The sequence below is a fragment of the Vreelandella malpeensis genome, assembly GCF_020622355.1.
GTDB lineage: Bacteria > Pseudomonadota > Gammaproteobacteria > Pseudomonadales > Halomonadaceae > Vreelandella > Vreelandella malpeensis.
The window spans coordinates 221,929-278,171 of sequence record NZ_WHVL01000005.1; the positions used below are offsets into that span (position 1 = coordinate 221,929).

Annotated in this window: 49 protein-coding genes, 2 tRNA genes and 1 other RNA gene (2 of these 52 only partly in view); 25 read left to right on the forward strand and 27 right to left on the reverse strand. The window is 63.7% G+C overall.

The genetic code is table 11. The features are described from left to right. Positions 1–1,436, forward strand: the 3' portion of a protein-coding gene (gene purH, locus GEV37_RS12935) for a bifunctional phosphoribosylaminoimidazolecarboxamide formyltransferase/IMP cyclohydrolase (RefSeq protein ID WP_227390672.1). 145 nt of this gene lie to the left of the window's left edge; the window shows 1,436 of its 1,581 coding nt (coding positions 146–1,581); the start codon falls outside the window, past its left edge; the stop codon is at positions 1,434–1,436. A 102-nt stretch (positions 1,437–1,538) separates the two neighbouring features. Here the strand turns inward: purH and GEV37_RS12940 are convergent, their stop codons facing one another. The 4 genes from GEV37_RS12940 to GEV37_RS12955 form a co-directional block, all read right to left on the reverse strand. Then, complete coding sequence (locus GEV37_RS12940) at positions 1,539–2,999, reverse strand: NAD-dependent succinate-semialdehyde dehydrogenase (RefSeq protein ID WP_227390673.1); 1,461 nt, start codon at positions 2,997–2,999, stop codon at positions 1,539–1,541. A 104-nt stretch (positions 3,000–3,103) separates the two neighbouring features. Next, complete coding sequence (gene folE / locus GEV37_RS12945; protein ID WP_227390674.1) at positions 3,104–3,655, reverse strand: GTP cyclohydrolase I FolE; 552 nt, start codon at positions 3,653–3,655, stop codon at positions 3,104–3,106. A 138-nt stretch (positions 3,656–3,793) separates the two neighbouring features. Continuing rightward, complete coding sequence (locus tag GEV37_RS12950; protein ID WP_227390675.1) at positions 3,794–4,765, reverse strand: serine/threonine protein kinase; 972 nt, start codon at positions 4,763–4,765, stop codon at positions 3,794–3,796. A 28-nt stretch (positions 4,766–4,793) separates the two neighbouring features. Further along, positions 4,794–5,513, reverse strand: coding sequence for a ComF family protein (locus tag GEV37_RS12955; protein ID WP_227390676.1), 720 nt, complete (start codon positions 5,511–5,513; stop codon positions 4,794–4,796). Between the two features lie 83 nt (positions 5,514–5,596). Between GEV37_RS12955 and GEV37_RS12960 the strand changes: the two genes are divergently transcribed. Together GEV37_RS12960 and GEV37_RS12965 are read left to right on the forward strand one after the other, a co-directional pair. Next, a tRNA-Leu gene (locus GEV37_RS12960) sits at positions 5,597–5,681 on the forward strand. A gap of 186 nt (positions 5,682–5,867) precedes the next feature. Next, positions 5,868–6,494 carry a hypothetical protein gene (locus GEV37_RS12965; protein ID WP_227390677.1) on the forward strand — a complete coding sequence of 209 codons (627 nt, stop codon included), beginning with the start codon at positions 5,868–5,870 and terminating at the stop codon, positions 6,492–6,494. A 53-nt stretch (positions 6,495–6,547) separates the two neighbouring features. On the opposite strand, the gene GEV37_RS12970 is transcribed toward GEV37_RS12965, so the two are convergent. Further along, complete coding sequence (locus GEV37_RS12970) at positions 6,548–7,309, reverse strand: SDR family oxidoreductase (protein ID WP_227390678.1); 762 nt, start codon at positions 7,307–7,309, stop codon at positions 6,548–6,550. A 120-nt stretch (positions 7,310–7,429) separates the two neighbouring features. Here GEV37_RS12970 and GEV37_RS12975 point away from each other — a divergent pair, with 120 nt between their 5' ends. The 4 genes from GEV37_RS12975 (at position 7,430) to GEV37_RS12990 (ending at position 11,007) form a co-directional block, all read left to right on the forward strand. After that, positions 7,430–7,921, forward strand: a complete 492-nt coding sequence (locus tag GEV37_RS12975; RefSeq protein WP_227390679.1) for an FxsA family protein — start codon at positions 7,430–7,432, stop codon at positions 7,919–7,921. A gap of 216 nt (positions 7,922–8,137) precedes the next feature. Further along, a complete protein-coding gene (locus GEV37_RS12980; protein ID WP_227390680.1) occupies positions 8,138–8,431 on the forward strand; it encodes a co-chaperone GroES in 294 nt (97 codons plus the stop codon). Positions 8,432–8,491: 60 nt separating this feature from the next. After that, a complete protein-coding gene (gene groL / locus GEV37_RS12985; protein ID WP_227390681.1) occupies positions 8,492–10,135 on the forward strand; it encodes a chaperonin GroEL in 1,644 nt (547 codons plus the stop codon). A 131-nt stretch (positions 10,136–10,266) separates the two neighbouring features. Continuing rightward, positions 10,267–11,007 (forward strand): RNA methyltransferase, encoded by a 741-nt coding sequence (locus tag GEV37_RS12990; protein WP_227390682.1) that lies wholly within the window; start codon positions 10,267–10,269, stop codon positions 11,005–11,007. A 61-nt stretch (positions 11,008–11,068) separates the two neighbouring features. Here the strand turns inward: GEV37_RS12990 and GEV37_RS12995 are convergent, their stop codons facing one another. Next, the gene (locus GEV37_RS12995) at positions 11,069–12,415 is read right to left on the reverse strand and encodes a Na+/H+ antiporter family protein (RefSeq protein WP_227390683.1); all 1,347 of its coding nucleotides are present in this window, start codon (positions 12,413–12,415) and stop codon (positions 11,069–11,071) included. Positions 12,416–12,680: 265 nt separating this feature from the next. Between GEV37_RS12995 and mntR the strand changes: the two genes are divergently transcribed. Beyond that, positions 12,681–13,157 (forward strand): manganese-binding transcriptional regulator MntR, encoded by a 477-nt coding sequence (mntR, locus tag GEV37_RS13000; RefSeq protein ID WP_227390684.1) that lies wholly within the window; start codon positions 12,681–12,683, stop codon positions 13,155–13,157. A gap of 3 nt (positions 13,158–13,160) precedes the next feature. Here the strand turns inward: mntR and GEV37_RS13005 are convergent, their stop codons facing one another. The 6 genes from GEV37_RS13005 to GEV37_RS13030 form a co-directional block, all read right to left on the reverse strand. After that, complete coding sequence (locus tag GEV37_RS13005) at positions 13,161–13,862, reverse strand: RES family NAD+ phosphorylase (RefSeq protein WP_227390685.1); 702 nt, start codon at positions 13,860–13,862, stop codon at positions 13,161–13,163. Continuing rightward, positions 13,856–14,254, reverse strand: coding sequence for an antitoxin Xre-like helix-turn-helix domain-containing protein (locus tag GEV37_RS13010; RefSeq protein ID WP_227390686.1), 399 nt, complete (start codon positions 14,252–14,254; stop codon positions 13,856–13,858). Before GEV37_RS13010 ends, GEV37_RS13005 begins: the two co-directional genes overlap by 7 nt. Positions 14,255–14,328: 74 nt before the next feature. Then, on the reverse strand, positions 14,329–15,090 hold the full coding sequence (locus GEV37_RS13015; protein ID WP_227390687.1) for a DUF3750 domain-containing protein: 762 nt from the start codon (positions 15,088–15,090) through the stop codon (positions 14,329–14,331). Positions 15,091–15,220: 130 nt separating this feature from the next. Continuing rightward, positions 15,221–15,317: signal recognition particle sRNA small type (gene ffs / locus GEV37_RS13020), an RNA gene on the reverse strand. Positions 15,318–15,372: 55 nt separating this feature from the next. Beyond that, a tRNA-Met gene (locus tag GEV37_RS13025) sits at positions 15,373–15,449 on the reverse strand. 114 nt (positions 15,450–15,563) lie between these two features. Then, on the reverse strand, positions 15,564–16,496 hold the full coding sequence (locus GEV37_RS13030; RefSeq protein WP_227390688.1) for a choline ABC transporter substrate-binding protein: 933 nt from the start codon (positions 16,494–16,496) through the stop codon (positions 15,564–15,566). Between the two features lie 250 nt (positions 16,497–16,746). Between GEV37_RS13030 and betI the strand changes: the two genes are divergently transcribed. The 5 genes from betI (at position 16,747) to GEV37_RS13055 (ending at position 25,154) form a co-directional block, all read left to right on the forward strand. Beyond that, positions 16,747–17,337: a transcriptional regulator BetI gene (gene betI / locus GEV37_RS13035; protein WP_227390689.1), complete on the forward strand. Its 591-nt coding sequence runs from the start codon at positions 16,747–16,749 to the stop codon at positions 17,335–17,337. 32 nt (positions 17,338–17,369) lie between these two features. Continuing rightward, positions 17,370–18,839, forward strand: coding sequence for a betaine-aldehyde dehydrogenase (betB, locus tag GEV37_RS13040; RefSeq protein WP_227390690.1), 1,470 nt, complete (start codon positions 17,370–17,372; stop codon positions 18,837–18,839). 45 nt (positions 18,840–18,884) lie between these two features. Continuing rightward, the gene (gene betA / locus GEV37_RS13045; RefSeq protein WP_227390691.1) at positions 18,885–20,570 is read left to right on the forward strand and encodes a choline dehydrogenase; all 1,686 of its coding nucleotides are present in this window, start codon (positions 18,885–18,887) and stop codon (positions 20,568–20,570) included. A 236-nt stretch (positions 20,571–20,806) separates the two neighbouring features. Beyond that, complete coding sequence (locus GEV37_RS13050; RefSeq protein ID WP_227390692.1) at positions 20,807–23,293, forward strand: acyl-CoA dehydrogenase; 2,487 nt, start codon at positions 20,807–20,809, stop codon at positions 23,291–23,293. Between the two features lie 217 nt (positions 23,294–23,510). Then, positions 23,511–25,154, forward strand: coding sequence for a glycerol-3-phosphate dehydrogenase/oxidase (locus tag GEV37_RS13055; RefSeq protein ID WP_227390693.1), 1,644 nt, complete (start codon positions 23,511–23,513; stop codon positions 25,152–25,154). A gap of 28 nt (positions 25,155–25,182) precedes the next feature. Here the strand turns inward: GEV37_RS13055 and GEV37_RS13060 are convergent, their stop codons facing one another. The 4 genes from GEV37_RS13060 to GEV37_RS13075 form a co-directional block, all read right to left on the reverse strand. Beyond that, the gene (locus GEV37_RS13060) at positions 25,183–25,404 is read right to left on the reverse strand and encodes a hypothetical protein (protein WP_227390694.1); all 222 of its coding nucleotides are present in this window, start codon (positions 25,402–25,404) and stop codon (positions 25,183–25,185) included. Positions 25,405–25,752: 348 nt separating this feature from the next. Beyond that, on the reverse strand, positions 25,753–26,511 hold the full coding sequence (locus GEV37_RS13065; RefSeq protein ID WP_227390695.1) for a DeoR/GlpR family transcriptional regulator: 759 nt from the start codon (positions 26,509–26,511) through the stop codon (positions 25,753–25,755). A gap of 86 nt (positions 26,512–26,597) precedes the next feature. Further along, complete coding sequence (locus GEV37_RS13070; RefSeq protein ID WP_227390696.1) at positions 26,598–28,439, reverse strand: SLC13 family permease; 1,842 nt, start codon at positions 28,437–28,439, stop codon at positions 26,598–26,600. A 213-nt stretch (positions 28,440–28,652) separates the two neighbouring features. Next, on the reverse strand, positions 28,653–29,630 hold the full coding sequence (locus GEV37_RS13075; protein WP_227390697.1) for an NADPH:quinone reductase: 978 nt from the start codon (positions 29,628–29,630) through the stop codon (positions 28,653–28,655). A gap of 157 nt (positions 29,631–29,787) precedes the next feature. On the opposite strand from GEV37_RS13075, the gene GEV37_RS13080 reads away from it, so the two are divergent. Continuing rightward, positions 29,788–30,552 (forward strand): glycerophosphodiester phosphodiesterase family protein, encoded by a 765-nt coding sequence (locus GEV37_RS13080; protein WP_227390698.1) that lies wholly within the window; start codon positions 29,788–29,790, stop codon positions 30,550–30,552. Positions 30,553–30,585: 33 nt separating this feature from the next. Beyond that, a complete protein-coding gene (nfo, locus tag GEV37_RS13085; RefSeq protein ID WP_227390699.1) occupies positions 30,586–31,446 on the forward strand; it encodes a deoxyribonuclease IV in 861 nt (286 codons plus the stop codon). On the opposite strand, the gene GEV37_RS13090 is transcribed toward nfo, so the two are convergent. Next, a complete protein-coding gene (locus GEV37_RS13090) occupies positions 31,416–32,003 on the reverse strand; it encodes a helix-turn-helix domain-containing protein (RefSeq protein WP_227390700.1) in 588 nt (195 codons plus the stop codon). The genes nfo and GEV37_RS13090 overlap by 31 nt on opposite strands. Positions 32,004–32,152: 149 nt before the next feature. Here GEV37_RS13090 and GEV37_RS13095 point away from each other — a divergent pair, with 149 nt between their 5' ends. Beyond that, positions 32,153–33,340 carry a benzoate/H(+) symporter BenE family transporter gene (locus GEV37_RS13095; RefSeq protein ID WP_227390701.1) on the forward strand — a complete coding sequence of 396 codons (1,188 nt, stop codon included), beginning with the start codon at positions 32,153–32,155 and terminating at the stop codon, positions 33,338–33,340. A gap of 15 nt (positions 33,341–33,355) precedes the next feature. Here GEV37_RS13095 and GEV37_RS13100 read toward each other — a convergent pair whose 3' ends face one another. Continuing rightward, entirely contained in the window at positions 33,356–33,790 is a 435-nt protein-coding gene (locus tag GEV37_RS13100; RefSeq protein ID WP_227390702.1) for a hypothetical protein, read from the reverse strand. Between the two features lie 212 nt (positions 33,791–34,002). Between GEV37_RS13100 and GEV37_RS13105 the strand changes: the two genes are divergently transcribed. Then, positions 34,003–35,724 carry a proline--tRNA ligase gene (locus GEV37_RS13105; protein WP_227390703.1) on the forward strand — a complete coding sequence of 574 codons (1,722 nt, stop codon included), beginning with the start codon at positions 34,003–34,005 and terminating at the stop codon, positions 35,722–35,724. Between the two features lie 150 nt (positions 35,725–35,874). Next, positions 35,875–36,291, forward strand: coding sequence for a transglycosylase SLT domain-containing protein (locus GEV37_RS13110; RefSeq protein ID WP_227390793.1), 417 nt, complete (start codon positions 35,875–35,877; stop codon positions 36,289–36,291). A gap of 169 nt (positions 36,292–36,460) precedes the next feature. Here the strand turns inward: GEV37_RS13110 and GEV37_RS13115 are convergent, their stop codons facing one another. Continuing rightward, a complete protein-coding gene (locus GEV37_RS13115; RefSeq protein ID WP_227390704.1) occupies positions 36,461–36,979 on the reverse strand; it encodes an FKBP-type peptidyl-prolyl cis-trans isomerase in 519 nt (172 codons plus the stop codon). Positions 36,980–37,086: 107 nt separating this feature from the next. Between GEV37_RS13115 and GEV37_RS13120 the strand changes: the two genes are divergently transcribed. Next, the gene (locus tag GEV37_RS13120; protein WP_227390705.1) at positions 37,087–38,445 is read left to right on the forward strand and encodes an AmpG family muropeptide MFS transporter; all 1,359 of its coding nucleotides are present in this window, start codon (positions 37,087–37,089) and stop codon (positions 38,443–38,445) included. Here GEV37_RS13120 and GEV37_RS13125 read toward each other — a convergent pair. Continuing rightward, on the reverse strand, positions 38,442–40,262 hold the full coding sequence (locus tag GEV37_RS13125; protein WP_227390706.1) for an SEC-C domain-containing protein: 1,821 nt from the start codon (positions 40,260–40,262) through the stop codon (positions 38,442–38,444). The two genes, GEV37_RS13120 and GEV37_RS13125, sit on opposite strands and share 4 nt — an antisense overlap. Positions 40,263–40,438: 176 nt before the next feature. Then, positions 40,439–41,695 carry an ABC1 kinase family protein gene (locus GEV37_RS13130; protein WP_227390707.1) on the reverse strand — a complete coding sequence of 419 codons (1,257 nt, stop codon included), beginning with the start codon at positions 41,693–41,695 and terminating at the stop codon, positions 40,439–40,441. A gap of 73 nt (positions 41,696–41,768) precedes the next feature. On the opposite strand from GEV37_RS13130, the gene GEV37_RS13135 reads away from it, so the two are divergent. Then, positions 41,769–43,706 (forward strand): DNA topoisomerase III, encoded by a 1,938-nt coding sequence (locus tag GEV37_RS13135; RefSeq protein WP_227390708.1) that lies wholly within the window; start codon positions 41,769–41,771, stop codon positions 43,704–43,706. 74 nt (positions 43,707–43,780) lie between these two features. On the opposite strand, the gene GEV37_RS13140 is transcribed toward GEV37_RS13135, so the two are convergent. After that, the gene (locus GEV37_RS13140) at positions 43,781–44,689 is read right to left on the reverse strand and encodes a LysR substrate-binding domain-containing protein (RefSeq protein WP_227390709.1); all 909 of its coding nucleotides are present in this window, start codon (positions 44,687–44,689) and stop codon (positions 43,781–43,783) included. A gap of 116 nt (positions 44,690–44,805) precedes the next feature. Between GEV37_RS13140 and GEV37_RS13145 the strand changes: the two genes are divergently transcribed. Further along, positions 44,806–45,480: an FMN-dependent NADH-azoreductase gene (locus tag GEV37_RS13145; protein ID WP_227390710.1), complete on the forward strand. Its 675-nt coding sequence runs from the start codon at positions 44,806–44,808 to the stop codon at positions 45,478–45,480. A 14-nt stretch (positions 45,481–45,494) separates the two neighbouring features. Here GEV37_RS13145 and GEV37_RS13150 read toward each other — a convergent pair whose 3' ends face one another. The 4 genes from GEV37_RS13150 to GEV37_RS13165 all read right to left on the reverse strand — a co-directional run bounded on the left by GEV37_RS13150 (position 45,495) and on the right by GEV37_RS13165 (position 50,198). Further along, positions 45,495–47,423 (reverse strand): M48 family metallopeptidase, encoded by a 1,929-nt coding sequence (locus GEV37_RS13150; RefSeq protein WP_227390711.1) that lies wholly within the window; start codon positions 47,421–47,423, stop codon positions 45,495–45,497. A 40-nt stretch (positions 47,424–47,463) separates the two neighbouring features. Continuing rightward, the gene (locus tag GEV37_RS13155) at positions 47,464–48,057 is read right to left on the reverse strand and encodes a LemA family protein (RefSeq protein WP_227390712.1); all 594 of its coding nucleotides are present in this window, start codon (positions 48,055–48,057) and stop codon (positions 47,464–47,466) included. 79 nt (positions 48,058–48,136) lie between these two features. Then, positions 48,137–48,835 (reverse strand): DUF3592 domain-containing protein, encoded by a 699-nt coding sequence (locus GEV37_RS13160; RefSeq protein ID WP_227390713.1) that lies wholly within the window; start codon positions 48,833–48,835, stop codon positions 48,137–48,139. A 37-nt stretch (positions 48,836–48,872) separates the two neighbouring features. Further along, positions 48,873–50,198, reverse strand: a complete 1,326-nt coding sequence (locus tag GEV37_RS13165) for a DUF945 family protein (protein ID WP_227390714.1) — start codon at positions 50,196–50,198, stop codon at positions 48,873–48,875. Between the two features lie 261 nt (positions 50,199–50,459). Between GEV37_RS13165 and GEV37_RS13170 the strand changes: the two genes are divergently transcribed. Then, the gene (locus GEV37_RS13170; protein WP_227390715.1) at positions 50,460–51,893 is read left to right on the forward strand and encodes a YfcC family protein; all 1,434 of its coding nucleotides are present in this window, start codon (positions 50,460–50,462) and stop codon (positions 51,891–51,893) included. A gap of 4 nt (positions 51,894–51,897) precedes the next feature. Here GEV37_RS13170 and GEV37_RS13175 read toward each other — a convergent pair whose 3' ends face one another. Then, positions 51,898–52,815 (reverse strand): LysR family transcriptional regulator, encoded by a 918-nt coding sequence (locus GEV37_RS13175; protein WP_227390716.1) that lies wholly within the window; start codon positions 52,813–52,815, stop codon positions 51,898–51,900. Positions 52,816–52,984: 169 nt separating this feature from the next. On the opposite strand from GEV37_RS13175, the gene GEV37_RS13180 reads away from it, so the two are divergent. The 3 genes in view from GEV37_RS13180 to kynU are tightly spaced (at most 40 nt apart) and all read left to right on the forward strand, a layout consistent with a single transcriptional unit that may run on beyond the window. Continuing rightward, positions 52,985–54,412 carry a M20 family metallopeptidase gene (locus GEV37_RS13180; RefSeq protein ID WP_227390717.1) on the forward strand — a complete coding sequence of 476 codons (1,428 nt, stop codon included), beginning with the start codon at positions 52,985–52,987 and terminating at the stop codon, positions 54,410–54,412. Further along, positions 54,409–55,242: a tryptophan 2,3-dioxygenase gene (gene kynA, locus GEV37_RS13185; protein ID WP_227390718.1), complete on the forward strand. Its 834-nt coding sequence runs from the start codon at positions 54,409–54,411 to the stop codon at positions 55,240–55,242. The genes GEV37_RS13180 and kynA overlap by 4 nt, the downstream gene beginning before the upstream one ends. Before the next feature lie 40 nt (positions 55,243–55,282). Further along, a protein-coding gene (kynU, locus tag GEV37_RS13190; protein ID WP_227390719.1) for a kynureninase crosses the window boundary here: on the forward strand, positions 55,283–56,243 show its 5' portion. It continues 284 nt past the right edge of the window; 961 of the gene's 1,245 nt are visible here — the first part of the coding sequence; its start codon is at positions 55,283–55,285; its stop codon lies beyond the right edge, outside the window.

Genomic DNA, 56,243 nt, shown 5'->3' on the forward strand with positions numbered 1-56,243 from the left:
ATTCAGTCGAGGTACAGGAAGTTTCGGAGCACACGGGCTTTCCGGAGATCATGGATGGCCGCGTCAAGACCCTGCATCCCAAGATTCACGGTGGCATCCTCGCCCGTCGCGGTCAGGACGATGCGGTGATGGCCGAAAACGACATTGCGCCAATCGACATGGTGGTGGTGAATCTCTACCCCTTCGAGGCGACCGTCGCCAAGGATGACTGCACTCTTTCGGATGCCATCGAGAACATCGACATCGGCGGCCCGACCATGGTGCGTGCCTGCGCCAAGAACCACGCCTACACCACCATCGTCGTCAATACCGACGACTACGCCCGGGTGCTGGGCGAGATGGCATCTCAGGAAGGCGCGGTGAGTCAGGCCACGCGCTTCGATCTCGCCGTGAAGGCCTTCGAGCATACTGCTGCCTACGACGGTGCCATCGCCAACTACCTGGGTCGCAAGGTCAGCGACAGCGACGCCCGCTTTGCGCGTACCTTCAACCTGCAGCTCGAGAAGAAGCAGGACATGCGCTACGGCGAGAACCCGCACCAGCAAGCGGCCTTCTACGTCGAGCCCGACGCTCAAGAGGCAAGTGTCGCAACCGCCGTAATTCGCCAGGGCAAGCCGCTCTCGTTCAACAACGTTGCCGATACCGACGCCGCCTTCGAGACCGTCAAGGCATTCACCGAGACCGCCTGCGTGATCGTCAAGCACGCCAACCCCTGCGGCGTGGCGGTAGGCGCAACGGCCCTCGAGGCCTACGACAAGGCCTTCGCCACCGACCCGACCAGCGCCTTCGGCGGCATCATCGCCTTCAACGTGGCGCTCGACGCCGATACCGCACGCGCCATCGTCGATCGCCAGTTCGTCGAAGTGATCATCGCCCCGGGCATTGATGATGCGGCCGCCGCCATCGTGGCCGAGAAGAAGAACGTGCGACTGCTGGAAACACCGGCGCTTTCCGGCACGCCCGCGGCTACCGCGCTCGACTTCAAGCGCGTCAACGGCGGCTTGCTGGTCCAGGAGCAGGATCAGGGCATGGTCACTCGTGATGCTCTTACCGTGGTGAGCAAGCGCGCGCCGAGCGAACAGGAGCTCAACGATCTGCTGTTCGCCTGGAAAGTGGCCAAGTTCGTCAAGTCCAACGCCATCGTCTACGCCAAGGCGGGCCAGACCATCGGCGTGGGCGCAGGGCAAATGAGCCGCGTCTACTCCGCCAGAATCGCCGGCATCAAGGCCGAGGACGAAGGCCTGACGGTGCCCGGGTCCGTGATGGCGTCTGATGCCTTCTTCCCCTTCCGCGACGGCATCGACGCGGCGGCGAAAGCGGGCATCACGGCGGTCATCCAGCCCGGTGGCTCCATGCGCGACCAGGAAGTGATCGACGCCGCCGACGAGGCCGGCATCGCCATGGTGTTCACCGGCATGCGCCACTTCCGCCATTAATGGCGTGACGCGCGTGTAAAAGCGCATGCAAAAGAAAAGGCCCAGACATCTGCCTGGGCCTTTCTTGTTTCAGTATAGGTCTTCTTTCAGTATAGGGGACGATCAACTACCCAGGTCGAGGCACAGGTACTTGGTTTCCAGGTACTCCTCGATGCCCTGATGGCCGCCCTCGCGACCGAGCCCCGAGGCCTTTACCCCGCCGAAGGGCGCCATGGCGTTGGAGATCAAACCGGTATTGATACCCACCATGCCGTATTCCAGCGCCTCGGCGACCCGCCATACCCGCGCCAGATCCTTCGAGTAGAAGTAGGAGGCAAGCCCGTACTGGGTATCGTTGGCCATCTCGATGGCGCTCTGTTCGTCGTCGAAGGGGAACACCGCGGCCAGCGGACCGAAGGTCTCTTCCTTGGCGACCTTCATCCGGTCGTTGGCGAAGCTGATCAGCGTCGGCGTGAAGAAATTGCCACCCAGCGGGTGCGGATGCCCCCCCAATAGCAGCTCGGCGCCGTGGTCGATGGCATCCTGAACGTGCTCGGTGACCTTCTTCACGCCATTCTCGTCGATCAGCGGGCCGACGTTGACGCCGGTCTTCGTGCCATCGCCCACGGTGAGTTCGCTGTTCATCGCCGCCGCGAGCTTTTCGCAGAAGGCGTTGATGACGCTCGACTGGACCAGGAAACGGTTGGTGCAGATGCAGGTCTGGCCGGCGTTGCGGAACTTGGCCGCCATGGCGCCTTCGACGGCCGCATCGAGATCCGCATCCTCGAAGACGATGAACGGGGCGTTGCCGCCAAGCTCAAGGGAGATCTTCTGGACATGCTGGGCGGCATTGGCCATCAGCTCGCGCCCCACTTCGGTGGAGCCCGTGAAGGTGATCTTGCGTACCTTGGGGGAGTCGGTCAACGCCTTGGCGATCTCGGCGGCACTGCCCGGCACCACGTTGAAGACGCCGCGCGGAATGCCTGCCCGCTCGGCCAGAAGCGCCAGCGCCGTCGCTGAAAACGGGGTCTGGCTGGCCGGCTTGATGACGATGGTGCAGCCGGCGGCCAGCGCCGCTCCCGCCTTGCGGGTGATCATCGCGGCGGGGAAGTTCCAGGGCGTGATCGCCCCGACCACACCGACCGGCTGCTTGGTGACCAGGATACGCTGGCTCGCCTTGGCAGCGGGAATCGTTTCGCCGTAGATGCGCCGCGCCTCTTCGGCGAACCAGCGGATGAAGCTTGCGGCATAGGCGATCTCGCCTTCGGCCTCCTTGACCGGCTTGCCCTGCTCATGAGTCATCAGCACGGCCAGGTCGTGCTGGTGCTCCATCATCAGGTCATACCACTTGAACAGCAGGTCCGAGCGCTCTTGGGCGGTCAGCGCGCGCCAGGCGGGCAGTGCTCGATCGGCGGCATCGATCGCGCGCTCGGTCTCGGCACGCCCCAGGCGCGGCATGTCGCCCATGGGCTCACCGGTGGCCGGGTTGATTACCTTGATCTGCTCGCCGCTGTCGGCGGCCACCCAGCTGCCGTCGATATAGGCGAAGGGGCAGTACAGCTGTGTCTCGTTGAGCGCTTCCATGACAGTCTCCCAACCGAAAGGTCATCTCTTGGTTCCGTGATCCCTTCATGCTAAGACGAAAAAGCGCGTTTGACCAAATGTTTGCCCGGGCGCCGCCGAGGCGCCTAGTTGATGAGCGTGAGAAATTCCTGACGGGTCGCCTGATTGCTGCGAAACAGTCCGAGCATCACCGAGGACGTCATGCTGGAGTTCTGCTTCTCGACGCCACGCATCATCATGCACAGATGGCGCGCCTCGATCACCACCGCCACGCCCTTGGCCTGGGTAACCTGTTGGACCGCCTCGGCGATCTCGCGCGTCAGGTTCTCCTGGATCTGCATGCGTCGAGCGTACATGTCCACGATGCGCGCGAACTTGGAAAGCCCCAGCACCTTGCCCGTCGGGAGGTAGGCAATGTGGCACTTGCCGATGAAGGGCAGAAGGTGATGCTCGCACATCGAGTAGAGCTCGATGTCCTTGACCAGTACCATTTCATCGGTCTGGGAATCGAACACCGCGCCGTTAATGATCTCTTCGAGCGACGTTGCATAGCCCGCATTGAGAAACTGCATGGCCTTGGCGGCTCGCGTCGGCGTATCGCGCAGCCCTTCACGATCCGGGTCCTCCCCGAGCGCGGTAATGATGGCACGATAGTGCTGGGCGATGTCGTCGGTCATGATGAGCCTCGTTCAACCTGTAAAGCCGAATAGCGGGTAATTATGAGAACCGCTTATTTTACCTTACCCAGCCGCCAGGTGGCAGGGTAAAGCGCGGCCAATGCGCGTTTTACCCTGAACAATGAGCCACTTGGCCGGTCATGCCAGCCAGCGAGGCTGTTCGAGCTGCATGAGCTGCTGCTCGAGCTGGCGCAGGTGCTGGTCCCAGTGGCCGCGCTCGGCAAGCCACGGGAAGGCACGCGGAAACGCCGGGTCCTCCCAGCGCGACACCAGCCAGGCGGCATGGCGAACAAGGCGGTAGGCACGCAGCGGCTCGATCAGGTCGAGCTCGTCGTCGGGAAAGGGGCGACTCTCTTCGTAGCCTTCACGTACTTCGCTCAGGGCCGCTCGCCACTCCTGGGCATCCTCGGGCAGCAGCATCCAGACGTCCTGGATCGCCGGCGCCATCAGGCAGTCGTCGAAGTCCACCAGCGTAAAGGCATCATCAACGCCGAGAATGTTACCTAGATGACAATCGCCGTGGGTACGAATGAAGTTCGCGCTCGACAGCGAATGCCGCTCGAGTGAGGTAAGCAGCCTGTCGATGATCTGCGGATAGACGCGGCGCTGCTGGGCGTCGAGCCACGGGCTCCCCATCACCTGGCTGCGCGCACGTTCGATATCGCCGCTCAGGTCGAGCGTTCGACGGTGCACGAACGCCTTGCGCGACGACTGCGCGTGAAGCCGGCCCAGCACTTCGCCCAAGGCGAACAGGTGGGCCGGATTGTCGAGCTCCGGGGCACGGCCCAAGCAGTGCGGAAAGAGCGTGAAGCGAAACCCTTCAAAGCGATGCAGCGCCTGACCTCGCTGATCACGCCAGGGCGCGCCCACCGGCACTTCGGCGTCGGCGAGCTCCAGAAGAAACGCGTGCTCCTCATCGATGGCGGCATCGCTCAGACGCTCCGGGCGGTAGAACTTCACCACCCAGCGGGTACGGTCGTCGTCCTGGAACATCAGCACGCGGTTTTCGTAGCTGTTGAGCGCGAAGGGCTCGTCGGCAGGATAGAGCCCAACGGACTCGACGGCGGAGATCACCGTTTCGGGGGAAAGCGCACTGAATGCATGGGCCATGACGCCCCTCCTGAAAAAAGACGCCATTCTACCAGTCTCGCCCGGGCGGTGTCCGTGCCGGCGCCCAGAGTTCCACGCACCGCACGCCTGCCCCGAGCGCCTGGCGGGCGAGCTCCTGGCCGGTCGCGCCGGTCGTCACTACGTCATCGACGATGATCAGGCGCTCGGGAAGGCTCTGCGGCAGAACGAACGCCCCGCGAAGATTCTCCAGGCGCGCCCGGCGATTGAGGGTATGCTGGGCCGGCAGGTGCTTGACGCACTGACCCTCGAAGCTTGCCAGCCCAAGCCTTTTGGCCAACTGCCGGGCGAGCCAGTCGGCCTGATTGAAGCCGCGCTCGCGCGCCTTGGCGGGGTGCATCGGTACGCCCATCAGCGCCGCCTTGGCGGTATCCGGCGGGCTTGTCAGCATCAGCTCCACCAGTAGCACCCCGGCGCGGGTCGAGGCGTGGTACTTGAAGTCGCGCACCAGCGTCTTGACCGGTTCGGTATAGAGATAATCGGCGGTGGTTCGGGCCATGGCCGGTGGCTCGATCAGACAATGCCCGCAAAGACGTTCGGCAGAGTCGGCCGGGCTTTGCGATCTCGGCTCGGCACACATCAGGCAGGCATCTGAGTTACGCGGCAGCAGCGCCTGGCACTCGTCGCACCAGCCCTTTTCGCTCGCCTGGTTCGACAGGCAGAAGGCGCAGTAGCCGGGCAATGCTTGCCGAAGCCGTTCCTCCACCCTCCTGAGCCACGTCGTGAGCATCATACTGTTCCCTTCTCAGCGGGATTTCCCGAGCCGCCATCTTGACTTAGCACGATAAATTGATACCATACGCCTCGTCTTCTGCGGATGTGGTGGAATTGGTAGACACGCTAGATTTAGGTTCTAGTGCCGTAAGGTGTGGGAGTTCGAGTCTCCCCATCCGCACCAATCACAGACAAGCTTCCCTTCGTTACAGCCTCTTCTTTCTTTGCATCCTCGCACGGCCTGCTCATCATCGAAGCATCTGGCCAATTCGCACTACCTTATCCAGATTAACGACACCTAGATTAACGACACGCGGTCACGATGTCGCTACATTGTCACGGCACCCTTCAACACAAGAGGCACGATGCCATGGAATGGCTCGAGGAACACTCGCAGGTAATCACCGCGATCGCCAATATCTGCACCCTGTTCGTGTGGTTGTTCTACGCGCAACTGCTCTACTACAACTTCGCCCGCCAGCGCCAGCCACGCATCATCGTCAACCGGGGCAAGGGAACCGGTACCCAGGCACTCTGTCTGGTCAGCAACATGAGCAGCGAAGCGATCTACGTGCAGCACGTCATCGCGGTCCTGCATACCGAGGAACGAACCTACGAGCTCGACGTGGTGGAGCACCAGAAGGAGAGCGAAGAGGAAGACGACGACACCTTTCGCACGCACCAAGGCCCGCTGGGCTCCGGCGACTATATCCATCTTCAGTCCTTCGCCAAGATCGTCGATGAGCTCAAGGCTTACTGGGAGATCGACGAACAGGCACTCTCCCGCGAGGAGCTTCATCTTGAAATTCGCGTTGTCGCGATCTATGGCCCCGAGGATATGCCGGTCGGCGCCTCACGGGTCTTCAAGCTGAGCCTGGATGCCGAGCCGAACCGCCAGTTGATTCCCATCAAGATCGATACCCAGCGGATGTCGAGCCGGCGTGAGCGCAAGCAGGTGCTGGAGTGGGCCAAGAGCATCGAAAACCACAAGGCATGAGCGTGACCTCATGGCCGACTATTTGCTTTTGACCGCACACGCAGAACCGGTGCTCAAAGCCGCAGGCCGCCGTCGCACTCGATGATGCGCCCGGTAAAGTAGTCGTTGTCGAACGCGAAAGCCACGCTCTGGGCGATATGATCGGGCTCGCCCAACCGATTCAGCGGTACGCTCTGCGCGATACGCTCGAGCATGTCCGGGCGCATCGCCGCGGTCATTTCCGTGGCCACGAACCCCGGCGCGACGGTCGCAGTACGGATGGCGTAGCGAGCCAGTTCCTTCGCCCAGGTGACCGTCAGCGCGTGAATGCCCGCCTTGGCGGCGGCGTAGTTACTCTGGCCCATGTTGCCGGCTTTCGAGATACTCGAGATGTTGACGATGACGCCCCCTTCTCCCGCCTCGATCATGTGCGTCGCGGCCTCGCGCCCACACAGGAAGGCGCCGGTCAGGTTGACGTCCAGCACGCGCTGCCACGCCGTAAGCGACATGCGCTTCTCCACCCGCCCCTCCTTTACCTTGACGAGCATGGCATCGTCAGTGATGCCGGCATTGTTGATGCAGCCCGAAACCGGGCCGAGCTCGCCAGCGATGGCGGCGAACCCCGCCACGACCGAGGCCTCGTTGCTCACATCGACCACGAAACCGCTGGCCGCGAAGCCTTGTTCGGCCAGGCGAGCCACCGCGGCGTCAAGCGCGTCCTGGCGGGTATCCAGCAGCGCGAGCCGAGCACCCTGCGCGCCCAGATGACGGGCCATGGCGAAGCCGAGCCCCCGAGCGCCGCCGGTGATCGCGATGATCTTGTTATCCACGTGCATTCCTGCGTTCCTTGTTCGATGAGCCGCGCGCAGTCGTTGAAGAGGCCTACGCTCGGCGGCTGCTTGTAATCGTGTTTTCTGTCACCATAAAGAGTGTTTACGCTAGTGCTGGAGGCAGACATGCCCATCTTACTGTTCATCTCGGTGTTCACCCTACTCGATTTCGTCGTACTCTTCTCGGTGGGCAGCCATATCGGCCTTCTGACCACGCTGCTGCTTGTGCTGCTGACGGGCTTCGTCGGGCTGCACCTCATCCGTCGCGAAGGCGTTTCGGCGCTGGCGCGCGCACGGGCTCGGCTGCAGGCAGGCGAGCTTCCCTCGTCGGAGCTGTTCACGGGGGCTGCGCTGATCTTCGGCGGCGCCCTGCTCATGGCGCCGGGATTTCTGTCCGATGCACTCGGCCTTGCCTGTCTGCTGCCAAGCGCCCGCAGGCTGTTGCTCGGCGGCTTGAGCTGGCTCGGTCTCAAGGCCACCGTCGCCTCGCAGGCGAGCGCCTATCACCCCCATTCCCGTCCCGATCGGCCCGAACAGTCCGCCTCGCATGACGCTGGCGAGCCCACCACCATCGAAGGCGAGTTCATCAGCCGTGACGATCCGCGTCACCGGCGCTAGGGCTGCGACTTAAGTAGGTATGTCATAGGTGATTTTTTTGCCTTGCCGCCCTTGAAAGGTGAACGCGAGCCCCCACTTCTGGAGTCAGCGAAGATTCGGTATCCGCGGATACCATAAACATGAAGGCGCGACGCCTTCGCTTCTCGGGGCACGACCACGAGAATCCTTTTAAAGACTGCCCATTGGGGCTTTGACGAACCTCAGGAGAACGAGAGCATGAATATCCGTCCCTTGCACGATCGCGTCGTTATTCGTCGCACGGAAGAAGAACAGAAAACCGCTGGCGGCATCGTGCTTCCGGGCAACGCCCAGGAAAAACCTACCCGTGGCGAAGTACTGGCCGTGGGCAACGGTCGTATTCTCGACAACGGTGAAGTGCGTGCGCTGGACGTCAAGGTAGGCGACACCGTGATCTTCAAGGATGGCTTCGGCGTCGAGAAACAGAAGATCAACGGCGAAGAAGTCCTGATCATGAGCGAAGCCGACATCCTGGCGGTCGTCGAAGGCTGATTTCATTGCCGCGACCCCTTGCTTTCACATTTACTTTTTTCGATATAGGAAGTAACGAACATGGCAGCTAAGCAAGTCAAGTTTTCCGATGATGCCCGCAAGCGCATGGCGCGCGGTGTAGATGTACTGGCCAACGCCGTAAAAGTCACCCTGGGCCCGAAAGGCCGCAACGTGGTGCTGGACAAGTCCTTCGGCGCACCGACCGTGACCAAGGACGGTGTGTCTGTAGCCAAGGAAATCGAACTGAAAGACAAGTTCGAAAACATGGGCGCGCAGATGGTCAAGGAAGTGGCTTCCAAGACCTCTGACGCTGCCGGTGACGGTACTACCACCGCCACCGTACTGGCCCAGGCAATCGTTGCCGAAGGCCTGAAAGGCGTAACCGCCGGCATGAACCCGATGGATCTGAAGCGCGGCATCGACCAAGCCGTGACCGCTGCGGTGAAAGAGATCCAGGCGATGGCCGTGCCCTGCACCGACACCAAGTCCATCGCCCAGGTCGGCACCATCTCCGCCAACGGCGACAAGCGTATCGGTGAGATCATCGCCGAAGCGATGGAAAAAGTCGGCAAGGAAGGCGTCATCACCGTCGACGAAGGTCGTGGTTTCGAAGACGAGCTGGAAGTCGTTGAAGGTATGCAGTTCGACCGCGGCTACCTCTCGCCCTACTTCGTCACCAACCAGGACACCATGGCGGTCGAGCTCGAAGATCCCTACATCCTGCTGGTCGACAAGAAAGTCTCCAACATCCGCGAGCTTCTGCCGGTACTCGAAGCCGTGGCCAAGCAGGGCAAGCCGCTGGCCATCATTGCTGAAGACATCGAAGGCGAAGCGCTGGCGACACTGGTCGTCAACAACATGCGCGGTATCGTCAAGGTCGCTGCTGCCAAGGCGCCGGGCTTCGGTGATCGCCGCAAGTCCATGCTGCAGGACATCGCGATCCTGACCAACGGCACCGTGATTTCCGAGGAAGTGGGTCTGACCCTCGAGCAGGCCAACCTGGACCACCTGGGTACTGCCAAGCGCATGACCATGTCCAAGGAAAACACAACCATCATCGATGGCGCCGGCGCCGAGAACGACATCGAAGCCCGCGTCAACCAGATCCGCGCGCAGATCGAAGAGACTTCTTCCGATTACGACAAGGAGAAGCTCCAGGAGCGCGTCGCGAAGCTGGCGGGCGGCGTTGCGGTCATCCGCGTCGGTGCGGCTACCGAAGTGGAGATGAAAGAGAAGAAGGCCCGCGTCGAAGACGCGCTTCATTCTACCCGCGCAGCAGTCGAAGAAGGCGTCGTGCCTGGTGGCGGTACTGCGCTCGTACGTGTCATGGCCAAGGTACAGGGCCTCACTGGCGATAACGAAGACCAGAACCACGGCATCAACATGGCGCTGCGTGCCATGCAGTCTCCGCTGCGTCAGATCGTCACCAATGCCGGTGAAGAAGCCGCCGTGGTCATCAATCGCGTGAAGGATGGTGAAGGTAACTTCGGTTACAACGCTCAGACCAGCGAATACGGCGATCTCTTCGAGATGGGTGTTCTCGATCCGGCGAAAGTGACCCGCACCGCGCTTCAGTCTGCAGGCTCCGTCGCCGGTCTCATGATCACCACCGAGTGCATGATCGCCGACGATCCGGAAGAGAAGGAAGCCGCGCCGGATATGGGTGGCATGGGCGGAATGGGTGGCATGGGCGGCATGATGTAAGCCCTTCCCCCCTCGACGTTCAACGTCACGAGAACCCCGCCTGGTGCGGGGTTCTTTCGTTTGGGGCCACGCTGCGTGTGGCGAGCGAAGCGTGCTACCATGCGCGCTTTTCAGACGCTCAGGTCATTGCCGTGCTCTCCCGAATTCGTATCGTGCTCGTTCAAACCTTTCATCCCGGCAACATCGGGGCCGCCGCCCGGGCGATGAAAACCATGGGACTGTCCGAGCTCGTGCTGGTCAACCCGCGCGAGTTTCCAAGCATCGACGCCACGCGGCTTGCTGCCGGCGCCACGGACGTGCTGGAAAACGCCCGGGTGGTGAGTCACCTCGACGAAGCGATCCTTGACTGCGTGCAGGTGGTCGGCGCCAGCGCCCGCCTTCGCAGCCTGCCGCTACCCCAGTTCGATGAACCCGACGAGATGGCCCAGGCAGTGGTGCAGAACGCCGATCACGCGCCGGTGGCCCTGGTGTTCGGCCGTGAACGCTCGGGGCTCACCAACGATGAGATTCGCGCCTGCACTCACCAGGTGAGCATCCCCGCCAACCCCGAGTACGGCATCCTGAACCTCTCCCAGGCGGTGCAGATTCTGGCCTATGAGGTTCACCGGGCCTGGCGAAAGCGCCCCGAGAGCGCCTTTGCCTACCAGCGACCGGTCGAGGCCACTCCGCCGAGCCGGGAGCAGTTCGCGCATTTTCAGGCGCATCTGGGCCGCCTGATGCACCAGAGCGGTTTTCTCACCCAGCCCCACGCCAGGACCGAGGAGCAGCTTCAGGCGCTGTTCGCCCGGGCCGAGCCCAGCCGCAAGGAGCTTTCGCTACTGCGCGGGCTGTTGAGCGCCTTCGAGACCTATCTGCCCCCTGACGAGAAGTGATCCTGCATAAAAATAGGCAGCCCGAAGGCTGCCTATTGCGTTCAAGCACGTTACGTTTCGCTTAGAGCCACATCGCTCCCAGCCAGCCGAAAGCGATCAGCGGCAGGTTGTAGTGGATGAAGGTGGGCACCACGCTGTCCCAGATATGGTCATGCTGGCCATCCACGTTGAGCCCTGCGGTCGGCCCGAGGGTCGAGTCCGAGGCGGGTGACCCCGCATCCCCAAGCGCGGCAGCGGTACCTACCAGCACGACAGTGGCCATGGGCGAGAAGCCGAACTGCACCGCCAGCGGCACGAAGATCGCCGCGATGATAGGAATGGTCGAAAACGACGAGCCGATCCCGAGGGTGATGAACAAACCGACCAGCAGCATGGTGAGCGCGGCCAGCCCCCGGTTGTCGCCGAACAGCTCGAAGGCACCGCTCACCAGCGCGTCGATGTCGCCAGTGGCCTTCATCACCTCGGCGAAACCCGCCGCCGAGATCATGATGAAGCCGATCAGCGCCATCATGCGCATGCCGCTGGTGAACAGGTCGTCCGCCTCGCGCCACTTGAAGATGCCCCCCATCGAGAGGAGTCCGATCCCGACCAGCCCGCCCAGGATCATCGACCCGGTGTAGAGCTGCAGGCCGAGGGCCGCCACGATGGCCACCCCGGACATCAACAGGCCAAGCCTGTGCGGCGTGGCGCTGGTGTGGCCGGCAGCGATGCTGCTCGCCGCCACCTCCTTGTCGGCATAGCCGCGCCGTCCGCGATAGCTGAAGAACAGTGCCACCAGGAGCCCCAGCGCCATGCCGCCGACCGGGATCGCCATGGCCGCCGGCACCATCGAGCGGGTGATGTCGAGTCCCAGCGCCTCCCCGGCGCTATTGAGGTTGGCCAGCAGGATATCGTTGAGAAAGATTGCCCCGAAGCCCACCGGCAACAGCATGTACGGCGCGGTCAGGCCGAAGGTGAGCGCGCAGGCCACCGCCCGCCGATCGAGTTGAAGCTGGTTCATCAAGGCCAGCAGCGGCGAGATCAGGATCGGGATGAAGGCGATATGCACGGGGATGGCGTTCTGGGAAAAAATCGCCATCAGCAGGATGGCGCCGAGCAGGAGGTACTTGACCCGCGCCTGATGCGCCGCGCTCGACTCCTGGCCGAGCAGCCGGATCAGGCGCGCGGCGAGCAAATCGGGTAGCCCGGAGCGCGACAGGGCCACGGCGAAAGCACCAAGCGTGGCGTAGGCCAGCGCCACCTGGGCACCACCACCGACGCCGTCGTTGAAGGCACCCAGCGTATCCTCAAGGGACAGCCCGCCCACCAGCCCGCCTACGATGGCGCCCAGCACCAGCGCGAACACCACCGAGACGCGCAGAAGCGACAGCGCCACCATGACGAGCACCGCAATAATCACTGCATTCATTGAATTACCTAGCGCTTTTTTAGATAGTCGTTGGATATGAGGCGAGCGAATCTTAGCAGAAACCTCCTTGCTTGCGCAGCGTCGATGCCCATTGCCGTGTCCAGCAGCGTGAACACCTCGGGAAAGCGGCTTAACAGTTTCCAGGCGATCCTTCCCGCTTGATCGCGCGCGAGTGCGGTCAACCAATTTAGCCTTGGCTAACAATGCGGCTTGCGATACGCTAGCTAGATGAGAACGTTTCCACGACTGCTAGTAAGCCCAGCCCATGAGTGATGATTCAACGCCGCAGCGCCCGTTTCGAGACGGCCCCAGCCACGACGCCCTGCCGCCGGTGGCACAGCACGCCCGTCAGTACGAAACGGTACGCAATGCTCATGAAACCGAGCTGATCGAGGATTACGTCGAACTGATCGGCGACCTGCTGGATCACCGGGGTGAGGCACGCGCGGCGGACATCGCCAATCGCATGGCGGTGAGCCAGGCCACCGTATCGAAGATGATTCGCCGACTCAACGAGCTCGGTCTGGTCACCAGCCAGCCCTATCGCTCCCTGTTTCTGACCGACGAAGGCCGCAAGATGGCTCAGACCTCCCGCGGGCGCCATGACATCGTGCTGCATTTCCTGCGCGCACTTGGCGTGCCGGACAGTACCGCGCGCATCGATGCCGAAGGCATGGAACACCACGTCAGTGACGAGACGCTGGCCATCATGCAGCGCTTCACCGACGAGAAGGACGCCTGACGTTCAGCGCGGGGTCAGCGTAGCGAGTCGATTCACCTGGGTCAGCCCCTGATTCCACACCATCTCGATATGCGCGGTCTGCACCACCTCTTGCACGTGGCGTGGCGTCATCAGCGCCCAGCAGGTCGCGCCTTCGCGTCGCACCGAGCGGTAACGAAGCCCGGGCGCTCGGGCGCCACGTAGCGCGTGACCCAGCGCACGCGAGGCAGTGTAACTGTCAGCGGCGAAGATCGGATGATCACGTTCGAGCGCAAGCGCATCGCGGCATCCGCGCTCGTCGAACGTGCAGCGCAGCCCGCGAAAGACGAAGCGCTCAAAACGAAGCCCTTTCACCTTTTCCCAATAGAGCCTTTGATGATGACTCACCTCGGCGATGGCCGTGGCGAGGGTATCGGCGATGTAGAGCACGCCGAAACTGCCGTCGCTGAAGCGAGAGCCATCCGGGTTGACGTGGGTAAAAGCCGCGGCGGCGTAGGAGCAGCCGCGAATGCGAAAGGGAATCTCATCATACGGCAGCAGCGCCAGATCGCCGAGCTCGTTTCTGAGTCGCGGGTTGGTCAGCGCCTGCAACTGATAGAGTGCCTCGAACTCTTCGGCATCCGCCACGTCGTCGAACAGCGCAATGGGTGGAAATTTGCTGTTGATCAACCGATAACCCTCGACCCGACGAGGCGCCAGCGCGATCAGATTGTCCGGCGCTACCACTGCGCGCCTCGCAGGCTGTCGATGCGCTTGAAGGTTTCATAGAGCGCGGCGAAGTCGCCGCCACCGATCACCTCGAGCGGCGTGCGGCCGTTGAAGTAGGGATTGTGGTTCGCCATGGTGACGAAGCCGTAGACGTTCTCGGGATTCTCGAACAAGGTGCGCAGCGCGGCATGAATGTTGAGTAGATAGCTGATGCGCGCGAGCTGGTCGGCATCGAGCTTGATCTCGGCCAGATCGCCCCGGCGCGCGCGCGCATAGGTGGTGTGCGACACGCGCAGGATCGCCTCGCCCTGCTCTCCCTTGGCCTGCCACTTGTCCAAAATGCGTACTGCCGCCTTCAAGCCGACGGCAGCGGCGCTTTTATCGGTTACCAACTCATTGGCCGTTTGCATCGACCTACTCCTGTAGCCTACCTGTAAATACTAATTCACTTGAAAAGTATCTGCAAATAAGTCAGACAAGAAGACTATTCTCGAACGATTACCGGTCGCGCCATACCGACACGCCCAATACCGGGCAGTTTGAGTGCGGGACGTAATACATCGATACCCACGCTCAACCCCAGAAGGTTCAGTTCGATCCCCTCTTCGAGAGCGGCCATCACGCCGAACACGCCGCCCAGCGAGAACTGGACGCCGGTACCGCTGGGCACTGGCGCCCAGTAGTCACCGAACAGATAGTCCTTGCCCACCGCAGTGACTGGAAGCGCCACATCCAGGCCATCTATCTCGCGCACCATCCAAGCGATGAAGCTATTGCTGTTTGGCCCCGGCCAGAGGCGGTAGTGATCTGCCTGCGGGTAGCGTCGGGCGGCCTCGTCGACTTGGGGAATCAACCGTGCGGCGGCCTCGCCCCGATAGTCGGCCAGAAGCGCGGGCGCATTGCCGAACCAGGCGCGATCCGGCGTGTCGCTCGCCGATACCACCGTCGGCCGACGCCAGCTCAGTACTTGGTGCAGCCGGTAGGCCTCGGCGCCCGGCGCCTTGGTGGCAATCCAGATATGCACGCCGAACGCTCCGCGCCAGCTGAAGGCACGGGCGGCGTACACCTGCACCACCGCCGGCGCGTAAGCCTCGGGCTGCGGCGCGAGTTCTGCAGAGTCGCGGCTAGCGGTGGACCAGTTTCCTCGAAAGTCGACCTGCTGGGAAAGCAGGAGCCAGACGGGGCCGGCCAGCAGCAGCATCAACAGAAAGAGAACGCTTGAAAGCCAAAGCAGCAGTGTCTTCATGAGAGAGGGTCCGATCAAGGCAGGCCGAACCACCTTAACGAATCAGCGAACACCACGTCTCAACGATGCGATCAGCAGACATGAGAAATGAAGGGGGGCAAAAATGAATGGGGAGCAGAAATGGAGGCGGCCCCGAAAGCCACATCCCGGCACACGCATCCACCACTACCGTTGCTCCCTTCCGGGCCTGGCGGGGTTTGCAGTTTCGCGTTGCGGGAGGACCTAAGGGGCCACCATAGCAGCATTCGAAAGATGAGGTTTCTCGAATGCCTATGCGTGATGTGGTGGCTACGCCCTGATTCGAACAGGGGACCCCATCATTATGAGTGATGTGCTCTAACCAGCTGAGCTACGTAGCCTTTCCGACATCAGCGGGTGCAGAGTATGCCTATCCCGGATAAAAAAGGCAAGCCAAAATGGCCTGCCCTTGTCGCTAAATATCTAAAACGTATGAAACTTCGGTACGCCGCACGTCAGAGTGCCTCGCGTACAGCGGCAAGGCCCTCGTCGCCGTCGCGGGTGGTCACGCCGTCGAGCCACGCCTCGAGCACCTCGTCGTGCTCTTTCAAGTAGGCGTTGGCGGCCTCGCGGGCGGCAACGCCGTCATCCATGATCGAGGCCATCAGCTCGTTCTCCATCTCGAGGGTGAAGGTCATGTTGTCGAGCAGCTGGCCGACGTTTGGGCACTCGTCGACGAAGCCGGCGCGGGTATTGGTGTAGACCGTCGCCCCCCCCAGGTCCGGGCCGAAGTAGTCGTCGGCACCGGAGAGATAGGCCATGTCGAAGTTGGTGTTCATCGGGTGCGGTTCCCAGCCGAGAAACACCATCCACTCCTCATTGGGTACGCGGGTGGTGAGCTCCGAAAGCATGCCCGCTTCGCTGGAGTCGACCACCTGCCAGCCACCAAGGCCGTAGGCGTCGTCCGCGATCATCTGTTCGATCAGCTCGTTGCCGTCGTTGCCCGCCTCGATGCCATGAATCCGGGAGTCGAATTGGTCGGCGTGTTCAGCCAGATCGGTGACCGAGGTCACGCCAGCATCATGAACGTACTGCGGAACGGCCAGGGTGTACTTGGCACCTTCGAGGTTGGCCACGCGCCGTTCGACATCGCCATCTTCGACGTAAGGATCGCTGATGGACGCCATCGATGGCATCCAGTTGCCCAGGAACACGTCGAAATCGTTGTTGCGCATGCCGGCGTAGGCGATCGGCACTGACACCGTATCGACACGCGGCGAGTAGCCCAATGCCTCGAGCACTTCGCTGGCAAGTGCCGTGGTCGCGGTGATATCGGTCCAGCCTACTTCGGCGAAGCGCACGGTGGTGCACTCATTGGCCAGCGCAGCACTAGGTAGTGCGGCGAACAGTGCCAAGGCACCCAGCGTCGTTGTCTTTGAATGGCTCATCGTTGTCTCCCAGTTTGCACAGCGTTCCAGCACGTCGGCGAACGCTTTCGTTCCCGCTGGAACCTTATATTGATTGAACGTTCAATAAAGAAATGTAAGCATAGTCAGGTAATCATGCCCCATGGCGAATTTCAATGCGGCGCGATCGAGCAGCCGATACTAACTTAAGTCACAACAACTTAAGCCACATTAAGATAGACCATCGAGACCGACCGGCACCAAAGCGATGCCAACCCGAAAGGAGAGTGCCATGCCTAAAGTGGGAATGCAGCCAATACGCCGTGAGCAGCTGATCAAGGCCACCATGGCCGCCATCAACGACGTCGGTCTCGCCGAAGCGACAGTGATGCGTATCGCCCGCCATGCCGGTGTCTCAGCGGGCATCATCAGCCACTACTTCGGCGGCAAGGACGGTCTTCTCGAGGCCACCATGCGCCAGATCCTGACCGATCTGAGTCAAGCGGTGGCCGAGCGCCGGCGCGCGCTGGGCGACGATTCGCCCAAGGCCCATATCGGCGCGATCATCGAAGGCAACTTCGACCGCACCCAGGTCTCCGGCCCTGCCGCCAAGACCTGGCTCGCATTCTGGGCCAGCAGCATGCACCACCCGGCCCTGGCTCGGCTGCAGACCATCAACGACCGGCGGCTCTACTCCAACCTGTGCCAACAGTTTCGCCGCGTGCTGCCGCGCGAGCAGGCCCAAGAGGCCGCCAGTACCCTGGCAGCGATGATCGACGGGCTGTGGCTTCGCGGCGCGCTTGCCCCTCAAGGGCTCGACGCCGACGCGGCGCGCCGCCTGGCGCTCGCCTATCGCGACCAACTGCTCGATGCTGCGCGCTGAATTCATCACCGTCACGTTTTCAGGAGCTTTCGATGAGTCCACATGACGCTCAACCCCTTTTCATCAACGGCGCCCCGATACAAGCCACCTCCGGCGAGACCTTCAGCGTCATCAATCCTTTTGATGGCAGCGAGCTTGCCGTGGTCGGTCAGGCAAGCGCCAAGGACGTGAATAGCGCCGTGGAAGCGGCCCAGCGCGGCCAGCGGGAGTGGGCGGCCATGACCGGCATGCAGCGCTCGCGGGTGCTCTTGAAAGCCGTGGCGCTACTGCGCGAGCGCAACGACGAGCTCGCCCGCCTCGAGTCCCGGAACACCGGCAAGCCGCTGAGTGAAACCGGAAGCGTCGATATCCTCACCGGCGCCGACGCGCTCGAGTACTACGCGGGCCTGGCGCCGATGATCGAGGGCAGCCAGATTCCGCTGCGCGAGGATTCCTTCGTCTATACCCGGCGCGAGCCTCTCGGGGTGATCGGCGCCATCGGCGCCTGGAACTACCCGCTTCAGATCGCCTGCTGGAAAGCGGCGCCTGCCCTCGCCGCCGGCAACGCGGTGGTCTTCAAGCCGAGCGAAGTCACCCCGCTCACTGCGCTGAAACTTGCCGAGATATTCACCGAAGCGGGCCTGCCGGCGGGCGTGTTCAACGTGGTACAGGGCGACGGGCGCGTGGGCGCGATGCTGAGCGAGCACCCGGGCATCGCCAAGGTGTCGTTCACCGGCGAGGTGGGCACCGGCAAGAAGGTGATGGCCGCCGCGGCAAGCTCGTCGCTCAAGGAAGTGACCATGGAGCTGGGTGGCAAGTCGCCCCTGATCGTGTTCGCCGACGCGGATCTCGACCGCGCCGCAGACGCCGCGATGATGGCCAACTTCTACTCCAGCGGCCAGGTCTGCACCCACGGCACGCGGGTGTTCGTCGAGGCGAGCGTCAAGGAAGCGTTTGAAGCGAAGCTTGTCGAGCGCGTCGAGCGCATCAGGGCGGGCGATCCGCTCGACGCCGACACCAACTTCGGCCCGCTGGTGAGCTTCGAGCACCAGAAGAAAGTGCTCTCCTACATCGCGCTGGGCAAGCAGGAAGGTGCGCGCGTGCTGGTCGGCGGCGAGCGCTGGAGCAAAGGTGTATTTGCCAAGGGCGCCTGGGCGGCGCCTACGATCTTCACCGATTGCCGCGATGAGATGCGCATCGTGCGTGAGGAGATCTTCGGGCCGGTGATGTCGATTCTCGCCTTCGATGACGAGGCCGAGGTGATCCAGCGCGCCAACGACACCCACTACGGGCTCGCCGCCGGCGTGTTCACCGAGTCGCTCAATCGTGCGCACCGGGTGATTCACCGCCTCGAAGCCGGCATCTGCTGGATCAACACCTGGGGGGAATCGCCCTCCGAGATGCCGGTGGGCGGCTACAAGCAGTCCGGCATCGGCCGCGAGAACGGCGTCGAGACGCTGGCCCATTACACCCAGACCAAATCCATCCAGATCGAGATGGGACCGTTCGAGTCGGTCTTCTGACGCCCTGCGCGCCAGAACCCCATGAACCGACTCAGGAGGCTACCCATGTCAAGACGGCGTGAATTCGACTACATCATCATCGGCGCGGGATCGGCGGGCAACGTGCTTGCCACGCGTCTGACCGAAGACCAGAGCGTCAGCGTTTTGCTGCTCGAGGCCGGCGGGCCGGACTACCGGCTCGACTTTCGCACCCAGATGCCGGCGGCGCTGGCCTTTCCGCTGCAGGGCAAGCGCTACAACTGGGCCTTCGAGACCGACCCGGAACCTTACATGGACGACCGGCGCATGGAGTGCGGCCGCGGCAAGGGCCTGGGCGGCTCGTCGCTGATCAACGGCATGTGCTACATCCGCGGCAACGCCCTGGACTATGACCAGTGGGCGACGCTGCCGGGCCTTGAGGACTGGGACTACCAGAGCTGCCTGCCCTACTTCAAGAAGTGCGAGACCCGCGACACCGGCGCCAACGCCTACCACGGCGACGGCGGCCCGGTCAGCGTGACCACGCCGAAGAAAGGCAACAACCCGCTCTACCGCGTATTCATCGAGGCGGCGAAAGAGGCGGGCTACCCGGAAACCGAGGACGTCAACGGCTATCAGCAGGAGGGCTTCGGCCCGATGGATCGTTTCGTCACGCCCAAGGGCCGGCGCGCCTCCACCGCTCGGGGCTATCTGGACATCGCCAGAAAGCGCGACAACCTGACCATCGAGACCCGTGCGGTCACCGATGTGATCGAGTTCGAGGGCAAGCGCGCCGTCGGCGTGCGCTATGAGCGCAAGGGGAAGATGCAGCAGGTGCGCGCCCGGCGCGAGGTGCTGCTGTGCGGCGGCGCGATCGCCTCGCCGCAGATTCTGCAGCGCTCCGGCGTGGGTAACCCCGCGCACCTCAAGGAACTCGGCATCGACCCCGTGCACGCCCTGCCCGGCGTCGGCGAGAACCTGCAGGATCACCTGGAGATGTACATCCAATACGAATGCACAAAGCCGATCTCGCTCTACCCGGCGCTGAAATGGTACAACCAGCCGAAGATCGGTTTCGATTGGCTGTTCAAGGGCACCGGCATCGGCGCCAGCAATCAGTTCGAGGCTTGCGGCTTCATTCGCTCTCGTGACAGTGAGCAGTGGCCGAACCTGCAGTACCACTTTTTGCCCATCGCCATCAGCTACAACGGCAAGAGCGCGGTCGAGGCCCACGGCTTCCAGGCCCACGTCGGCTCGATGCGCTCCGAGAGCCGCGGGCGTGTCCGGCTGACCTCGAAGGACCCGCACGCCGCGCCTCGCATCCTGTTCAACTACATGTCGAAGGAGAAGGACTGGGAAGAGTTTCGCGACGCCATTCGCCTGACCCGCGAAATCATCAATCAGCCCGCCTTCGACGACTACCGCGGCCGTGAAGTCGCCCCGGGCCCGGACGTGCAGAGCGACGCCGAGCTCGACGCCTTCGTCAAAAAGCACGCCGAAACCGCCTACCACCCCTGCGGAAGCTGCCGCATGGGCGAAGGCGAGGACGCGGTAACCGACGGCCAGGGCCGCGTGCACGGACTAAAAGGGCTTCGCGTGGTGGACGCGTCGCTCTTCCCGATCATCCCCACGGGCAACCTCAACGCGCCGACCCTCATGCTGGCGGAGAAGATCGCCGACCGCATTCGCGGTCGCGAGCCGCTGCCGCGCGAAGAGGTCGACTACTTCGTGGCCGGCGATACCCCGGCCAAGCGCCACCCGAGCGCTCGCTAGCCCCACTCGCGCCTGTTGTTGAAACGCCGCCTTCGTCGCGGCGTTTTTTCATGCCTCGTGCATGCCATGCACTACATTGAACAGAAGATATTGAACAAACGACATTGAACAAAGAGAAAACGACGGGTGGCGCGGGCTTGGCATGACGACGCGAGTCTGCCACTATTCAAACATTCGTTTAAATACGTGCATTCTGATGCTCTGACAATATCCCAATAACGACATGGAGAGGTTCTATGCTCACGCTACTGCTCATCGTGCTGGCGATCGCCGGCCTGCTGGTGGTCATGCGCCGCGAGGCCGGTGCTGCCCCGGCCATCGGGGTACTGGCCGCACTTGGCCTGCTGGGGCTCGTTTTTGAGGCCCCGGTCATTGGTTTCATCCTGCTGCTGGCAGCACTCGCGGTAGCGGCGGCGGGTCTGCCGGCGCTGCGCCGGCTGTGGCTCACGCCACGCATCTTCGCCATCTTCAAGAAGGTCGCACCCAAGGTATCGGCCACCGAGCGCACCGCGCTCGAGGCCGGCAGCGTCTCCTGGGACGGCCAGCTCTTCTCCGGCAAGCCCGACTGGAATGCCCTGCTCGCCTACAAGGACGACGGCCTGCGCGAGGACGAACAGGCGTTTCTGGACAACCAGTGCGCCAAGGCGGCCGGCATGTGCAACGCCTGGGACATCACCATCGAGCGCGCCGACCTTCCCCAGCAGCTCTGGGACTTCCTCAAGAAGGAAGGTTTCTTCGGCATGATCATTCCGAAGGAGTACGGGGGCCTGGGCTTCTCCGCCAAGGCGCAGTCGATGGTGCTGCAGAAGCTCTCCGCCAACGAGACCCTGATGGTCACCGTAGGCGTGCCCAACTCCCTCGGCCCGGGGGAGCTTCTGCTCAAGTACGGCACCGAAGAGCAGAAGAACCACTACCTGCCGCGGCTGGCGGATGGCCGTGAAATCCCCTGCTTCGGCCTGACCGGCCCGCGCGCCGGCTCCGATGCCACGTCGCTTCCGGATACCGGCGTGGTCTGCAAGCAGACCGTCGACGGCAAGGAAGTGCTCGGCATCAAGCTGACGTTCGAGAAGCGCTGGATCACGCTGGCGCCGATCGCCACCGTTGTGGGCCTGGCATTTCGCCTGTTCGACCCGGAAAAACTGCTGGGCGATGAAGAGGATCGCGGTATCACGCTGGCGCTGATTCCTCGCGATACCGACGGCATGGAGATCGGCCGGCGCCACCATCCGATCGGCAGCCCCTTCATGAACGGCCCGATCAAGGGCGTGGACGTCTTCGTACCGCTGGATACCATCATCGGCGGCGAGCAGATGATCGGTCAGGGCTGGCGCATGCTGGTCGAGTGCCTCTCCATCGGGCGCTGCATCACTCTGCCTTCCGGGGCCACCGGCACCGCCCGCTACGCGCTTGGCTGGAGCGGCGGCTTTACCCGCGTGCGCCGTCAGTTCAACGTGCCGGTCGCCGAGATGGAAGGCGTGCAGGAGCCGCTGGCGAAGATGGCCGCACTCGGCTACATCGCCCAGGCCACGGTCTACCAGACCGCCAACCTGATCGACCACGGCGAAAAGCCCGCCGTGCCTTCGGCAATCCTGAAAAGCCAGCTCACCGAGTTCCAGCGCGAGATTCTGAGCCACGCCATGGACGTGCACGGCGGCAAGGCGGTAACGCTTGGCCCGCGCAACTACCTGGGGATCGGCTACAGCGCCAACCCCGTGGCGATCACCGTGGAAGGCGCCAACATCATGACGCGCAACCTGATGATCTTCGGCCAAGGGGCGATTCGCTGCCATCCTTACGTGCTCGAGGAGCTCGCCGCCAAGGATGCGAACGACGAGAAGGCCTTCGACACGGCGTTCTTCAAGCACGCCGGGCTGATCTTCGGCAATGCCGCCCGTGCACTGACGCTGGGGATCGGCATCGGCAAGCCGTCGGTTCCTTTTGATGCACCGGCCGCGGCCTACGCTCAGGACATCGCGCGGCTCTCCGCCGGATTTGGCCTCTGCGCGGATGCGGCCATGGCGAGCCTCGGTTCGGCGCTCAAGAAGCGCGAGATGCTCTCGGCGCGCCTGGGCGATGTGCTCTCCAACCTGTATCTTGCCTCCATGGTGCTCAAGCAGTGGCAGGCCGGCGACAAGGTCGAAGGCGAAGAGGCCCTTCTTCACTACAGCTGCCGCTTCCTGCTGCACCGTGCGGAGCAGGCCTTCGTCGAAATCTTCGACAATCTGCCCAATCGGGCGCTGGGTCGCGTGTTGAACGCCGTGGTGATGCCCACGGGCCGCCGCTGGAACAAGCCCCACGACGATCTCGCCCGCGATATCGCTCACCGGGTCTCCACTCACAGTGCGCTGCGCACCAAGCTTCTGCACAACACCTGGGATCAGGACGACGGCGAGCAGCGCAATCCGCTGGCACGCTACAACGCCCTGCTCCTAGAGTACGAGCGCGCCGAGAAGATCTACCGCACCGTGAACAAGGCCTACGCCAAGGGAGAGCTTGTGCAAACCGCACTGCACCCGGAAGCGCGCATCGAGGCGGGCCTTGCCACAGGTATCGTCAGCGAGGAAGACGCCACGTTCATGCGCACCTTCGAGAAGGAGGTGCTCGAGATGCTCACCGTCGATGACTTCGCCTATGACACTTTCGCCACCGACAAGTCGACGCTGATCGACCACAATCCGGCGCCCAAGGCTGCGCCGATCAACTTTGACGAGAGCATTAAGTAAGCCGCCCTTCCTCACCAGCCGGCCTGAGGGCCGGCTTTTTTGTGCCTGGCATGAAAATATCTCGAGAGGTGGATAGCCTCGACCCCTTTCAGTGCTCGGCATGGCGTTGTCGAACGGTAATGCTTACGCGTTGAATGTTCGAAAACGATCATCTATAGTTTCGTTATTGAAAATACAGCGCGCAACGCTTGCGACGCCCGACCTGACGGACCCGGCCATGACGCTTCGAACCCGCAATCTCGAAAGACTCCCCCATGAAGAGTACGACGCGCTGATCATCGGCGGCGGCATCAATGGCGCCGCCGCCGCCGCTGCGCTTTCCGGCAAGGGCGCGAAGGTCGCGCTGATCGATCGTGGCGATTTCGCCGGCAGTACCAGCATGCACTCCTCGAACCTGGTGTGGGGCGGCATCAAGTACATGGAGAGCAACGACTTTGCTCTGGTGAGAAAGCTCTGCAAGAGCCGCAATCACCTGATCGAAAGCTACCCCTCCACGGTCAAGGAGATTCGCTTTCTGACCACTATCGCCAAGGGCTTTCGCCACTCGCCCTGGTACTTGTGGGCGGGCACCTGGCTCTACTGGCTGATGGGGAACGGCTTCACGAAGCGCCCGAAACTGTTGTCACCGAAAAACATCAAGCACGAAGAACCGATCATCAGAACCGATGGCGCCGTAGGCGGCTTCGAGTACTCGGATGCCTACCTTTACGATAATGATGCCCGGTTCGTGTTCAACTTCGTCCGTCAGGCGATGAATTTCGGCGCGGTGGCTGCCAACTACGTGGAATCCGTGGGCGCCGAGCGCCAGGGCGAACACTGGGTGACCCGCGCGCGCAACGTGATGGATGGCAGCACCTTCGAGATTCGCTCCAAAGTGCTGATCAACGCTGCCGGCCCTTGGGTGGATGCGCACAATACCCTCACCCACCAGAGCACGTCACACCAGCACATCTACTCCAAGGGCATTCACCTGATCGTGCCGCAGCTCACTAAAGAGAAGCGCGTACTGGCCTTCTTCGCCGACGACGGGCGGCTCTTCTTCGTGATTCCGATGGGCAACCGTACCTGCATCGGCACCACCGATACCCATATGGAGCACCCAAACGCCGAGGTCACCCAGGAAGACGTCCAGTTCGTTCTCGAAAACATCAACAAGCGTCTGACCCTGGAAACGCCACTCACCGAGGACGACATCATCTCGACGCGCTGCGGCGTGCGCCCGCTGGCAGTGAAGGCCGACAAGGGCGAGAAGCGCGATTTCCTGCAGCTTTCGCGCAAGCACGTGATCGATACCCACCGCGAGACCGCGCATATCAGCATCTTCGGGGGCAAGCTCACCGACTGCTTGAACGTGGGCGAAGAGATCGCCGACGAGATCGAGTCCCTGGGGGTGACGCTCGATGCCTCGCAAACCCTGTGGTATGGCGAGCCGGGCGCAGAGGTGAAAACGAGGTTCGATGAAAAGGCCAAGGCGATGGGGCTCGACGCGCTGACACCGGCGACCTCGACGGAGGCGCTTTCATCTCGTCTGTGGCGCCGCTACGGCAACGATGCCTTCGCCCTGCTCGACCGGATCGCCGAAGACGCCACCCAGGCCGAGGTGCTCATCGAAGGCACCGAGTACCTGCGCTGCGAGATCGAGTACGCTCGCGAGCACGAGATGATCACCGAGCTCGAGGATTTCCTTCGCCGGCGCGCCAAGATTTCGATGGTGGTTCACCGCGATGAGCTCGAACGCTCCGTGGGTCTCAAGAAGGCCTGCGACGTGCTGTTCGACGACAAGGCTGAAGAGCGTCGAGCGGCCTACTTCGCGCAGAACCCGGACACCACGACGCCATCGCCCGCCCCGGAGCAGGTATGAAAAAAGCCCCCGAACGGGGGCTTCAAGCTTACTCTTCCTCCTCGCGGGCGGTCTGGGCGTTGCCGGCGAGCACCTCCTCCCAGGCCTGCTCGATGGAGTAGCCGACCCGGTGGTCGATAGTGTCGATCACCTCGACGGCCTGCTGGAGCGACTGCTGACTCTTGAGCGCCAGCACCAGCCGGGCAAGATCCTGCTTGCTGAAGGCGTTGGCGATCCGGTCGGCCTGCTGGTTCAGTTCTATGCAGTTCATAAACCACCTCGTGCGTTGTTCACGATCTTGACGTTCTAGTGGCTGCGCGCCGGGGGTGAGGCGCGGACGACCGCCTGGCGATGGGCTCGGCGATGTCCTGCGTTACGCTCTAGCTTATAGAGCGTCCCTGTCGGGCTTCCTGGGTTTCTGCATGAAGCCATATAGAAACTATGGTGCATGGCAGCATCGCTCACCATTGATCATTGGCAGTGGTAATGGTTGTAGCTCGACGACAGAAAAGGCTTTCAGCGTCTATTCTTGTCGGCCACTTGCAGAGAAGCGCTTTTACCTGAAAGCCAGCGACAAAAAAAGCCGCCGGAAGGCGGCCTCGTAACGCATCGACATCCATCACGCCACGTGGAGCGTCACATCGTGTTCGATCAGCAGCCGACGAATCGCCTCCGGCGGCTGACGATCGGTGAACAGCGCATCGAGCTGGGCCAGATTGCCCTGGCGTACCACCGGGTTGCGGTGAAACTTCGAGTAGTCCGCCGCCAGGTAGACCCGGCGGGAATTGGCGATGATCGCCTGGGCGACGCGTACCTCCTGGTAGTCGAACTCCAGAAGCGAGCCATCCTCGTCGATGCCGCTGATGCCGATGATGCCGACGTCCACCTTAAACTGGTTGATGAAATCGATGGTCGCCTCGCCGATGATGCCGCCGTCGCGGGAGCGCACCTGGCCGCCTGCGATGATCACCGTGAAATCCTCCTTGCGCTGCAGGATTGCGGCGACGTTGAGGTTGTTGGTGATGATCTCGAGCCCCTGATGTTCCAGAAGCGCCTGGGCGATCATCTCGTTGCTGGTGCCGATGTTGATGAACAGCGATGCGTGATCGGGAATCTGCGCGGCCACGCAGCGGGCGATGCGCTCCTTCTCCTCGAGGTGCAGGGTCTTGCGCGTGCTGTAGGCGGTGTTCACCGTGCTGGACTCGACGCCCGCGCCACCGTGCACGCGCCGTATGCGCCCTTCGTCGGAGAGCGTGTTCAGGTCGCGGCGAATGGTTTGCGGCGTCACCGAGAAGTGGTCGGTGAGCTGCTCGATGCTCACGTAGCCGTGCTGGCGGACCAGCTCGACGATGGCATCCTGGCGATGGTGCTGGTTCATGGGCAAAGCCTATTGTTCTGAGCGGCGAGCCGCGCCTGCTCGCCTGGCTAAGAGTTTGAAAATCGAAAGGGTTTGAAAACCGGATGTTAGCCGGATAAAGGCCACACGAGAAGGATTATCGGGATCGCCGTCGCCATCACCACCACTGAAAGCGGCAGGCCCAGTTTCCAGTAATCGCTGAACCGATAGCCACCGGGCCCCAGTACCAGGGTATTCGACTGGTGGCCGATGGGGGTCAGGAAGGCGCAGGATGCACTCACCGCCACCGCCATCAGAAACGGCTCCAGGGCTACACCGAAGCCACTTGCCAGACTCGCCGCGATAGGCGCCATCAGAAGCGCCGCCGCGGCGTTGTTGACGATGTTCGACAGCAGCATGCACAGCGTGAACAGGCCGCAAAGCGACACCACCACCGGCCAGTCGGCGCCGAAATGCAGCAGCGAATTGGCGATGATGTCCGCCCCGCCGCTGGTTTCCAGGGCCTCGCCGACCGGCAGCATGGCCGCCAGCAGTACGATCACCGGACCATCGATGGCATGGTAGCCTTCTCGAAGCGGAAGCACGCCGATCAGAAGGGACACCAGCGCTGCGCTGCTCATCGCCACCGCCGCCGGCAGCAGATCCAGCAGCATCGCCACGATCGCCAGTGCGAAGATGCCCAGCGACAGCGCCAGCTTGCGCGGCTGGCCCAGATGGAGCTCGCGGCTGGCCAGCGGCAGGCAGCCCAGGCTCGACAGACTCTCGTTGATCTCCTTCTCGCTGCCTTGCAGAAGCAGCACATCGCCGGTCTGGAAGCGAATGTCGCGCAGGCGCTGCTTGAGGCGTCCGCCATCGCGTGCTACCGCCACCAGATGCAGGCCGAACTGGTGGTTCAAGCGCAGCTGACGCACGCTGCGATTGATCATCATCGAGTCGCCGCGCACGACGGCCTCTACCAGTTGCAATCCTTCGGTGTCGACCGGCTCACGCTCCTCCATGGCCTCTTTTGCGTGCCCCTCGCCCTCTTCATGCTTGGACTCGGGCTCCGCCACAGCGCTGAGCCCCACCTTGTCCTCGAGCAGTTGGAGCTCGTCGGGCCCCGCCTCGAGCAGCAAAATATCGCCCTGCTTGAGGACGCCGTGAAACGAGTAGCCGGCACGGCGGTCATCATCGCGCACCACGGCCAGTACCGGGATGGTCTCGTCGAGTTCGTCGCGCAGCTGTTGAAGCGTCAGCCCATTGGCCCGCGACTCTTCGGAAACCTTGAGTTCCACCAGATAGTTGGCGGTATCGAACATGTCGCCATTGCCCGCCTGGCTGTTGCGCCGTGGCGTGAAGCGCCAGCCGACCAGCACGATGAAGGCAAGGCCTGCGAGTGCGACCGCGATGCCCACCGGCGAGAAGCTGAACATGCTGAAGTTCTCGCCGGTAAGCTCCCCCCGGTAGGTCGCGACGATGATGTTGGGCGGCGTGCCGATCAAGGTGGTTAAGCCCCCGAGCAGCGAACCGAAGGCCAGCGGCATCAGCAGAAGCGAGGGTGAAGTATCGTTTTCGCGGGCCAGGCGCATGGCCACGGGCAACAGCAGCGCCAGCGCCCCGACGTTGTTCATGATGCCCGACAGCACCACCACGGTGCCCACCAGCACCAGAAGCTGCAGCATCAGCCGGTCGCCGACCTTGAGTACCTGGTGAGAGATGATGTCGACCACGCCGGAGCGCTCGAAGCCTCGACTCAATACCAGCACCGCCGCCACGGTGATCACCGCCGGATGACCGAAGCCGCGAAACGCCTCGTCCGCCGGCACCAGGCCCAGCACCACCGACGCCAGGAGTGCCGTCATCGCCACCAGATCGAAACGAAACCGTCCCCAGATGAAGGCGACCAGCGTCAGTCCCAGGATGATGAAAATCAGCGTACTCGGGGCCAGTCCGATAGCCTCCATCGTCATTTAGCACTCTCCTTCATATCGCGCGAGGAATGTCGCGCGAAGGGTGACGCAGCTCGCTTGCGCGAACCGGTCCGGGAAATAACACGAAAGGGTGAATCACAACATGGGTTAACAACGATACCATCACAAGCTATACGATATTTGTACCTTCGACCAGCGTTAGAAATGCGAAAGCCGCCCGAAGGCGGCTTCTGGACAGTCGAGCGAGAAGGCTCAGGGAATCAGAATCGTCGATCCGGTGGTGCGGCGGCTCTGCACGGCGTTCTGGGCCTTGCCCGCCTCGGCGAGCGGGTAGCGGTTGGCCACGTCGATGGTGATCTTGCCGCTTTCGATCATGGCAAAGAACTCCTCGCACATACGCTCGAGACGCTCCCGGGTATCGGCATAGCCGTTGAGGCTCGGCCGGGTGGCGAACAGCGACCCCTTCTGGTTGAGGATGCCGAGATTGACGCCGTCCACCGGGCCCGAGGCATTGCCGAAGCTGACCATCAGAGCCCGGGGCTTCAGACAGTCCAGCGACATTTCCCAGGTGTCCTTGCCCACGGAGTCGTAGACCACGTCGCACATTTCGCCGCCGGTCAGCTCGCGCACTCGCTCGACGACGTTCTCCTTCGTGTAGTCGATCGTCGCCCAGGCACCGTTGGCCTTGGCGAGCTCGGCCTTCTCTTTCGAGCTGACCGTGCCGATCAGCTTCACGCCGAGCGCCTTCGCCCACTGGCAGGCGATTGACCCTACCCCGCCGGCAGCAGCGTGGAACAGGATCGTCTCGCCGCCCTTGAGCTCATGGGTCTGGCGCAGCAGGTACTGTACCGTGAGCCCCTTGAGCAGGCTGGCCGCAGCGGTATCGAAGTCGATGGTATCGGGAAGCTTCACTACCTTGGCTGCCGGCAGAGTGTGCATCTCGGCGTAGGCACCGAGCGGCCCTTGGGCATAGGCGACACGATCGCCCTCCTTCAAATGGGTCACCCCCTCGCCCACCGCCTCGACGACGCCCGCCCCCTCGGTGCCGAGCCCCGAGGGCATCGAAGGCGCGGGGTAAAGGCCGGTGCGCACGTAGATATCGATGAAGTTGAGCCCCACGGCCTTGTTGGCAATGCGTACTTCACCCTTACCAGGCGCCGCCGGCGTGATCTCCTTGAGCTCGAGCACCTCGGAACCACCGGGGGTGGCAAACTCGATTCGCTTGGCCATGACGCATACTCCTTGTTGTGTTGTCGATCCAGGGACATTCGGGCTCATATCCAACCGCGTCGTCGGGGATAAATCAAGTCATCCCCCGGCTGCCACGGTGCTGTCACGCAGGCGTGCTAGACTGACCCATTTCCCGAACCCGATGAACGGACGCACCATGACCCATACCGGCATTCTTCTTCCGGCGCTCGTCGCCCATCGCGGTTATTCCGCCGCCGCCCCGGAAAACACCCTGGCTGCCGTGCGCGCCGCTTTCGAAGCCGGCGCCACCTGGGTGGAGCTCGATGTACAGCTTCTGGGCGATGCCACGCCGGTCATCTGGCACGACGCTGACGTCGCCCGCTGCTCCGATGGCCGCGGTGAGCTCAAGTCGCTGGATCTCGAGTCCGCCAAGCGCCTCGACGTCGGCGCCTGGTTCGGCGACGAGTTCGCCGGCGAGCGCATGGCCACACTCGACGAGATGCTCACGCTGCTCGACGAGCTGCGCATGGGCGTCAACCTGGAGATCAAGGTGAACAAGGGGCGCGATGCGATCGCCCTGGTCGATACGGTACTTCCCCTGCTGATGGAGAAAATGCCGGCGGACCGGCTGATCGTCTCTTCCTTCGATCTCGAGGCGCTACGCCGCTGCCGCGAGTTCGCCGGCTCACAGACCCTTGCCCTCGGCGTGCTGTTCGGCGCGGTGCCCGGGCAGTGGCAGGCCATGTGCGAGGGTGTCGATGCCTACAGCGTGCATCCGGACTGGGCACGGCTCAAGCGCCCGCAGGCCGAGGCGATGGTCGCGGCGGGCTACCAGGTGCTGTGCTACACCCCGAACGATCCGGCTGCCTTCGAGCCCCGCTGGCACTGGGGGGTGAACTGTGCGATCACCGACGAACCGGTGGCGTTCAAGCGTTTTCTCGATCACCGTGACCGCGCATAATAGCGGGGAACCCAACGACATCGAGAAGTTGCCATGAAGTACATCGGTGCGCACGTCAGCGCCGCCGGCGGGCCGGACCAGGCCGTTCATCGCGCCGTCGAGATCGACGCCAACGCCTTCGCCCTGTTCACCAAGAACCAGCGCCAGTGGCAGGGCAAGCCGCTGACAAGCGAAGCCATCGCGGCGTTCAAAGCAGCGTGCCGGGAGCACGGCTTCGGCTCGGCCCAGATCCTTCCCCACGACAGCTACCTGATCAACCTGGGTCATCCGGAGAGCGAAGGACTCGAGAAATCCCGCGCGGCCTTTCTCGACGAGATGCAGCGCTGCGAGCAGCTGGGGCTTTCGCTTCTGAACTTCCACCCGGGCAGCTTCCTGAGAAAGATCAGCGAACGCGACTGCCTCCTGCGCATCGCCGAGTCGGTCAACCTGGCGCTCGAGAAGACGGCCGGCGTCACGGCGGTGATCGAGAATACCGCCGGCCAGGGCACCAACCTGGGCTGGCACTTCGATCACCTCGCCACCATCATCGAGCACGTCGAGGACAAGCGGCGCGTCGGCGTATGTATCGATACCTGCCACGCCTTCGCCGCAGGTTACGAACTGAGAAGCGCAAAGGCCGCCCAGGCGATGCTCGATGAGCTCGACCGAGTGGTGGGCATCGAGTACCTGCGCGGCATGCACTTGAACGATGCCAAGAGCGACTTCGGCAGCCGCGTGGATCGCCACCACGGCCTCGGCAAGGGTAACATCGGCCTCGAGGCGTTCACCGCCCTGATGCAGGATGCCCGCACCGACGACATTCCGCTGATACTGGAAACCGTCGAACCGGAGAACTGGCCGGAGGAAATTCGCTGGCTGCGCGCTCAAGCGTCCGAGGCCGCCCCGGCCAGATAATGGATCACATCGTGAAAGCGTAGCCGGCCCGTGCCGGGGTTGCGCATGGCGTGGGGCCGGTCGGCGAGAAAGCGCAGCCCCTCGCCGCTCTCGAGTCGCTGCCAGCGCTCGTCGATCCGCAGCTCCAGCACCCCTTCCACCACCACGATATGCTCGACCACGCCGCTTGCGTGGGGCGCTGATTCGCTCAGCGCCCCGGGGGCGAGCTCGATCATGAACATCTCGAACCCCAGAAGCGGATCGAAGGGAAAAAGAAGGCGTGCCTGCATGCCGGCGCTGTCCTCGCCCCAGACCGATGTCACCTCGTCGCGGCGCGGTTCGTCCGACAGCGGCTTGCCCTCGTCGAACAGCGTCGAGAACGAGACCCTGAAGCCGCTGGCGATCTTCCATAGTGTGGCCACCGTCGGGCTCGACTCGCCGCGCTCGATCTGGCCCAGCATCGCCTTGCTCACCCCGGTCTCCAGCGCCGCGTGGGCCAGGCTCCACTCGCGCACCTGGCGCAGGCGCTTGACGGTTCGCGCGACGTGAACCGCGATGGGCGTCGAATCGCTTGCCATGAAGACTCCTTGCAGTGATAAAAAGAGAGCGAGGAAACGGATTTGCCTGCAACCCAGATGACGAACTCTAGACCATTGTGCGTTTTAACGTACGATGTTAGCGTTCATGTGCGCTATAACGCACATAAAGAACGCCGCAGAAGGTATTCATGAGCACACCCACCGCCTCCCGTCGCCGATCACTCTGGCAGGACACCTCGTTTTCGACCATCACTGCCGGGCTCGTCGCCGTCACCATCGGCTACACCAGCTCGGCGGCGATCATCTTCCAGGCCGCCGCAGCGGCGGGCGCCAGCGCCGCCCAGATCAGCTCCTGGCTCTGGGCGCTGGGCATCGGCATGGGGCTGACCTCATTAATTCTTTCGCTCTACTACCGTATGCCGCTGCTCACCGCCTGGTCTACCCCCGGCGCGGCCTTTCTGGCCACCAGCCTGCCCGGGGTGCCGATGGCCGAGGCCATCGGAGCGTTCATCTTCTCGGCGCTGTTGATCACGCTGTGCGGGGTCACCGGGCTTTTCGAGCGCCTGATGCGCTTCATTCCCGGTGCCATTGCCCAGGCGCTGCTGGCAGGCATTCTGCTGCGCTTCGGGCTCGAGCTCTTCGCGGTGATGCAGACCCAGTGGCTGCTGCCACTGGTCATGCTTGGCGCCTGGCTCATCGGGCGCAGGCTATGGCCGACCATGGCCGTGCCCGGGGTGCTGGTGGCAGGCGTGGCGGTCGCCCTGGCGCTCGGTCAGGTCGCCTTTGATGAGATTCCGCTGGCGCCGGCACTGCCGGTGTTCACTCTGCCCGCTTTCGTGCCCACGACGCTGATCGGTATCGGCATTCCGCTGTTCATCATCACCATGGCGACCCAGAACCTGCCCGGCGTGGCGGTGCTGCGTGCTGCGGGCTACCAGCCGCCCACCTCCGCGCTGATCGGCTGGACCGGAGCGGCGACGGGGCTGCTCGCCCCCTTTGGCGGCTTCGCGCTCAACACCGCCGCGATCAGCGCAGCGGTCTGCGTCGGGCCGGACGCCCACGCGGACATGCAAAGGCGCTACGCCGCCGGGGTCGCTGCAGGCGTGTTCTATATCGTGATGGGAATCTTCGGGGCGTCGGTAACGGGACTGTTCAACGCGCTGCCGGGCGTGCTGGTCACGGCGCTGGCGGGCATCGCGCTGCTCGGCACGCTCGCAGGCGGGCTTGCCGGCGCTTTTGCCGACCCGCGCGAGCGCGACGCGGCGATCGTCACCTTCTTGCTGACCGGGACCAACGTCACGCTTTTAGGTATCGGCAGTGCCTTCTGGGGGTTGGTAGCGGGGTTGATCACCCTGCGCCTGACGCGCCGCGGCTAGCCGCGGCGCCAGGTGTCAGAGCAGGCCCAGGCGCTCGTCGTCGAGCACGCCGGACATGCGTACCATCGCCAGCGCCTCGTCGAGGCTCTCGACCGGCTCCATGATCATCAGCTCGTCGTGCAGGTCGACGGGCTGGCCCGCCTTGTCCGAGAGCAGCTTCTCGAGGGTGGCGACGTCATGGGAGTCGTCGAGCTTAAAGGTATCGATCGCAGCGCTGGTGTGACTCGGTAGGTAAATGGTGCCGTTGGAGAAGTCCACCGCATAGGCGATGACGCCGGGCAGGATGAAGAACAACAGGCCTACGCCGTTGGCGATCGCCACCACCGGGTCCACGTCGCCGGAGAGCTGCCCCTTGCGCTCCGGGTGAAACAGCGTGCCGCAACCGCTCAGGCCAACGACCAGGGTGCCGATCACGGCCCCCTGCCAACTACGCTGCAAGAACTGCTTCATCGTGCGTCTTCCCTGTGCAATCAAAACAAATAGGATGTGACACGGTTATACCACCGCGAGCGGCGCAGTCTAGCATAAACGTATCAACGCTATGGGCGTCTGCTGTGCTAATTTTGCCGCTCCCGGCGCTTGGCCGTACAATGGCCGGCACTCAACGCATCGAAAGCGCCAAACGCTTTGGTATTACCGACCCTAAAGGAAGCTTCTCGCCCATGCGCGCCAGCCAACTACTGATCGCCACCCTGAAAGAGACCCCGGCCGATGCGGAGGTCATCAGTCACCAGCTGATGCTGCGCGCCGGCATGATCCGCCGCTTGACCTCGGGGCTCTATACCTGGCTGCCTCTCGGGCTTCGCACCCTGCGCAAGGTCGAGCGCATCGTGCGCGAGGAGATGGACCGCGCCGGCGCCCAGGAGGTGCTGATGCCGGCCGTCCAACCGGCGGATCTGTGGCAGGAGTCCGGCCGCTGGGAGCAGTACGGCCCGGAGCTTCTGCGCCTGAAGGATCGTCACGACCGCGACTACTGCGTGGGCCCGACCCACGAAGAGGTGATCACCGATCTCGTGCGCAAGGAGATCGCAAGCTACAAGCAGCTTCCCACCACCTTCTACCAGATCCAGACCAAGTTTCGCGACGAGATCCGCCCACGTTTCGGAGTAATGCGCTCGCGGGAGTTCATCATGAAGGACGCCTACTCCTTCCATGCCGACGAAGACTCCCTCAAGGACACCTACCAGTCGATCTTCGAGGCCTACACGCGCATCTTCACTCGCCTCGGGCTCAATTTCCGCCCGGTGATCGCCGACAACGGCTCGATCGGCGGCACCGGCTCCCACGAGTTCCACGTACTGGCAAGCTCCGGCGAAGACGACATCGTCTTCTCCAACGCCTCGGACTACGCCGCCAACATGGAGAAGGCCGAGGCCTTGGCCGCGCCACTGGGTAGCGACCTCGAGCGCCCCGCCCCGACCCAGCAGATGCAGCTGGTCGATACGCCCGACGCCAAGACCATCGCCGCGCTGGTCGAGCAGCACGGCCTGCCCATCGAGAAGACCGTGAAAACGTTGATCGTGCGCGCTGCCGAAGGCGGACTGATCGCGCTGCTGGTGCGCGGCGATCACGAGCTCAACGAAGTGAAGGCAGAGAACCTGCCCGAGGTGGCTGCGCCATTGACCATGGGCGACGAGCAGGAAATTCGCGCCGCGGCAGGCGCGGGCTTCGGGTCACTTGGCCCCGTCAACCTGGACATGCCGATCATCGTCGATCGTAGCGTGGCGCTGATGTCCGACTTCGGCGCCGGCGCCAACATCGAAGGCAAGCACTACTTCGGCATCAACTGGGAGCGCGACTTGGCGCTGCCCAAGGTGGCGGACCTGCGCAACGTTGTCGAGGGCGACCCGTCGCCGGACGGCCAGGGGACGCTGTCGATCAAGCGTGGCATCGAAGTGGGCCACGTCTTCCAGCTGGGCAGGAAGTACTCCGAGGCGATGGACGCCAAGGTACTCGGCGACAGCGGCAAGACCCTGCACCCGTGGATGGGCTGCTACGGCATCGGCATCACCCGCGTGGTGGCGGCGGCCATCGAGCAGAATCACGACGATGCCGGCATCATCTGGCCCGACGCCATCGCGCCGTTCAACGTGGCGCTGGTGCCGATGAACGCCCACAAGTCCCAGCGCGTGCGCGAGGCATCCGAGGCACTCTACCAGACGCTGGTCGAGGCGGGCTTCGACGTGCTGCTCGACGACCGCGACACCCGCCCGGGGGTCAAGTTCGCGGATCTCGAGCTGATGGGTGTGCCGCACCGCATCGTGATCGGCGACCGGGGGCTCGACAACGGCGAGCTCGAGTACAAGGGCCGTCGCGACGCCGAGGCCACCATGGTCGAGCAGGCGAACATCGTCGCGTTCCTGAACGAACGCCGCGGCGCCTGATCGGCGCTTTTGGCCAGGCGTGGGGCGAGCGTGAAGCGTCGGCTCGTTTCGGGAGTGGTGCTGGGGCTTGCCCTCGCGCTTTCGCCTGGCTGGGCCGACCTCCCCCACCGCCCGACCTTCGCGGCGGGCGGTGGCGTCGATCATCACCACCTGCGCCACTTCCAGGCGCGCATGCACGCGCCGCTCTCCCGCTTCATCGCAAGCACCGAGCGTCGCGAGGCGCTCCTGGCTCGCCTCTACCAGGAAGCCCAGCTGGCGGGTCTTCCACCGGCGCTGGTGCTGGCGCTGATCGAGGTGGAAAGCGCCTTCAAGCCAGACGCGATCTCCTCCGCCGGCGCCGTGGGCTTGATGCAGATCATGCCCTTCTGGGTCGCGGAGCTCGGCCTGCCCCTGGACGACCTGACCGACCCGAACCGCAACCTGCGCTACGGCTGCACGATCCTCGCCCACTACCTGGCCGTCGAGAACGGCGACTTCACCCGGGCGCTGGCCCGCTATAACGGAAGCCTGGGCCAGACCTGGTACCCGGAACGCGTGATGCGCGCCTGGCAGGCCCACTGGCGCTAGGCGTATCCCGCAGGCAAAAAAAGCCGGCCCCCCGGCCGGCTGAATCGAAGGCTTGCGCCTTCTACCCTGACAAAGCAGTCCTGTGTGCTGAAAACACCGACTGACAAAGCAAGGTCCACTTTAGCGACTTTACGCCGAAAAACCTTGACCCCGGTCAGCTTCTGCTCGCCTAAAGCACCTTGCGATCCTCGATCTTGGCGTGCTCGGTGCCCGGCGGTAGCGGATGGCCCTTGGCGAGCTCCGCGCGGGTCGCCTCGCGCACCTCGAGTACCTCCACCCGGTAGTGCAGGGTGTGACCGGCCAGCGGATGATTCAAATCCACCCGCACCCGATCGCCCTCGAGTTCGAGCACCGTGACGATCTGCGGGCCGGCCTCGCCCTCGGTCTGGAAGCGGCTGCCCGGGGCGAGCTCGGCGCCGCCGAAGGCATCGCGCTTGAGCCACTGCACCAGGGCCTCGTCACGCCGCCCGTAGGCTTCGCTGGGCGCCAGGGTAGCGCTGAAGACGTCCCCCGGCACCTTGCCGATAAGCGCGCGTTCCAGCCCGGGCAGAATATTGTCATGCCCGTGCAGGTATTCGAGCGGCTTCTGACGCGCGCGGGAATCGTCCAGCAGCGCCTGGGTGCCGTCCTGCTGGACATCGCTCAATGCGTAGTGCAGGCATACGACCTGATGGGGCGCAATCGACATGCAAAACTCCTCTCCGGTAAGCTGGTGGTTCGATGGGGCACTAGTCTATCATCTGCGCGTTTTTTCACGGTTTTCGATGACAGGTTTCTTTCTGGAGTTCGACGTTCATGGCCATCCCCACCCCGAAGCGTAGCTGGCGCAGCGCGCTGCTGGTCTATTTCTGCGCGCCGGTTGTCACCATGCTGTTTCTGGGATTCTCCGCGGGGTTGCCTTTCTTGCTGGTGTTCTCGACGCTTTCGGCATGGCTTAGAAGCGACGGCGTCGAGGTCGCCGCCATCGGCTTCTTCGCCTGGATCGGCATGCTCTACTCGATCAAGTTCTTCTGGGCACCGGTGGTCGACCGGCTGGCGCTGCCGGGCTTGACGCGCCTGTTCGGCCAGCGGCGCGGCTGGATGCTGCTCGCCCAGGCGTTGATCGTGGCGGGGCTGGTCGGCATGGCCGGGGTCGATCCGGTCGGTAACCTCGGCTGGGTGGCCGCCTTTGCGCTGCTGGTGGCCTTCGGCTCGGCCACCCAGGACATCGCCGTGGACGCCTACCGCATCGAGTCCGCCGGTGACGACCTGCAGGCAGCGCTGTCGTCGAGCTACATCATCGGCTATCGGCTGGGGCTGATCGCCGCCGGCGCCGGCGCGCTCTACATCGCCGCGCACCTCTCCTGGTCGGCGGCTTATCTTTGCATGGCGCTGCTCATGGGCGTGGGTGTGCTGACCGTGCTGATTCGCCCGGAACCCGCCCGCGCCTCGCTCGGGCTGCAGCTCGTCCACGAGCCCAGCGTGCGCGTCTTCCTGCGCACCAGTCGCGGCAAACCGAAAGCCTATCGGCGCCTCGGTGCCTGGGCGCTGGGCGCGGTGGTCTGTCCATTCATGGATTTCTTTCGCCGATTCGGCGTGAAGGCGCTGGGGCTTCTACTGTTCATCGCGGTGTTTCGCGTAAGCGACCTGGCAATGGGGTCGATGGCCAACCCGCTTTACATCGACCTGGGCTTTTCGCTCGAGACCATCGCCACCGTCACCAATATCTTCGGCATCGCGATGAGCATCACCGGCGGTATTCTGGGCGGGCTTCTGGTGGTGCGCTACGGCATCGGGCCGCTGTTGATCGCGGGGGCGGCACTGGTCATGATCACCAACCTGCTGTTCTCGGCGCTGGCCCTGGTGGGCGATCGGGTGCCGATGCTGGTGGTGACGATCGTCGGGGACAACCTTGCCAACGGCCTGGCAAGCGCGGTGTTCATCGCCTTTCTGTCGAGCTTGACCTCGAAGGCCTACACTGCGACCCAGTATGCGCTGTTCTCGTCGCTGATGACGCTGCCGGGCAAGTTCCTGAGCGGGTTCGGCGGGCTCGTGGTGGCCGCCCAGGGCTACGCCACCTTCTTTCTGGTGGCGACACTCCTGGGCCTGCCTGCCGTGCTGCTGGCGGTGTGGGTGAACCGTGATGCGGCGCTGCTCGGCGCGCAAGAGCGCTAGCGGCGAGCGAGCAGCCAGTCGAGCGCGCCGGGCGTGGTGCGCCACTGGTCGCGCATCAGCGTGCGGTACTGCCACGCCTCGGCGCGCGAGCCTGGATCGACCTGGCCATCCGAATGCGGAAGCGATGGCTTGGGGCTCTCGGCGCAGATAAGCTCCAAGGCGTGTCGGTTATGGGCCACGGCCTCGTCGAGCGCCTTTTCCGCGGCCGCCTGCTCACCCAGGCGATAGAGCGCCAGCGTGCGCCCCATCATCAGTCCCAGCACCAGTGAACCGTCATCTTTATCCTGCTGCTCGGTGAGCGCCAGCGCCTCCTGATTGCGGTCATCGCGCAAGAGCTGGTCGAGCACCAGCTCCTTGAGGCCGAGACTGTCTTCCTGGTCGATCGCCAGCAGCTCCTCGGCGAGCTCGCGGGAGTGCTGGCGGGCGCCGCGCTCCATGCCGACCACCAACGCCAGGCCCGTGCGCAGCAGCATGACGTTGCTCGCATCGTCCCAGCACAGATTGCCGGGGCCTGCGGCGCGCGCCTGTTCGAGCCAGCGCGACAGGCGCACCGCCAAGGGTTCGAGCAGGCTCGCCGCCATCCACGGCAGGCTACCGAAGCGGCTGGTGAGCGCCAGGGTCATATCCTGCACCACCTGCGGCGCATCGAGCCACTCAGGGTTGGCACACAGCGCCGACATCCACTCCACCGCGTTACCCCAGGGGTCGTCGCGAAAGCCAAGTGCCACATCGTCGTCCACCCACACCTGAAACTGCTCGTGCCAGGCGGCGAACAGCGTCTCTTCACGCGCGGTAGTGGTGTAGTACAGGCGCTCGCCATTCTCGGAGGGCGCGATGTCGAGTTTGGGCGCCGTAGGCAGTGCCGCTAGAAGCGACTGCAGCGCGATCAGGGGCGTAGCGAGATCCTCCTCGGCGCTGAGAAGCTGGTCGGCGAGCGTGGCGCCGGGGTTGTCGGCCAGCGCCGCCAGAAACTCTAGCTGCTCCTCGTCGAGCCCGCCTTGACGGACCAGACGGCGATACCAGAAGTTGGCCCGTTCGCGCGCTTCCTCCTCGTGGCCTTCGTGAAGCAGCAGCATCGCTTCGATGTAGGCCAGCGTCGGCGAGTCCGGCAGTGCCTGCATCGCCTTGATGAAGGCGCCGCGCGCGCTGTCCAGATCGTCGTTGTCCAGGTGCATCAGGCACAGGCGCTCGAGCGCCACGCCGCGCAAGAACAGCGGCCCGCGCTCCATCACCTCGTCGAGCAGGTCCGCGCGCTTGCGGGTGAAGCCGCGCTCCTGGTAGATGTCCAGGAGGATCTCGAAGGCGGGCTCGGCCTGATCCGGCAGGCGCGACCAGTCGCTGCCGTCGAACAGCGACTCGAGAATCTGCATGGCACGCCCGGTCTGGCCACTTTCGGCGGCGATCAATCCGGCCTCCAGCAGCGCCTGGGCCGGCGCGTGGTGGCTATCGAGAGCGGCCTTCAAGGTCGCCCCCTTCCACTCCTTGAGCGACAGCATCCACATCATCTGCGCGGGAATCTCGGTCGGGAAATCGACCCGCTGGCAGCACTGCTTGTACTTGCGCCCGGAGTCGCACCAGCACGGCTCGTTGCGACCGGGCGTCGCCAGGGGCTCGGCGGCGAAGTCGAGCCGCTCGAGCGGGGTCTGCGACCAGAGAATCGGCGCAAGCGCCTGGGAGGTCGCCACGTTGCCGTTGAAGAATTCCGCGCCTTCGGCGCGCACCCAGATCATGAAGTCCGGGTAGTGTTCGTTCTGCCTGATCGCCGAGAGTGCCCCCGAGGCAAATCCCAGCAGCTGATCGACCCATACCGCCAGCATTGCCATCTCCCCTGTGTTGAAAGCGCAACAGTCTAGCACGGCTGCCGATCTTCACGCAGGAGGATTGGCGCCGCCCAATGCTGACCGCGCACTTCACCTGAAGGGACATCGGCACCGATCAGGAGAGCGAAAAGCCGCGGGTGTTCTGGCTCAAGTCGTTGGCCGGCCGAGCCGTCTCAACGGGGTGACGCCAAGCCTGCGCTGTCCAGTAGTGGCGCGACGCGCGCGTGCATGTCCAGGCGTGCCTTCAAGCGCACCAGATTCCAGTAGTGGCCGTTGAGCGCGCGCGAGAGCAAGAGCGTATCTGCCGGCGGCTGGAGCCGGTCCATCGCACCCCACACCTTGGGCGATAGCTCGCGCAGGCGCCGGTGCACGCGTACGTCGCCGAAATCCTGCTCCCCGGGTTCGAACAAGGGGGCCACGCATTCGGCCGCCTCGCGGTAGAGCGAAAGCGGCGCGCCCTGCCCCTGACGCCCGCCCAGCGCCATCATGGCGTCGTCCATCGCCATGGGGTCCTGGTCCAGCGTCGCTTTCAACAGCCCCATCATCGCCGTGAGCCGCTCATGGGGCACGTCGATCACCGCCCCGAAGTCGTAGATGATCAGTCGCTGCCGGGCATCGACGGCGAAATTGCCGGCATGAGGATCGGCGTGCAATTCACAGAAGGTGAACAGCTCTCGGGTGATCCAGTCGGCAAGCGTTTGCGCCACCGCCTGCCGGGTGGTGTCATCGGCATCTTCCAGCTCGCGAAGCGGCGTACCGTCGACGAAACGCATGGCGAGCACGTGAGGTCCGCAAAGCTCCGGCAGCGGTTCGGGTATCACTAGCCGCGGCTCACACGCGTAGCGCTCGCGGTAGCGCGCCAGCGCCCGGGCCTCGGCCTGATAGTCGAGCTCGTTGCGAAGCCCGGCGGCGAGCTCCTCGAACAGCGCATCGAGGCGCGCCTGGGGCACCTTGAACCAGCGCCCCAGACGCAGGATGCGCTTGAGCTGGACGAGATCGCTCTCGAGCACCTCGGCAAGCCCGGGGTACTGCACCTTGAGTACTACGGTGTCGCCATCATACGTGAGTGCCTTGTGCACCTGGCCCATCGAGGCGCTGGCGAAGGGTCGCTCCTCGATCTGGCGAAAGTGCGCGTCGAGATCGCCATATTGAAGCACCAGCGCCTCGCGAATGCGCGGCCAGGGCATCGACTCGGCCTGACGTTGCAAACGCGCAAGCTCCTCGGAAAGATCCGCCGGCAGCAGGTCGTCCCACTGGGACATCACCTGCGCCATCTTCATCGCCGGCCCCTTGAGTTCCGAAAGCCCTTCGAACAGCGCCTCGCCCAGTGCGCGCCAATCCGCCTGGCCGCCGAGACGCGTCTTGAGCATCGCCCCGCCGGTACGCGCCCCCAGGCCCATCAATCGCCGTGTTCGTCCACGCTCACGCATGCATTCACCTCGCTGACTAGTGACTCTCTGTTACCATAGGCGCAATTTTCCGACACGTTAAGGTAAAGCGGGAATGCGCTTGATCATCGCCGAAAAACCCAGCCTCGCCCGAGCCATTGCCGATGCGCTGCCCGGCGGCGGCCAGCGCCAGGAGGGCGCCATCGTCTGCGGTGACACCACCGTGACCTGGTGTCTGGGCCATCTGCTGGAGCAGGCCGCCCCGGAGGCCTACGACCCCGCCGACAAGCAGTGGCGGCTCGACCGGCTGCCGATCGTGCCTGGTAGCTGGAAGCTCGCCCCACGCGCCAAGGCGCGCGGCCAGCTCGCGGTGATCCGCAAGCTGATCAAGCAGGCCGCCGAAGTGGTACACGCCGGCGACCCGGACCGCGAAGGCCAGCTTCTGGTCCAGGAGGTGATCGAGTACCTGAACTATCGCGGCCCGGTATCGAGGCTTCTGGTCAGCGATCTGAACCGCCCGGCGGTGGCTCGTGCGCTTTCAAAGCTTGCCAGCAACGCCGACTTCCAGCCGCTGTTCCAGGCCGCCCAGGCACGCTCGCGGGCGGACTGGCTCTACGGCATCAATCTAACCCGCGCCTGGACGCTGACCGGACGCCAGGCGGGCCATGACGGCGTGCTCTCCGTCGGCCGCGTGCAGACGCCGGTACTGGGGCTGATCGTCAGGCGTGACAACGCCATTCGCGACTTCACGCCCTACCCGTTCTACCCGCTCTGGGTAGATATCGAGGTGGCCCGAGGACGGCTTCGCGCCTGGTGGGCACCCACCGAGCGCCAGCCACTGGACGACCAGGGCCGACTGGTCGAGCGCGCTCCGGCGGATGCGCTGGCGGCCAGGCTGCCCGGCGCCGAGGGCCGGCTCGCCAAGCTCGAACAAAACGAGAAGCGCCAGAACGCACCGCTGCCTTACTCGCTCTCGGCGCTGCAGGTCGACGCCGCGCGCCGCTTCGGACTCTCCGCCCAGACGGTGCTCGACGTCTGTCAGAGCCTCTACGAGCGCCACAAACTGATCACCTACCCGCGCTCGGACTGCCGCTACCTGCCGGAAGAGCATCTGCCGCTCGCCAGAAAGAGCCTGGGCGGCGCCTGCCGAAACGATGCCACTCTTTCCGAGTGGCTCGAGGGGGCCGACTTTTCCCTGCGCTCCAAGGCTTGGAACGACAAGCAGGTCGGCGCCCACCACGCGCTGGCCCCGACCGGCAAGGCGGCGGACTTTGCCACACTCTCCGAAATGGAGGCGCAGGTGTTTCGCCTGGTGGTACGCAACGTGATGGCCCAGTTCTATCCGCCGCTGCGCACCTTCGAGGTTAAGGCGGAGTTTCATTTGCTCGACGAGGCCTTTCGCGCCCGCGGCCAAAGCGTGCTCGATCCGGGCTGGAAACCGCTGTTCACCACCAAAGAAGATTCCCCGCCGCTGCCACCGCTGACCCAGGGCGAGCCGTGCCGGACGCGTGAAGCCGGCGTGGAAGAGAAAGAGACCCGCCCGCCGGAGCCGTTTACCGATGCCAGCCTCATCAAGGCGATGATGAACATCGGTCGCTACGTCGAGGACCCGGAAGTGCGCCGCACCCTGCGCGAGACCGACGGCCTCGGCACCGAGGCGACCCGCGCCGGCATCATCGAGACCCTGGTGCAGCGCGGGTATCTGGTACGCAAGCAGAAAGCCCTGCGCGCCACGAAACTCGGCACCGCGCTGATCAGCGCCCTGCCCGCGGCGGTCAGCACCCCGGAGCGCACCGCGCTTTGGGAGCAGCGCCTGAGCGGCATCGCCGAAGGTAGCGGCGATGCCCGGGCTTTCCAGCAGGCGCTGATAGACGATCTTTACGGACTATTGAAGCAAAGCGATGCAGGACGGCTGCGCTCTAGCCTGCAAACGGCCCAAGGTGAAGCGGCGGCGCCCGCCAAACGCATCGCACAAGCACGCAAGGGCGCTGGTAAAAAGACTACTCGCCGTAAAAGCACTCCCGCGAGGAAGACAACACGTTCCTCTTCCTGATATTGCTGGTTCCCCTACAGGGCAGCTATCAGTGCTGATTGTCATTGATAAAAATAAAGATAACGGTATAACTGTTATCGGTCGTGTCGTTCCTTTCCCGGTAGAGGGATACTCAGTACCCATTCGCGCACCGCCCTCATCGACGGATCATCCCGCCGACCCTCGGGATACACAAGGTAAAAGGCATGGTCATCTAGTTCGAGACCAAATGGCTGTACAAGGCGACCGCCGGCGAGTTCGTCCTCGATCAATTGCCGATTCATCAAGATCACCCCTTGTCCGTTCAGCGCCGCCGAAACCGCGTGACTCTCATCGGAGAAGGCCAACCCCGCCTCGACCTCAAGCGTGGTCAACCCGGTCTTCTCGATATACCGGGCCCAGTCCATTGGGGCAACGAGCGCCTTCTGCGGGCGCAAGTGAAGCAATGGGTAGCAGGAAATATCCCCTTGGCAGCGATCAACAAGTCCTGGCGTGCAGGCGGGAAGCAGCGTGGTGTCGAACAGCTTTTCAGCAACAAGCCCTGGCCAGTGGCCATTTCCATGGCGTATGGCCATGTCCGAGATCATGCCATCCAGTGCAACGGGCTCGTGGCTTGCATGAATACGCAGATCGATAGCCGGATGCGCTTCCCCCAGCAAGTGGACCCAGGAGAGCAGTAAGCGTACCGCTGCAAACGGTGTCGTGGTCAGCGTGATGGCCTGGCGATCAGAACTCTCGGTCAGCCGAGCCAGCGTATGCGCGATGTTGTCGAAAGCCGTTTCCAGCACACGCTGAAGCTCGCGCCCTTTCGATGTCAGTTCGAGCTGCCTGGGTCGGCGCAGAAACAGAGCAATGCCGAGCACCTCTTCCAGCGCGCGAATCTGATGGCTGACGGCGGTAGCGGTAACCGAAAGCTCCTCCCCGGCTTGCTTGACGCTTTCATGACGTGCCGCCGCCTCGAAGGCTCTGAGAGATGAAAGAGAGGGAAGTCGCCGCTTGCTCATGAATGAACTCACCTCATCCATCAATGAAGAAATAGTCGTTTGTGAGACCTGCTTTCAGGACTCTAAGCTTACGCCACGGTTCGAAGTGAATGAACCATTTTTCAAAGGAGCCTTTCATGACACATCTTCTTCATCTGGACGCTAGTGCCCGACCAGGCATCGCTGGTGTTGATCATCGCGGATCGCTTAGCCGCCAGCTATCGAGCGAATTTTCATGCGAGTGGCTGGCACGACGCCCGCAGGATACCCGCACATATCGCGATATCGGCCAGCACCCGCCGAGCTTCATCGATCACGGCTGGATCGCGGCCGCTTTTACTCCATACCACCAACGAGATGCAGGGATGAAAGCGGCACTCGAGGAGAGCGATCGACTAGTAGATGAGCTGATCGCTGCAGACGTGCTGGTCATCGGTTCGCCGCTTTACAACTTCTCAATGCCAGCGGCGTTGAAAGCCTGGATCGATCAGGTGATTCGACTAGGACGCACCGTCATACCGTCCGAGCATGACCCAAAAGAGCTCTTGCCAGCCTTGGCTGATCGGGAGAGGCACGCTGTCATTCTCGTGGCCCGAGGCGGCACGGAAATGGAGCCCAATGAGGCCATGGCACATATGAATCATTTAGAGACGAGCCTGACTGCCGCACTGAACTTCATCGGGATCACCCGTATTCACTCTATTGCAGTCGAAGGCCAGGAAAGCGGTGGCGAGGTGCTGGCAAGCTCCATCACCGATGCGCATAGGCGCGTGAAAACGCGAGTGGCCGAGCTGCAAGCCACTCTCTGTTAGGCTTGCGTCACTCCCTACGCATCGAACAGAAGCGGCGGTACCGGACATTCGAGCAGATCACCGATGACGCGAAAGAGCTCGGCCTCCACCGGCGTCATCCTGCCGCTGTGCTCGATACAGCGGGCCATGGCCTCGAGCACCGTGGCCTTCTCCCGGGGCTTGAGCTTGCGTAGCGCACTCACCGCCCGGGCGAAGGTCTTTACTTCGAAATCGTCGCCGGGAGGCGGCAAGTCGAAGGGCAGCTCGGCTTCGGCCGCCGCCAGGGCTTTTGCCACCTCGCTGGTTTCGTGCTGGCCTGCACTCGCCAGCACGCCCAGCACCACCGCGCATTCGCTTGAAAGTTCGGCAAGCTTGCGCGACGGGAGGCGGTCTCGCTCATCGAATCCCAGGTGATAGGCGAGCCACCGGAAAAGCGTCCATTCGAACAGGCTGACCTGGTGGTCGGCATTGATCAGCTCGACCAGGCAGCTCTTGAAGTGCTCCGCCTGCTCCTTGGAAAGCCCCTTCAATGCTGGCAGCGACAGCTCCATCAGCGGCAGGCGAAAGCGCGCATCGAGAGTGACAACCTCCCCTGCATGGGTCATCACTTCGCGATACACGTCGGCCAGCGCCCTTTGTCGAAGACCGGCCAGCTGGCGCTTGCGCACGTCACTATCCTTGCTGAGCAGCAGCGCATACATCAAGGCGCGGGCGGCGTAGGGCGTTCGCGCGGCCCGCTGAAGCCTTTCGGGCAACTCACTGAGCGTGGCGCTGGCCTGGGCCAGATGACGAGGATCGGGCTGCCCCATTGCGGCCACCGCTTCGCGAGCCGCACATTGGCCCGTGGCGGGCCACGATGAACCGTTCTGAAAGCCAGCGGCGCCGGCCTGCGCTGCGTCACTCGCTCTCGCGCCGGGATGGGCGAGCGTGGCATCGAACTGACCGTTCCAGCCCGGCAGTACCCGGGCGATACGTTTTTCAAGCGGTGGATGGGTGGCCAGCAGGCGGTTGAAGCTCAGCCTGATCGCCGGGCCGAAGAGCATGTGGCTGTATTCGCCGGCGCGCGAGGCATCGAGCCTTGCGCCCTGGGTGTGGGAGCCGATCTTGACCAGCGCATGGCCGATCCCGTTCGGGTTGCGGGTGTACTGTACCGCCGAGGCGTCGGCCAGATATTCCCGCTGGCGACTCACCGCTGCCTTGATCCAGTTGCCGAAGAAGGTGCCCAGCACGCCGATCAGTGCCAGCGCCGCCCCGAGGCCGATCAGCACCGCCGCCGAGTCGTTGCGCTTGTTGCTGCGCAGCGCCCCCCGGTGCGGGGCGCTGCGCAGCAGGATGTGGCCGGCGAGGCCGATGAGCAGCACCCCATGAAGCACGCTGATCAGGCGCATGTTCAAGCGCATGTCGCCATACAGGATATGGCTGAATTCGTGCGCCACCACGCCCTGGAGCTGGTCGCGGGTCAGGTGCTGGATGGCGCCACGAGTGATGCCGACCACCGCATCGCGGGTATCGAACCCGGCGGCGAAGGCGTTGATACCGCCTTCGTCGAGAAGATAGACCGGCGGCACCGGCGTACCCGAGGCGATCGCCATCTCTTCCACCACGTTGAGGATACGCCGTTCGTCGCCCTCTTCGGTGTCCGGGGGGATCTCCCGCCCGCCCAGCGCCTCGGCCACCGCCTTGCCGCCGCCGCGACGCAGTTGAGACTGCTTGTAGAGTCCCCCTAGTCCCACCAGCAGCAGCACGCCCAGCGCGACGACGCCGACCAGCTGCGGTGACAGCCCGGCCAGAAGGCTCTCCAGCAAACTCGCGGAGGCGCGCTGGCGATCGCTCTTCAGAAAGTGGAAGGCGATCAGCACCGCCAAGGTGGTGGTCGCGATCAGTGCCAGCACCGCCGCGATCATCAGTACCACGAGCCGCCCGGTCTTGCGCCGGGCCGCGTCTTGCGCCGTGAAAAAATCCATGCCGCGTCGCCTTTATCTTGTGCCTGGTGTGCCAAGTACCTTAGAAGGAGACCTTGGGCGCCGTCTGGATCTGCGCACTGTCCTCGAACTCCAGGAAGGAGGCGTCCTCGCTGTGTCCGACCATGCCCGCGATCGCCACCGGCGGGAAGCTCTGGCGATAACTGTTGTAGTTCATCACCGCGTCGTTGAAGGCCTGGCGGGCGAAGGCCACCTTGTTCTCGGTGCTGGTCAGCTCCTCGGAGAGCTGCTGCATGTTCTGGGAAGCCTTGAGATCCGGGTAGGCTTCCATCACCACGTTGAGCCGGCCCATCGCCTGGGTCAGCGCTCCTTCGGCGCCACCGAGCTCTGCCATGGCCTGGGCGCTCCCCGGGTTGGCCGCCGCCGCCTTGAGCCCGGCCGCCGCCGTGTTGCGTGCGGCGATGACCGCTTCCAGTGTTTCACGCTCGTGGCCAAGGTACGCCTTGGCGGTCTCGACCAGATTGGGAATCAGGTCGTGGCGGCGCTTGAGCTGTACCTCGATCTGGGCGAAGGCGTTCTGGAAGCGGTTTTTCAGCGCTACGAGCCGGTTGTAGACGCTCACGACGTAGAAGACGATCAGGGCGATGACGGCGACGACGATCAAGGTGGTGATCATGGCAGTTCCTTGTAGTGATCGATGATGAGAAGAAGCCCTTCGACATGACGGCGCCACGCGCAGGCGTGCCTAGCGCTCGTCACTTGGCCAGTCTAGGCAGAAAACTCAGATCCATGCGGTATTTCCTGGGGTTGCCCTGCTCGATGAAGACCGGGATGGTGTCGGTTTGGAGATAGGACGAGGGGTCATACCAGAGGTTCTCGCTCTTGAACACGTGCACCTCGAGGCTTTCCGGGTTCAGCCACTGCGATGTGATGCGATAAGGATGACGGCCGTTGACGGAGAGCCCCGTATTGCGCTCCACGCCCTGGTAGGTGGTCTCCAGGCGCAGGCCGCGCTCGAGCAGTGCGGCGTTTCTCGCAGCACTCACGCGCGAGAACAGAAGCGTCCCCAATCCACCCACCAGGAACACGGCGCCGATCCCGCCGACGATCATCCAGGCACCCATCGCTGCAAAAAAGCCGTCGAGGCGAGCGCTCTGCGGGTTGTCGGGATCGAACAGCACCTTGACGGACTCACCTGGGGAGTAGCCAGGCGGGTTGCTTCCCGTGCGCGAGGTAAAGGTCACGCGCGTGCCTTCGTCGGTGGTGAAGGCCACCACCGGTCGATAGGTGATGGAGTCCTCGGAGCGTGATTCGACCAGTTCGAGCACCTCGCCTTCGGTGGCAACGGCAGCGGCCTCGAAGGCTCTCGAGTGCTGAAAGAGCAGAGCGGCGAGTGCCAGCAGGCCGGCCCCCACCAGGATGAACAGGATTCGCAGTAACTTGATGGCCAGCATGATCGATCCCTCGATGGTACGTGAATGAGCGTGGCGGCTACATCACCGCTTCGCCATTGATGCTAAGCTGCCCCCGATCCCAGGTCAGCGTCTGCTCGTCGCGATCCGGGTCGATCATCAGGCCGACCATCAGCGGCAGCTGCTCCAGCACCTCGCGCGGCGGTGTGGTCAAGCGAACGTCCAGGAACAGGCGTTGCAAGAGGTACTGGCTTGCCTGTTCGCCGCTCATGGGCGCCTCGGCATCGAGAGCGTCGCCGACGACCAGGTCGCTCGTGAGCGCCAGGGCGTAGAGCGCCTCCCGGGAGAGCGCCTGGCCGTCGAAGCGCAACTCGGCGCTCAGGCGGGGCGAGGCGTCGAGGCCGTATTCGGGCATCACGACATGCACCTCGAGCGGGTCGATGGCGATCTCGGGACTGTTCGCGAGAAAGCGGTAGCCGCTGTCAACGAGCGCCTCGATGTCCTGGCCGTAGCGCGCCCGGTCGAGCGATGGGGGGAGCGCCTCGCCGTCCGGGCGAGCGGCGACGAGGCGTGCATGGTGCTCCTGGTATGCCTGGAAGGCCTCGACGTCGAAACGACGGGTGGCGAGCGTCATCGAGAGGCTGCCAAGCGTCTCGCCGTCGATGCCGATCGCGGCCACGCTGACGCGACCGTTCTGGTCTTGCGTTCGCGCGTCGCCTTGCGGCGAAGGCGCGAACACGGTATCGAAGGCGATCTCCTCGAGCGTCACCTCGTGCCCATGGGAAGTGAGCTCCAGGCGCGGGGCGCTCATGCGCTGCGAGACGCTGCCCCCTTGCTCGTCTCGGGAAGACATCTCCCAGCGCGGCGAGACCAGCCGAAACGGCGGCACCTGCGCCCAACGCGTGATGGAGATGTCGTCGGCAAGCGAGGCGATGCGCCAGTCGTGCTCGTCGGCGTAGTCGATATTCACCACGAGGTTGGTCAGCGCGCCATCGACGCCCTCCTCCACCGTTCGCAGCGACTCGGCGCGCAGTTGTCCGGCGATCCCCCGCCAGGAGGCGGTCATGTCGATATCGAGGGTTCCGTCCAGAAACGTTTCGGCGGGCACCAGCGTTCCGGTGACGGGGCTCTTGATCACGCCATGGTCGACGTTCAGGTCGAGTTCGGCCTGGGCACCGTCGTACCCTGCGATCCCCAGTGTTGCCCGGGCAGTCGTGTGAAACAGATGCTTTTCGATGTGAACGTCGCTCACGCGCCAGGACGGTGAACGCTCGAGTTGATCGAAGGCGTCGCCGAGCGACTTCTCCACTTCGTTGCCCACCACCCCCTGGGCGCCGAGGTAGAGCCCCCCGGCAACGACGATGACGCCCGCGGCAACACCCAACGCCTTGGAACTCACGCCCATTTTCCTGTCCTTGTCGAGTGTCGAGAAAAGAAAGCTTAATTTAGAAAAGATCGATTTTTCAACTTCGCCCCGCGGGCTCGTCGCGTCACGTTTCGCTTGCCTAAATTAGAAGCACGCCTTGTCAAATACACAATTGTCGACGTTTGGCTTACTTGATAGCGTGATTTCAGATCGCCGCGACCACCACGAACGCGACCGCCCAACGCCCGGCCCGGGCATCTCCCCAATTAAAACCATAACGCTCGAAAAGCGGAGAGATCGATGCAAGAGACCCACTCTTCCCCTGCCACGCCTGCGCCTGAAAAGCCGCCGAAAAAACGCGCCATGCCGGACGTGTTCATCATCCTGTTCGCCTTCATGGTGCTGGTACTGATCGCCTCCTACCTGATTCCCGCCGGTACCTACGAGCGCTCGACTCAAGGCGGGTTGACCCAGGTGGACACCGAAAGCTTCCGCTTCATCGACGCCGCCCCCTTGAACGCGATGGACCTGTTCACCGCCATGCACAACGGCCTGGTGAACGCTTCCACGCTGGTCTTTCTGATCTTGATCGTCGGCGGCGTGCTCAAGGTAATCGAGTCCACCGGAGCGATCAGCGCGGGCATCTACAAGCTTCTGCGCCTGGCGAAGGGCCGCCAGAACGTCCTGATCCTGATTTTCTGCACCACCTTCGCCACGCTCGCCTCGGTGGGCGTGGGCGCGAACCTGGCGATCGCCTTCATTCCGATCGGCCTGTTTCTGGCCCGCTCGATGAAGCTCGACCCGGTGGTGGGGGTCGCGATCATTTTCCTGGGCTCCTACGCTGGGTTCGGCGCCGGGGTGTTCGATCCGACCGTGACCGTGACCGGCCAGACCATCGCAGAGCTTCCGCTGTTTTCAGGCGTGCTCTATCGCGCCGCCATCTTCGTGGTGTTCCTCGCCATCACCGCCGCCTACATCTGCCGCTACGCTCGGCTCGTCAAGCAGGACCCGGCGGCCAGCGTCATGGGCGCGGCGGCCTTCGAGGGCATCGCACTCGACGGGCAGCCGGAGCAGAATGCGCCGTTCACGCGCACCCACAAGTGGGTTCTGGCGCTGTTCGTGTTCGGCTTCGGCTTCTTTCTCTTTGGCGCCTTCAACCATGGCTGGGGCATTCCCCAGCTCTCCGCCACCTTCATCATGATGGGCATCGCCACGGCGCTGATCGCGCGCATCTCGCCCAATACCTTCATTCAACGCCTGATGAGCGGCGCGCGCGAGGTGCTGTATGGCGCACTGGTGGTCGGCGTGGCCGCCGCGGTCATCGTGCTGCTGCGCCAGGCACAGCTGATCGACACCCTGGTCCATGCGGTGGCGACCTCCCTCGACGGTCACGGCAAAATCGTCGCCATGGAGTTTCTCTACCTGTTCAACCTCGTGTTTAACGGCCTGATCACCTCCGGTACCGGACAGGCGGCCATCGTCATGCCGATCATGGTACCGATCGGCGACATGCTGGAAGTGACCCGCCAGGCCACCTTCATCACCTTCAAGCTCGGCGATGCGGTAACCAACATCATCACGCCGCTGTCGGGCACGCTGATGGCCTGCCTGGCGATCGCCCGGGTCTCCTACGTCGAGTGGTTCAAGTTCGTCTGGCCGCTGGTGCTGCTCTGGATCGTGACCGGTGGGCTGTTCGTGGCCGTGGCGGTAGCCATCGATATCGGCCCCTTCTAGCGACTCAAGACGCCGTCGGGCGGGCCTCGGCGGCGGGAAGTTGCCCATCGAGATAGGCCATGAAGGCCTCGATGTGAGCGGGCAGCTGGCGCTCGGCCATCACCTGCACCTGCAGGCTGCGCTGGGCAAGCGGCGGATCCGTCAGCGGCTTGTGCACCAGGCCGGCGGATTCGACCTTGCCGCTGACCGATATCACGCTGCAAAGCCCCACCATGCTCGCGTGCTCGCTCACCAGGGTATAGATCACGCCGAGCGTATTGCCGGCCACGCGCGCGCAGAGGCGAATACCGGCCAGCCGGCAGGCGACATCGAACAGGTAGCGAACCGTGGAGCCGGCATCGGCCAGCGCCAGCGGGTAGTCCGCCAGGTCCTTGACGCTCAGCGTGCTCTTGTGCGCCAGCGGATGAGAGCTCGCCATCAAGGCACCGATGGCGGCGCCGTGGCTCGAAACCACCCGAATGCCGATGTCGACGGACAGGCTGAAGGTCAGCGCGATATCCACGTCTCCCTGCTTGACCAGCGCCGATGCCTGGGCGGAATCGACGACCTTCAGCTCAAAATCGACGTCCGGATGCCCAGCGGCGAAGCGGGCGATGATGCGAGGCAAAAAGTGCCAGGCCATGCCGTCCGGGCAGGCGATGCGCAGCGTCTTCTGCTGACGCTTCTGGATGCCGCGCATCTCGTCGATCACGCCGGCAAGCTCGAGTTCGTTGCGCAGGGCATAGGCCAGAAGCCGCTCGCCGGCCTCGGTCAGCGCCATGCCGCGCGGCTGCCGCACGAACAGCGCAAGCCCCAGACGCTGTTCCAGATTGGTGATCTGTCGGCTGACCGCCGACACCGCCACGTGCAGCTCCTGTGCCGCAGCCGAGAGCGAACCTGTTTTCGCCACGCTGTGAAAATAGCGCAGGTTGAGTTCCTGCATGGCTCGCTCCGGGTAGAAGAAGGGTCGAATGGCCGCCGCCGACGAGTGTCGAAACGGCGGGAGTGCTTCTAAAAAAAGCAAAGATAATTTGAAATATTAATGATGGTTGCAAACCCGGGCAAGCGATAGGCTCGAAGCATTTTCGCCCCCTACCAGAAGAAGGTCGGCCATGACGATACCGCAAGCCCATCGACAGCATGCCATCGAGCGCGCCCTGCGAGGACTCACCGACGGCAGCTTCTACAAGGCTCTCGCCCGGCGCGTGGCCATGCGTACGGTCAGCCAGGATCCCGCCTGCTTTGCGACCCTCGAGCGTTACCTGACCGACGAAATGGCCCCACTGCTCGTCTCGCTCGGCTTCGAGTGCCGTATCGTCGACAATCCGCAGCCGGGCATGCCGCCGCTTTTGATCGGCGAGCGCATCGAAGACCCTACGCTTGCCACGCTGCTGCTCTACGGTCACGGCGACGTGACCGATGGCCAGGAAAGCAAGTGGGCCGAGGACATTGCGCCCTGGGCGCTGACCTTCGTCGAGGGCCGCGTCTTCGGTCGCGGCACTGCCGACAACAAGGGCCAGCACAGCGTCAACCTGGCGGCGCTCGAGGCGGTGATCGAGGCGCGTGAAGGTCGGCTTGGCTACAACGTCAAGATATTGTTCGAGATGGGCGAGGAGATCGGCTCGCCGGGGCTGGAGGCGGCCTGCCGACAGTACGCCAAGGCGCTGCGCGCGGATCTGTTCCTCGCCTCGGACGGGCCGCGCATCCGCGCCGACATGCCGACGCTGTTTCTCGGCTCACGTGGGGTGGTCCAGTTCAGGTTGTCGCTTGCGACCGGCAACGGCGGGCGCCACTCCGGCAACTGGGGCGGGGTGATCACCAATCCGGCCGCCGTGCTGAGCAATGCCCTGGCCACACTGGTCTCGCAAAGCGGCGAGATACTGGTCGACTTTCTCAAGGCCCCGCCGATCAGCGAGGAGATCTCGCGCCTGATCCGCGACCTGCCGGTGGGCGGCGGCAACACGGACCCTACGATCAACCCGTACTGGGGTGAAGCAGGGCTGACCGACGGCGAGCGGCTGTACGGCGTCAACACCCTGGAGATCCTCGCCCTGGGCGCCGGCGACACCGTCAAGCCCGTCGGCGCGGTGCCCGAGCGTGCCGAGGCGGTGCTGCAACTGCGCTTCGTCAAGGGCACCGAGTGGCAGGCCATCGAGACGCGCCTGCGCGCCCACCTCGGTGCTCAAGGGTTTGGTGAGGTAGCGCTTGAGATGCTCGGCGGCTACGCCGCTACCCGGCTCGACCCCGGCCACCCTTGGGTGAGCTTCGTTCAGCACTCCACCGAGCAGAGCCTGGGAAGTCCGGCCCACATTCTTCCCAACCTGGGCGGCACCATTCCCAACCACTGCTTTTCGGACGTGCTGCGCCTACCCACGGTATGGCTGCCCCACTCCTACCCGGCCTGCGACCAGCACGCGCCCAACGAGCACCTGCTCGAAAGCATCGTTGAGGAGGGACTCAGGCTCACCGCCGGGGTACTCTGGGACCTGGGCGAACCCCAGGCGCAATCACTCGTTCAACAAGGGGCGCAACAACAATGACGACACCTCGCAACGCCGTCGATGGCGAAGCCATCCATTGGGACCAGGACCTGAGCTATGGCCAGTACCTGGACCTCGAGCCGCTGCTCGCCTGTCAGAACCCGGCCTCAAAAGAGCACGACGAGCTTCTGTTTATCGTCATCCACCAGGTCTCGGAGCTCTGGATCAAGCTCTGCCTGCACGAGGCCCACGGCGCGGCGGCCAATATCGACGCCGACGACCTGTCGCCGGCCTTCAAGATGCTCAGCCGCGTGGCGCGTATCCAGGAGCAGCTGATCAAGGCCTGGGAAGTGCTGGTGACCATGACCCCGGCAGACTACGCGAGCTTTCGCGACAGCCTCGGCCAGAGCTCGGGATTCCAGTCTTACCAATACCGCGAGATCGAGTTTCTGCTCGGCAACAAGAACGCCAAAATGATCGAGGCGCACCGCGAACGGCCCAAGGACTACCAGAAGCTTCAAGAGGCGCTCGCTGCCCCCAGTCTCTACGATGTGACGTTGAAGCTTCTGGCCCGGCGCGGCTTCGCCATTCCGGCAGAGAAGATCGAGCGCGACTGGCGCGACCCCTACACCGCCTGCCCCGAAGTGGAAGCCGCCTGGGCCGAGGTATATCGCCACAGCGAACGACACTGGGACCTCTACGAACTTGCCGAGAAGCTGGTAGACGTGGAGTTCAACTTCCAGCGCTGGCGCTTCAATCACATGAAGACCGTCGAGCGTATCATCGGCTATCGACGTGGTACCGGCGGTACCGCCGGCGTCAACTACCTGGTCAAGGCGCTGGACCTGCAGTTCTTTCCCGAGCTCTGGAGCGTGCGCACCTCGATCTGAGCAGGTGACGGCGACGGTATTCGATCTTACGGAGGACACCATGAACGAGCCCCTGAACGGCATCACCCTCGAAAGCGTGCAAGAGCGCGATCGGCGCGACCCGCTGGCCGCTTTCAAGCAGCATTTCGCCCTGCCCCAGGGCGTGCTCTACCTGGACGGCAACTCCCTGGGCGCCCAGCCGGTAGCGGCGACGCAGGCCGTCGAGGCCACCCTCACTCAATGGCGCGAGGAGCTGATCAAGGGCTGGAACCAGGGGTGGTTCGACGCCCCCGAGCGCCTGGGCGATCTGCTCGCTCCAGTGATCGGCGCGCGGGCCGGGGAAGTCTGCGTGACCGACAACATCACGCTCAACATCTTCAAGCTGCTGGGCTATATCACAAGCCAGGCCCCGGATGATCGGCGCGCGGTACTCTCGGAAGGCGGCAACTTCCCCACCGACGGCTATATCGCCCAGGGGTTTTGCCAGCTGCGAGGCTGCGAGCACCGTTTCCTGCCCGAAGGCGCGGACTTGGCCGAGCACCTCGAAGGCGTGGCCGTGGTTGTGCTCAGCCAGGTGAACTACCGCACCGGTGCGCTTCGCGACATGGCCGCCACCACGCAGCTCGTGCATGCCCACGGCGCCGAGGTGGTCTGGGATCTCGCCCACTCTGCCGGGGCGCTGCCCGTCGAGCTCGTCAAGAGCGGCGCGCGCTTTGCGGTGGGCTGCACCTACAAGTACCTGAATGGCGGCCCCGGGGCGCCAGCCTTCGTGTTCGTGCATCGCAATGCCCAGTGTGGTCCGTGGCAGCCGCTCTCGGGCTGGCACGGTCATAGCGCCCCGTTCGCCTTCGACGCGGACTACGCCCCCGCCGACGCTATTTCCCGCTTTCGCACCGGCACTCACTCGGCGCTGGCCTACACCGCCTTGGAGGCATCGCTCGCGCTCTGGCAGGACGTCGATCTTAAAGCGCTGCGCGACAAGAGTCTGGCAATGACGGAGCTCTTTCGCACGTGCCTTCTGG

What these genes read in the sequence shown, in the direction of transcription:
- groL (WP_227390681.1), top strand. Translation starts at nt 8,492, where the DNA reads ATGGCAGCTAAGCAAGTCAAGTTTTCCGATGATGCCCGCAAGCGCATG.
- GEV37_RS12970 (WP_227390678.1), bottom strand. Translation starts at nt 7,309, where the DNA reads ATGCACGTGGATAACAAGATCATCGCGATCACCGGCGGCGCTCGGGGG.
- GEV37_RS12965 (WP_227390677.1), top strand. Translation starts at nt 5,868, where the DNA reads ATGGAATGGCTCGAGGAACACTCGCAGGTAATCACCGCGATCGCCAAT.
- GEV37_RS13150 (WP_227390711.1), bottom strand. Translation starts at nt 47,423, where the DNA reads ATGGATTTTTTCACGGCGCAAGACGCGGCCCGGCGCAAGACCGGGCGG.
- GEV37_RS12975 (WP_227390679.1), top strand. Translation starts at nt 7,430, where the DNA reads ATGCCCATCTTACTGTTCATCTCGGTGTTCACCCTACTCGATTTCGTC.
- GEV37_RS13130 (WP_227390707.1), bottom strand. Translation starts at nt 41,695, where the DNA reads ATGCGTGAGCGTGGACGAACACGGCGATTGATGGGCCTGGGGGCGCGT.
- GEV37_RS13090 (WP_227390700.1), bottom strand. Translation starts at nt 32,003, where the DNA reads ATGGCAAGCGATTCGACGCCCATCGCGGTTCACGTCGCGCGAACCGTC.
- GEV37_RS13170 (WP_227390715.1), top strand. Translation starts at nt 50,460, where the DNA reads ATGCAAGAGACCCACTCTTCCCCTGCCACGCCTGCGCCTGAAAAGCCG.
- GEV37_RS13175 (WP_227390716.1), bottom strand. Translation starts at nt 52,815, where the DNA reads ATGCAGGAACTCAACCTGCGCTATTTTCACAGCGTGGCGAAAACAGGT.
- GEV37_RS13160 (WP_227390713.1), bottom strand. Translation starts at nt 48,835, where the DNA reads ATGCTGGCCATCAAGTTACTGCGAATCCTGTTCATCCTGGTGGGGGCC.
- GEV37_RS13095 (WP_227390701.1), top strand. Translation starts at nt 32,153, where the DNA reads ATGAGCACACCCACCGCCTCCCGTCGCCGATCACTCTGGCAGGACACC.
- GEV37_RS13120 (WP_227390705.1), top strand. Translation starts at nt 37,087, where the DNA reads ATGGCCATCCCCACCCCGAAGCGTAGCTGGCGCAGCGCGCTGCTGGTC.
- GEV37_RS13165 (WP_227390714.1), bottom strand. Translation starts at nt 50,198, where the DNA reads ATGGGCGTGAGTTCCAAGGCGTTGGGTGTTGCCGCGGGCGTCATCGTC.
- GEV37_RS13050 (WP_227390692.1), top strand. Translation starts at nt 20,807, where the DNA reads ATGCTCACGCTACTGCTCATCGTGCTGGCGATCGCCGGCCTGCTGGTG.
- GEV37_RS13060 (WP_227390694.1), bottom strand. Translation starts at nt 25,404, where the DNA reads ATGAACTGCATAGAACTGAACCAGCAGGCCGACCGGATCGCCAACGCC.
- GEV37_RS13080 (WP_227390698.1), top strand. Translation starts at nt 29,788, where the DNA reads ATGACCCATACCGGCATTCTTCTTCCGGCGCTCGTCGCCCATCGCGGT.
- GEV37_RS12940 (WP_227390673.1), bottom strand. Translation starts at nt 2,999, where the DNA reads ATGGAAGCGCTCAACGAGACACAGCTGTACTGCCCCTTCGCCTATATC.
- GEV37_RS13135 (WP_227390708.1), top strand. Translation starts at nt 41,769, where the DNA reads ATGCGCTTGATCATCGCCGAAAAACCCAGCCTCGCCCGAGCCATTGCC.
- betB (WP_227390690.1), top strand. Translation starts at nt 17,370, where the DNA reads ATGAGTCCACATGACGCTCAACCCCTTTTCATCAACGGCGCCCCGATA.
- GEV37_RS13155 (WP_227390712.1), bottom strand. Translation starts at nt 48,057, where the DNA reads ATGATCACCACCTTGATCGTCGTCGCCGTCATCGCCCTGATCGTCTTC.
- GEV37_RS13100 (WP_227390702.1), bottom strand. Translation starts at nt 33,790, where the DNA reads ATGAAGCAGTTCTTGCAGCGTAGTTGGCAGGGGGCCGTGATCGGCACC.
- GEV37_RS12995 (WP_227390683.1), bottom strand. Translation starts at nt 12,415, where the DNA reads ATGAATGCAGTGATTATTGCGGTGCTCGTCATGGTGGCGCTGTCGCTT.
- GEV37_RS13010 (WP_227390686.1), bottom strand. Translation starts at nt 14,254, where the DNA reads ATGCAAACGGCCAATGAGTTGGTAACCGATAAAAGCGCCGCTGCCGTC.
- GEV37_RS13030 (WP_227390688.1), bottom strand. Translation starts at nt 16,496, where the DNA reads ATGAGCCATTCAAAGACAACGACGCTGGGTGCCTTGGCACTGTTCGCC.
- folE (WP_227390674.1), bottom strand. Translation starts at nt 3,655, where the DNA reads ATGACCGACGACATCGCCCAGCACTATCGTGCCATCATTACCGCGCTC.
- GEV37_RS13145 (WP_227390710.1), top strand. Translation starts at nt 44,806, where the DNA reads ATGACACATCTTCTTCATCTGGACGCTAGTGCCCGACCAGGCATCGCT.
- GEV37_RS12955 (WP_227390676.1), bottom strand. Translation starts at nt 5,513, where the DNA reads ATGCTCACGACGTGGCTCAGGAGGGTGGAGGAACGGCTTCGGCAAGCA.
- mntR (WP_227390684.1), top strand. Translation starts at nt 12,681, where the DNA reads ATGAGTGATGATTCAACGCCGCAGCGCCCGTTTCGAGACGGCCCCAGC.
- GEV37_RS13105 (WP_227390703.1), top strand. Translation starts at nt 34,003, where the DNA reads ATGCGCGCCAGCCAACTACTGATCGCCACCCTGAAAGAGACCCCGGCC.
- GEV37_RS13065 (WP_227390695.1), bottom strand. Translation starts at nt 26,511, where the DNA reads ATGAACCAGCACCATCGCCAGGATGCCATCGTCGAGCTGGTCCGCCAG.
- GEV37_RS13140 (WP_227390709.1), bottom strand. Translation starts at nt 44,689, where the DNA reads ATGAGCAAGCGGCGACTTCCCTCTCTTTCATCTCTCAGAGCCTTCGAG.
- GEV37_RS12980 (WP_227390680.1), top strand. Translation starts at nt 8,138, where the DNA reads ATGAATATCCGTCCCTTGCACGATCGCGTCGTTATTCGTCGCACGGAA.
- GEV37_RS13070 (WP_227390696.1), bottom strand. Translation starts at nt 28,439, where the DNA reads ATGACGATGGAGGCTATCGGACTGGCCCCGAGTACGCTGATTTTCATC.
- betI (WP_227390689.1), top strand. Translation starts at nt 16,747, where the DNA reads ATGCCTAAAGTGGGAATGCAGCCAATACGCCGTGAGCAGCTGATCAAG.
- GEV37_RS13075 (WP_227390697.1), bottom strand. Translation starts at nt 29,630, where the DNA reads ATGGCCAAGCGAATCGAGTTTGCCACCCCCGGTGGTTCCGAGGTGCTC.
- nfo (WP_227390699.1), top strand. Translation starts at nt 30,586, where the DNA reads ATGAAGTACATCGGTGCGCACGTCAGCGCCGCCGGCGGGCCGGACCAG.
- GEV37_RS13125 (WP_227390706.1), bottom strand. Translation starts at nt 40,262, where the DNA reads ATGCTGGCGGTATGGGTCGATCAGCTGCTGGGATTTGCCTCGGGGGCA.
- kynA (WP_227390718.1), top strand. Translation starts at nt 54,409, where the DNA reads ATGACGACACCTCGCAACGCCGTCGATGGCGAAGCCATCCATTGGGAC.
- GEV37_RS13055 (WP_227390693.1), top strand. Translation starts at nt 23,511, where the DNA reads ATGACGCTTCGAACCCGCAATCTCGAAAGACTCCCCCATGAAGAGTAC.
- betA (WP_227390691.1), top strand. Translation starts at nt 18,885, where the DNA reads ATGTCAAGACGGCGTGAATTCGACTACATCATCATCGGCGCGGGATCG.
- GEV37_RS12950 (WP_227390675.1), bottom strand. Translation starts at nt 4,765, where the DNA reads ATGGCCCATGCATTCAGTGCGCTTTCCCCCGAAACGGTGATCTCCGCC.
- GEV37_RS13115 (WP_227390704.1), bottom strand. Translation starts at nt 36,979, where the DNA reads ATGTCGATTGCGCCCCATCAGGTCGTATGCCTGCACTACGCATTGAGC.
- GEV37_RS13180 (WP_227390717.1), top strand. Translation starts at nt 52,985, where the DNA reads ATGACGATACCGCAAGCCCATCGACAGCATGCCATCGAGCGCGCCCTG.
- GEV37_RS13015 (WP_227390687.1), bottom strand. Translation starts at nt 15,090, where the DNA reads ATGAAGACACTGCTGCTTTGGCTTTCAAGCGTTCTCTTTCTGTTGATG.